Below are 57671 nucleotides of genomic sequence, written 5' to 3'. Positions count from 1 at the left end.
ACAATTCCGATAATAAATCCAAAAACAATGGAAATTATCGCCAATTCAATTGTTGTTATAACTCCTTGAACAAACATCATCCAATACTGAGACATAAATGAAAAGCTTGATATAAAAGACATATAATCACCTCAACTTTATTTTACATATTTCGCTTCATCAACAACCCACTTTTTGTAGTTGTCTTTATTTTCATGAATTACCTTGTTTACAACTTCTTTTAGATCTTTAGATGTGTTCTTAGGTAGGACAATTGCAGCACCTTTACTTGCATCGTTATGTTTAATGTTAGTTTCGCCAAGACCTTTATTTTGATTCAACAAGATTTTGGTTGTAGGAAGGTCAATACAGAAAGCATCTGCTTTATTATTCGCTACTGCCAAAGCAAGGTCAGGAACAGTAGTAAATGTTTTGATTGTAGCGTTTGGATACATTTTCTTTACCATTGGTTCTTGAGTAGAAGAATTAACTACAGCAATTGTTGCATGATCCAATAGCTTAGGGTTCTTATTGTATTTATTAACTTCTGACTTTTTAACTGAAAATACATTTTCACTCTTGTAATAAACATCTGAAAAATCAACAGCTTTTTCACGTTCTGGAGTAGGAGATAGACTTGTTACAAGCATATCAACTTTATGAGCTTGTACTGATGGCAATAGTCCGTTCATGTCCATACTTTGAATTGTATATTTCACGTGCAATGCTTTTGCTAATTTTTTAATTAGATGCAAGTCTGATCCTCTTAAAGTACTTTCACCATTAGAAGAACCCGTATGGAACTCATAAGGTGGGTTAGAACTAATCATTCCAACTCTCAATACACCACTTGATTTAATTTGATTTAAGCTAGACTTATTGGAACTTCCACAAGAAGAAAGAATTACAGTCAAACACGCAAGGATAAAAAATCCCCCAATGAATTTAAAACATTTTTTCATAAAATCACATCCTAAAAATTAAATACATTATATAACGTTATATCGTCGGCGATTAATAGAATAATATCACTAATAATTAGAAAGTCAACATACTTTTCTAATTATTTTCTAATTATTGGAGTTTATGTATAAAAAAGACCGACATATGTCGGTCTTTTATTTAGTCTTCAATTGTCTTTAGTTTGCCGCGGAAATCATCTAGTGATGTATATCCCTTGGCCTCCATAATGTCAGTTAGCTCTTTGGTTACTCTTTCAAAGGTAGTCAAACCTTCTTCGTATAGTTGTGTTCCAATTGAAACCATTTCAGCACCACATAGAATGTGGGCAAAAGCGTCTCGACCGTTGGTAACTCCACCGGTTCCGATGATCTTGATGTCATCGTTTAGACGTTGGCGCAAGCCGCGGACATTAGCTAAGGCGGTTGGTAGGACCATTGATCCACCGACGCCTCCAAAGCCGCCCTTTGGCTTTAATACAACCGTTTCAGAATTGGTATCAACCCACAGACCATTTCCGACAGAGTTGATCGTATTAACGTGACTTAGTGGATACTTGTTCAATACTTCAGAAATCATGTCAAAATGAACTAGGTCAAAGTATGGCGGTAACTTAATTCCTAATGGTTTCTTATAGAAACTAAATACCTCATGCAGTAAGTCATCAGCAGCTGCAAAATCATAGGCCATTTGTGGTTTGCCAATCACGTTTGGACAGGATAGGTTCAACTCGGTCAAACCTTGGTAGTCGTCGTTATCTTGAAGTTGGTGTAGCATCTCCAAATCTTCTTGCTTTGACATCCCCGCCACTGAAACTATGATTGGTTTTTTTTGTTCATGATTCTTCAAGTAATCAATGTAGTAATCGAACCCTTGGTTAGGTAGCCCCATTGAGTTAATAGAGCCATTTTCCATACGGTAGTAACGGGGAAGCGGATTTCCAAAACGACTCTTGGGAGTCATACTCTTGGTTACCATTGCTCCTGATACTGATTCGTTCATCAATTCATCTAGTTCCTGCTCTGTTTGACAATGAATTCCTGACGCGTTTAAAAATAGGTTCTTTACTGACATGTTGGCGATTTGTGCTGATAAGTCTACTGACATTTGAATTCCTCCTAAAGTGCGTTGACGGTTAGTGTTTGATCTTCTAGTACTGTTAACAATGATGCGACTGTGTCCAATGCGGTGAACAATGGCACTGCGTTTTCAATCGCTGCGGCTCTAATTTGTGCTTCATCGTCGAAAGTCGCTTCGGTTGAGTCGATGGTGTTAACGACTAGTTTTAAGTGTTGCTTGTTTAATTCGCTGACCGGGTTATTGTCATCGTCTTCTGAGAACTTGTGGATTAGTGTATTGTCTAGTCCGTTGTCTTGGAAGAAGCGGTGAGTGTTTGCAGTCGCTTTAATTTGGAACCCTAATTTTCTGAAACGTTTGGCTAGTTCTAATGCTTCTTGTTTGTCTTCATCACAAACTGTGAATAAGACGTTACCAGAAGTTGGAATTGTAATTCCGGATGCGATGAATGATTTGTATAGTGCCTTGGCGTAGCTGGTATCTGAACCCATCGCTTCACCGGTGGATTTCATTTCAGGTCCTAGTGTGTTATCGACTAGTGGTAGTTTGGAGAAACTAAACACCGGTGATTTCACACTAATGCGGTTGGCTGGTGTGACCACTCCTGACTTGTATCCTAGGTCGGCTAGTTTTTCACCGGCCATGATGCGAGTTGCTAGATCAGCCATTGGGACGTGGGCCACCTTGGACATGAATGGCACTGTTCGAGATGCTCTTGGGTTAACTTCGATGACGTATGCCACGTCGTCTTTAATGACGAATTGGACGTTCATCAATCCCTTGGTGTTTAGTGCCTTGGCTAGTTCAACCGCTGCGGTTTCGATTTGGTCTTGAACAGTTTGTGACATGATTTGTGGTGGGTATACTCCCATTGAGTCCCCTGAGTGAATTCCGGCTCTTTCGATGTGTTCTAGAATTCCCGGAATGACCACATTTTCTCCGTCTGAGACAACATCGACTTCTGCTTCTGAACCTAGTAGGTATTGGTCGATTAGGACTGGGTGGTCGTTGGATGCGTGGACCGCCTTAGTCATGTAGCGATGTAGTTCTTCGTCATCGTGGACAATTTCCATTGCCTTTCCACCTAATACGTATGAAGGTCTAATCATGACTGGGTAACCAATTTGGTTAGCAATCTTTAGGGCTTCATCGATATTGGTGGCGGTGTCACCTTGTGGTTGAGGTAGTTTTAATTGCTTGATAACTTGGTCGAAGTCGTGACGATCTTCGGCACGGTTGATGTCTTCGACGGTTGTTCCTAGAACCTTAACGCCTGCTTCGTGGAGTGGTTCTGCCAAGTTGATGGCGGTTTGACCACCGAATTGGACGATAACACCTTCTGGTTTTTCAATGTCAATCACGTTTAGTACGTCTTCGATGGTTAGTGGTTCGAAGTATAGTTTGTCTGACATTGAGAAGTCGGTTGAAACCGTTTCTGGGTTGGAGTTCATGATAATGGCTTCATAACCCAGTTGTTGTAAGGTTTGCACACCGTGAACTGTGGCGTAATCGAATTCGACTCCTTGACCGATTCTAATTGGACCAGAACCTAGTACTAGGACTGACTTCTTGTCTGATACTTCTGATTCACTATGTTGGCCCCATGTGCTGTAGAAGTATGGAGTCGCCGCCTTAATTTCACCAGCTGATGTATCAACCATCTTGTATACCGGGGCAATTTGGTTATCCTTACGCATTTGGCGCACTTTGCTTTCTTCTGTGTCCCAGATTTTAGCAATCCATTCATCCGAGAAACCGTAACGTTTGGCCATCTTCAACATTGGCAGTGATTGGTCGGTTGCTAACTCTGTTTCAATTTCGACGATGTGTTGGATTTTATCTAGGAAGAATAGGTTGATTTGAGTGCGGGCATTGATTTGTTCAATGGTTGCCCCTCTTCTAATCAATTCGGCAATCATGAATAGTCGATCGTCGGTTGGGTCTTCAATTGCTTGAAGCATGTCGGCAGTATCGACGTTTTCATATTCGGCGGGGTCAAAGTAACGTTGGTCAATTTCCAAAGAACGAACTGACTTTAATAAAGATTCTTCGAAATTTCGACCGATGGCCATGACTTCACCGGTGGCTTTCATTTGGGTTCCTAGATGGTTATCAGCTTGTGGAAACTTATCGAATGGCCAGCGTGGAATCTTGGTTACGACGTAATCTAAAGCTGGTTCGAACTGAGCAAGTGTGATTTGAGTTACCGGGTTCTTGATTTCGTTTAGATTAATTCCCACCGCAATCTTGGCGGCAATCTTGGCGATTGGGTATCCGGTTGCCTTTGATGCTAGCGCTGATGAACGTGAGACACGTGGGTTAACTTCGATAATGTAGTACTTCATTGAAGTTGGGCTTAGTGCCATTTGCACGTTACAGCCCCCTTCAATATGAAGAGCTCTGATAATCTTCAGTGCGGCGTCTCTTAACATTTCGTATTCGCGGTCAGATAAGGTTTGCACCGGTGCGGCAACGATTGAGTCTCCGGTGTGGACCCCGACTGGATCGACGTTTTCCATTGAGCAGACAATCATCGCGTTATCGATTTGGTCTCGCATTACTTCCATTTCGATTTCTTTGAAACCAGCGATTGAGCGTTCCACTAGGACTTGGCTGATTGGTGATAGGCGCAATCCGTTTTCCATGATTTCTTCGAATTCGGCCATGTTGTGCGCGAATCCACCACCGGTTCCACCTAGTGTGTAAGCTGGACGAATTGCTAGTGGAAAGCCGATTTCTTCGGCGAAAGCGATTGCGTCTGCCATGTTTTCGACCGTCTTTGATTCTGGAACTGGTTCACCGATTTCTTCCATTAGGTTTTTGAAACGAAGTCTGTCTTCGGCTTCTTCGATGGCGTCTAGCTTGGTCCCTAGTAGTTCGACGTTGTACTCATCTAGGATGTTACTGTCAGCTAGTTCTTTGGCCATATTCAAACCAGTTTGCCCACCTAGTGTTGGTAGGATGGCGTCCGGTAACTCTTGGCGGATGATTTTACTGATGAATTCCAATGTGATTGGTTCAACGAAAATCTTGTCGGCGATGGTTGTGTCGGTCATGATAGTCGCTGGATTGGAGTTGATTAGGATTACTTCGTATCCTTCTTCTTTCAATGCTAGACAAGCTTGTGAGCCTGAGTAGTCAAATTCAGCAGCTTGCCCGATGATGATTGGGCCGGATCCAATTACTAAAATCTTGTTAATGTCAGTTCGTTTTGCCATCTTAAATCCCCGCTTTCTGGTTATCTTGCATTGCTTTTACAAAGTCATCAAAGACGTATTCAGCATCGTGTGGTCCAGGTGATGCATCTGGGTGATATTGGACCGAGAATGCTGGTCTGTTCTTCAAACGCACTCCTTCGACAGTTCCGTCGTTGATTTCGGTTTGGGTAATTTCTAGTTCAGTTGATGGAATTGATTTAGCATCGACCGCGTATCCGTGGTTTTGTGAAGTGAAGTAAGTTTGTTTTTTACCGGCTTCTGCAATCGCGTGGTTAAACCCACGGTGGCCGAACTTCATCTTGTAGGTGTTAGCGCCGTTTGCTAGCGCGAATAGTTGGTGGCCGAGACAAATCCCTAGGATTGGTAGTTGTTCTTCTAGTTCGCGGATGACTGGTAGGACGTATTCTAGGTCCTTTGGATCGCCAGGTCCGTTAGATAATAGAATGCCATCTGGATGACTGGCTAGAATTTCTTCCGCTGTACTGGTTGATGGGAAGACGGTCACGTTTAGGTTTCGTTGCGCTAGTGAACGTAAGATGGAGTCCTTTAGTCCGAAGTCGATTAAAGCGACACGCAAACCAGTGTTAGGGGCTTGGTAGACGCTGCTAGTTGATGCACTTTGTGCGGAGGTGCTTTCTAGTGGTTGGTCAAAGGCTGCTTTAATTGTTTCTGGGTCTAAGTCGTCGACGATGACAGCTTCCATGGAACCTTCGTCACGTAGTTCTTGGGTTAGCGCTCTGGTATCGATTTGGGAAATTCCCGGTAGGTCCTCTAATTCAGCGTATTGAGTTAGTGTCATGTTGCTGCGCCAGTTTCCTACTAATCTAGCAATTTCGTTTACGACGATGGCTGCGACTGATGGGTGCAAACTTTCCATGTCGTCTCTGTTGACCCCATAGTTTCCAATTAGTGGGTAGGTAAACACTAGCATTTGACCGTCATAACTGGCGTCGGTCATGCTTTCTTGGTAACCGGTCATCCCTGTTGAGAAAACCAATTCACCGTGCACTACCTTCTTGGAACCAAATCCGATTCCTTCATATGTTGATCCATTCTTTAATACTAGGTATCGTTCTTGCATCTATTCCACGCTCCCATCTTGATATGCGACGTTGCCGTCTACTAATGTTAGTTTTGTCTTGCCATATACCTTTTGGCCGATGAATGGTGAGTTCTTACCCTTTGACAAGAAGTCGTTGGCATCGATTTCGTATTCATCGTCTAAATCCATCAAGGTTAAATCAGCTGGTTGGCCCTCTTCTAACCTACCCGCAGGTAAGTGGAAGATGTCAGCTGGATTTTTGCTCATCCATTTCACCAATGTCTTTAGGTCAACCAATCCTGATTTAACAAAGCTGGTGTACATTAGGCTGAATGCTGTTTCGATACCGACAATTCCGAATGCAGCATCCTTCATTGATCCTGATTTTTCCTTTTCACTATGTGGTGCATGGTCGGTCGCAACCATGTCGATTGTCCCATCCATTAGACCAGCGATTAGTGCGTGTCTGTCTTCTGGACTTCTTAGCGGTGGGTTCATCTTCATCATTGGGTTGTCTGATTCAATCATTGAGTCGTCTAGTAGTAGATGATGTGGTGAAACCTCGGCGGTAACGTTAACGCCTCGTTGTTTGGCCATTCTGACTAGTTCGACTGATTCCTTAGTTGAGATGTGAGCGACATGGTAGTGAACGCCGGTGTCTTTTGCTAGAACCAAATCTCTGGCTAGTTGTGATGATTCGGATAGTGGTGACATCCCTGGAAGGCCTAGTTCGTCGGCCTTAGCTCCCGCGTTCATCACCCCTCCGTTGATTAGTGAGTCGTCTTCGACGTGGGCTACTAGTGGTTTGTTTAGCTTTTGAGCTTCCTTCATGGCTAAGTACATTGTTTCGGCGTTTTGGACTCCGTGGCCGTCGTTGGTAAACGCGATGGCGCCCATCTCAGCCATTTGGGTGAAGTCGGTTGGCTTGTATGCGATTAGTTGCTTGGAGATTGCGGCGTATTGGTAGGCATGCACAACACTCTCACGTTGGTTTAGACTTAATTGTTCTTGTAACTCGTGTGGTGTGTCCACAACCGGTTTGACGTTTGGCATTACACAGACACTGGTGAAGCCACCGTGTGCTGAGGCCTTACTTCCGGTCTCTGTGGTTTCCTTATAAGTTAGTCCGGGATCTCTGAAGTGGACGTGGACGTCGACTAGTCCGGGTAGTGCAGTTGCCCCGTTTCCGTCGATCACGTGATTGAACTTGTCGCCTAGGTTAGTGCCGATGGCCTTGATTTTATTATCTTCGATTAGGATGGATGTTAATTGGTTATCTACATACACGTTTTTAATTAATGTCTTCATATTCGTCCTCCGCAATTAAGTCTTTACTCTTTAGGATTGATGTTAGGATGGCCATTCTGGCGAACACCCCGTTTTGCATTTGTCGAAAGATTCTCGATTGTGGTGCTTCGACAAGTGAATCGGCGATTTCGATGTTGCGATTGACCGGTGCCGGATGCATGATGATGGCTTTCTTCTTCATCTTGCTGCCACGTTCCTCGGTTAGTCCGAAGATGTTGGCGTATTCGACGGCGGTGAAACTTTCACGCGCATCCTCGTTTAGTCTTTCCAGTTGCACCCTTAGCATCATCATGACGTCGACTTTACCGACGATAGTGTCGATGTTGGTGAATTCCCCGAAGTTATCGAAATCACTTGGGTACCATTCGTCTGGTCCGGCGAAGTATAACTTGGCGCCTAGTCGTTTCAAAATTTCAGCGTTCGAGCGTGCCACTCTGGAATGAAGTAAGTCTCCGACAATGGCAATCTTTAAGCCTTTGAACTTTTTGAACTCGTCGTAGATGGTAAGCAAGTCTAGCAAACTTTGTGATGGATGTTGGCCGCTACCGTCTCCGGCATTTACCAACGCTGTGTGGATTCTTTTGTCGTCGACTAGTGGTTCATACCAACCGGTCGTCTTATGTCTGATGACCACCCCATCTGCTCCGATTGCTTGTAAGGTCTTAACTGTATCTGATAAGGTCTCACCCTTTTGCACCGAGCTATTCTTAGGGTCAATGTTAATCGGTGTGATGCCTAACTTGCGTTCAGCCATTTCAAATGATGTGTGTGTCCGCGTACTGTTTTCATAGAACATGTTAGCGAAGTAGACCGGACGTTTTAGCTTCACTAGTTTACCGTCTCGATACTCGATGGCTAATTTAATTAGTCCCATGATTTCGTCATCATTTAACTGATTAAGATCTAAAAAATGTGTTTGCATGTATCCATCCTCCTAAAAAAGCACCCAACTCGATGGAGTGGGTGCTTGGAATGGTCTGATTGCGTATATTCCAATGCACCCTCTCTGGAGTTGCTTAATTGAAACCAAGATAATAAAAAAGGACTTCCCTGACCGTGTCAGAAAAGTCCCTCAATGTCTGTTGTTTACACTGATGGCGTATAGTTTCTACGCATAGGCCTTGTCTGACTCTCTGGTCAATACTTAAAGGCGAATCTCTTTTTATGTTGTTTATAATATATCACACTTCAAAAATTTAACAAGTCATTATTTAATGTTTTTATGCAAACAAATTCAATAACCCTGTCATGATAGGATTATCAGGCAATAAAAAAAGACGCCAGTAAAGGCGCCTTTTTGTAGAAATAAATATCGATTGAATAAATCGGCTAAGATCTTAGTACCAACCGTGTTGTAACCAGAATGACTTAGCGTTATCCCATGAACCGTAACGGGCAGCAACATATTGGTCAGCAACTCTTTCTTGGTTAGCAGCTGAGTAGTCACCGTGTAGCATAGCAGCACCTAGTTGGTACTTACCATAGTATTGACCGTTTGAGGCAGTGTATGAACCACCAGATTCACGGTTAGCAATCCAAGCCTTAGCAGAACTGCTTGAGCCAGTGTAGCTTGTGCTTCTTGATTGGCTGTAGTTAGTTGTGCTTTGAGTTCTTTGTTGTACTCGAGGTTGAGCTTGTGATTGAACTTGAGTTTGTTGTTGTGGTTGTGCTTGTTGTTGAGTTTGTGCTACTGATTGTTGGTTTGTAGTACTTTGAGTAGTAGTTGTTGAAGCTACAGTCTTTTGATCAGTAGATACAGTTGCACTTGTAGGTAGAGTTAATTTTTCACCTACATAGATTAGATCTGTGTTAACACGGTTGTTAACTGCTCTAAGTGAACTTAATGAAACGTTGTATTTTTGTGATAATCCCCATAGAGTATCACCACTTTGAACAGTCACAGTCTTCTTAACTGTTGCCTTAGCTTGTTGTGGTTGTTGTGCAGTTGCACTAGCAGTTTGATCTGCGTGTGCGTTAGCACCACCAGCTACAAATAATCCAGCTACTGCGGCAGTAGCAAATAACATTGACTTCATACTATTTAATTTAACGATAATAATTCACTCCTATAAAAATCTATAATTCTGTATTTCTGTATCGTCGAAAGTGTTAATCGATTTGATTAACTGTGATATATACTACATCGTATCTGTTACATGCCTATATCACACAAGTTAAAAGATTTGGCCTTTTCGTAATATTGTCGTTACGCTGTAACAATATGACATCAAAATCACTGTATAGCCTGTGGTTGAGCGATTTAAAACGTTACACACAGCTTAAATTATTCTAAAAATGTTTCTAATCTGGCAAAAAATCCCCAAAAAAGTTTTTAAAAAAACCTTGCAAAACGTAAATTAGCATCAAAATGGGTAAAAAAAAGGCGTTGAAAGTAAAACTTTCAACGTCTCTTTTTAATACCAGTTATTGGCAACCCAATGTTGTTTGGCATTTACCCAAGAACCATATCGGTTCGCAACGTATTGTTCAGCGACACGTTCTTGATTAGCTGGTGAGTAATCACCGTTAAGGTAACTACTATCTAATTGATATCTACCATAGTAACGACCGTTTTGTGCGGTGTATGAATCGGTAGATTCATGGAAAGAAATCCATGCCTTTGCTTCGGCATTTGCTTTGTTCCATGCTGATTGAGCACTGTATTGTGATTGATTTTGTTTCTTAGAAGTAGAATGATGTTTATTTGACTTATTCGAGTGTTGCTTTGAAACCTTCTTATCGTCTTTTGCATCATTATTATTATCTGGAACAACGATTTGATCTCCAGCTAATAAATCATCACTATACTTGCCATTAGCATGCTCTAAAACAGACATGAAAACATTGTACTTATCTGACAAGTTTTCTAGTGTATCGCCAGACTTCACAGTCACTACTGTATTCGCATTAGTGTCTACAGTAGCATTTCGGTAAATAGAAAGTAATCCCGCGAACGAGATTGCGATTACAAGAAATAAAACATGAAATTTATATCTAATAACTGAAACACTCCTATATAAAATTAAAAAATGAAAAATTGCAATTGTTGTTCTTTAACAACGAATGCACATTCTATCTACTTAATGTTACATGAGTGTTACATACGAGTTACATTCATCATCTCGTTTGTAATATAGTAATATTCCTGTAATGTTTTGAAACACAAATGAACACAATGACGATTAACTCGGCTTTCCGGTTTTAATAATCGTGTACAATATATAGGCAATTTTTGCAAAAAAATTTTGAATTTTTTTCGATTTACCCCTTTTATGTTTCATTTGAAGTGATGTGCAACGCAAAAAAATGCAAACAAAAAGCCTATCACAAACCGCTTTATGATAGGTTTTTTAACTTTTTCTTAATAGCATTAAATTATTCTAAATATTAGTTAATCTTTATTGTGTTTAATCGCAATTCCTGTGACCGCACTCAAGATTGAGAATACTGGAGACAAAATACTTAGGAATAGGAATGGTGCAAAATGACTTGCTGGGACACCCAATGTTGCTGAAATAAATGCTCCAGCAACACCCCAAGGAATTAGGTAGTTAATAACGGTACCACCATCTTCAATCGCACGACTTAGTGCAACCGGTGCTAGTCCAGCTTGGTGGAAGACCTTCTTAAATGCGTTTGCAGGTAGAATTTCTGATAGGAATTGTTCACCAACGAAGACGTTCACACCAATGGCAGTGAAGATTACGGCGATGATTAGCTTAGCGTCACTGTTTAAATGCTTAGTAAGTGGTTGTACCACAGCGTCGATGATGCCTAGATGCATTAATAATCCACCAAATGCTAAAGCAATCATGATTAATGCTAGAGTGCCCATCATGGAACTAATGCCCCCTCTTGATAGAAGAAGGTCGACTGACTTGTTACCAGTCTTTGATACGAATCCATTGGTAATTAGGTCGTTAATCTTTAGTAGTGAAAGTTTGTGATCTTGAATTCCCATTAATCCGATTGAAACAATGATGTTAATAAATAATGTAGGAATTGTTGGAATATGACTCCATGCACAGATAAGTAGGAGTGCGATGGGAATAATTGCTAATAATGAAATGTGGAAGTTATTGTTCAATACGTTGACTGTCTTGTCGACATTTCCTAGGTTGGCCTTACCATCACTGTGGTTTAAGAACACGAAGATAATGAATGAACCAATCATTGCTGGAATAGTTGACCACATCAAGTTCTTGATGTGAGCAATTAGATCAGCACCTGATACGGCAGCTGCTAGGTTAACAGTTGCTGATAGTGGTGATGACTTATCACCGAATACAGCACCTGAGATAACGGCACCAGCAATCATCGCTGGGTTCATGCCCATTGTGATACCGATTCCCATAAACGCAATCCCCAAAGTAGAGATAACAGTGAATGCGCTACCAATGAAAGTACCAACTAAGGCACATACTAGAAAGATTGATGGTAAGAACCAGTTGATGTTGATCAAATGGAAACCAAATACCATTAATGAAGGAATTACCCCTGAGGCAATCCAAACACCAATCAATGAACCAATTAATAGGAAGATAAATAATGGAACAATTCCATTTTTAATTCCTTTAACGAATCCTTCATCTATGTCATCCCACTTGAAGCCTTTAAAACGACCCCAAAATACCAATAACATAATTCCAGCTAGAATTGGTACTTCGGGTGAAATCCCTAAACCAATCACACCAAATGACATAATCGCCATCATGACAACTAATACGATAATTCCCTCAGCCAAAGTGACTGTCGGTTTCTTTTCTTCTTGCATAATATCTCTCCTCTAAATAATGTAAACTTTAATATATGTAGTTTTTTATCTATCTTAATATCGGATTAATCCTCCGCAGTTTGCAATTCTCATATTATCTTCTTCTTTCCATAAAAAAAGTCCCTGTTGTCTAAAACAACAGGGACGACTTATTTGTATTTTTACCGTGGTACCACCCAAATTAGTAACCACACGTAGTGGTCACTCACTCTCTAGAAATAACGACTCTAGTTACCGTTCTTGGGTAGACACTATCCAATGTATTTCATCGTAATTAACCTGATCGGTTCGCAGCAACCACCGACTTCCTGACACCCAGCTAATTCGTTACTTAGTTTGGAATAATTGTTTTTACTTTATTTGATTAAATTAAGATTAGCACTCCGGATTTAATCCGTCAACTAAAATTTACATTTCTTCTAGCTTACGGTTTAGATAATGTGCCATCTTTTCCTTTGGATATACTCCGGTTACCTTTTCAACCGCCTTACCGTTTTTGAATAAAACGATGCTTGGTAGTCCCATCACCTTGTATTGTTTTGCAACGTCTTCATTATTGTCGACGTTCATCTTACCAAAGTGAATGCGGTCACCGAATTCTTCTTCCATTGCTTCAAGCACGGGATCCATAATCTTACAAGGACCACACCATGGTGCCCAAAAATCAATGACAGTGATTTTGTTATCAGTTTCTTGTGCAAGGTTTTCCCTTGTAATTGTTGTAGCCATGATATTACCTCTTTGCTTTGCGAATAAAATGAATGATGAAAGTTACAATGAATGTAACTAATACGATTAAACCAAAGTGAAGTGGTTCAATTTCGATATCAATCATTGGAATTGAAAGAATTAACTTCAAAGCGATCACTGCGATTAAGAAGTATGCCATTGTCTTTAGCTCTGGGACCTTCTTCATCACTAACATGATAACTTCAGCAATTCCTCTCATACATAGAATTCCGATTAATCCACCTAGCAATACAATCACTGGATTATCAGAGATTGCTAGAGCAGCTAACACGGAATCAACGGAGAAGACAATATCCATAAATTCAATTTGCAATACTGTCATCCAAAAGCGTTTACGATTGGATTCGTTGGCAGATTGTTTGAACATGGATTTTTTCTGTTTGTCGGAATGGGCAAAGTGCGCATAGACTAAGTAGAAAAGATATAATCCACCAACAACCTTTAATTCCCAAATGTGAATTAGGAAAACCCCTAATCCAATAATGATAAATCTAAAGATATAAGAACCCCAAAGACCATAGAATAATGATTCTTCTTGTTCCTTCTTAGTTGGTAAAACTTGAGCCTGCGTGGCTAACACCACCGCATTATCAACTGACAGTAAACATTCGATTAATACTAGGGATAAAATAACAACCCATGCATCCTCCGAAAAGATTACGTTGTGCCAGTTATTCAAATCAAAAAACGGACCATATAATTTACTTAATAATGGTATCACCTAAAGTCTCCTCTACTATTTTTGTACTATTATATAAGATAAATTTTTGAAAATATAGTTAAAACTATCAAATATTATTATTTACTAATTTCGTTGTCATACTTAGACAAATTGTATTGTTTGATTAATGCAATTAAGTTCTTTGCATAGTTAGGATCGGTTGCGTAACCGTTCTTTTGAAGCATGTTAGCTTGTTGTTCGTAACTCATAACATTCTTTTGTTTGATGAAGTTAAGTGCTGTAACAGTACTGTGGTTTTCCACTGCATCGTAGACACTTGGGTACTTTCTAAACGTTGCCGGAATGGAAATCTTTTTCTTGTCTCCTTCACGGACGACTTTGACACCCTTACCAACCTTAGTGTCGTTACTTACATATTCATCTGTGTAGTATTGAATTGATTGACCCTTGTATGTTCCCTTAACACCAAAGATGTTGTAGGCCTTCTTGTATAGTTCTGATTGACCCCAGTTAGATTCTTGGATAGCTTGGGCAATTACAACACTAGGTAACACAACGTGTTGTTTATTCCAAACTTGAACAGCTGGTTTGGCAATGGTTTCCGCAAATTCATGACGCTTCTTTGCAGCTTCTGCTTGTGCTTCTTCAATGCGTTGTTGATCAGATTTTTGAATTTGGTTTTCCCTGATTGTGCTATGAATTTGTTTGGCAGCCTTGTATCCACCAAATAGTACAACCAAAACAACAACTAGCCAGACAATCTTCTTAGTTAAACTCATTTTCTTTTTTCTCATCATTTATCCTTCTTCTTTATATCGACAACACGATATTTTATTTCGTCATTCTCATCAACTGAGGCATATAATATGGAAGTTTTTTCTTCATTAAAGTAACCCAAATTGACAACTGGTTGACCATCGATTGTCTCAACATCTTCAAAGGCATTCATCATAAATCTTCTTAGATAGCGCATTTTAGCGATGTTTTCAGAAGCTGTATCGTTTGCAGCTGTAAGGGTGAATCCCTTATCTAAATAATGTTTGATTAATGTTACTTTATTTAAGTTCTCCATATTAAAAACGCGAGAGCTACTCTTATCGTCTCTAATTGAGGTAATGTAACCTTTTTGTTCCCAGTAGCGAAGTTGACGTGTTGACACGTCCATCATCTTGCTAACTTCCCCAATCTTAAAAATTAGACGATTAAGGTCAATTTTTTGGGGAAATAATTTCTTTAAGCCCGACATTTCAACGGTTCCTTTCGTGTAATCTACATAATAAATTTACCACAAATCAGGAACCCTTTCATCACTTTAATTGGGTACAGTAAATATTAAACACTAAAATTATAAAGATTACATTAAAATTGCAAAGTTTTAATTAATTTGAAATTACTTTGTTACATTCTTGAAATATTAATCCCTTATCATATGAAATATATTGAGATAGAGAAAAAACGAGAGAGATTTTTATAAGAGAGAGGATTTTGAGAGATGAAAAAGATTATTACTAAATTTGCTATAACCGCTGCCGCATTTACTTCACTACTATTTGCAGGTGCCGCTGCAAGTAACAACAACACTGCCCATGCTGATACTAACAGTCAATTTACTTCAGTATACCGTGTTGCTAAGTCAAAACTAGGTGACCGTTACGTTTATGGTTCAGAAGGTTCACGTACTTTTGATTGTTCTGGTTTTACAAAATACATATACAGCCATGGTCTAGGTGTTAACTTACCTAGAACTGCTCAACAACAATACCACTTCTCAAAGAAAGTGGCTAAGAAACACCTTAAAAAAGGTGATCTAGTATTCATCGGTTCTTCAAAGAAGAAGATTTACCATGTTGGTATGTACATCGGTGGAGGCAAGATGATTGATGCTCAAAACCGTGGAGTTGTCCGTGAAAGAATTCACGCCCCATGGTGGCACGTTGTTGGTTACGGTCGAGTAGCTTAATCCTATCTCTTAAAATCCAAAAAAGACGATTACAAAATGTAATCGTCTTTTTTATTGTCTTTATTGAATGTTATAGTCGACAACCTTGACTTGGTCATTGCTTACCTCTAACTTAGTAAGACTTCCGTTAGCTGGGCGTTCAGTCACATCGTATTTACCTTCACCGAAACGTTCAACTAAACTCAACACGGCATTCCCGTGACTAATTAGTAAGACGTTGTCACCATCATGAATGTTTTCATCGCTTCTGATTAGGTCCAATCCCTTATCCCAACGCGTCCAGTATTCTTCATTACTTTCGGCTTGGTGGAAAGGATCTGCTTCCTTTAAGAAGTCCTTGGCCTTACCAATTGAATACTTGGTAACGATATCTTTGAATGTTGGTAGTCCATGTGGGGCTCCAGCAACGTACCAGGTCTGATCCATGTCGTTTCCTTCATAATAACCATAGAATTCTTCTCTTAGGTAATTTGAAATGGTTGGTTGCTTAACTGAATCAGCATTGTTACCGTCTAAAATAATCTTGGCGGTATGCATAGCTCTGGTAGTATCACTGCAATAAGCTGCTGCAAAGTGAGTATCAGCTAGCTTTTTAGCAGTCTTTTGCGCACCTTCAATTCCTTTATCGGTCAAAGGTGAATTACTCCATCCTTGCAAACGATTGTAAATATTGAAGTATGTTTGTCCGTGACGAACAACGTATAGATTAAATGTGATAACATTCATCCCCTTTTTAAACTGGTAATAATAGAATATCACTAATAAAAAAAGTTAGACAATATTCTGCCTAACTTAATTCAGTATTATAGTATTTAGACGCAATCTTATGGTAGCGTAATTTATCTAGCGTCTTATAAATTATCATTTGTAGTTCGTGTAGTTTAATGATAGTGTAGGAACTCAATTGGACTAAGATTAATCTTTCAGTACGATTGATAATCTCTTGGTTACTAGTCAAAGCTAGCAAGTCACTATGGACCATCTCTGGCATGAATTCAATTATTTGTCCATCACTTAACTGAACATTTAATTTTTTAGTATTACCTTTTAGCAATGCCGTCATCCTCCTACTGATTTAACTTTATTTTACAACATTTGTATAAATTTGCAACTATATATGGTGATGACTAATTTTAATTTCGCCACATATTGTGGTGATGTCTTTATAACACGAAAAAAACATGCCTTTTTTTGTCCGGTCTGTTAATATTAAGTATGAATTATATCAAAGGAGCTCTTCATTTTGAAAGCGATAAATTATCTGCGCTCTAAAATGTCCACTAGGTTTGGATTCTTCATCCTACTAGTTGCTTTATTTTGGGCTAAAACTATATACGCATATTTCACTGATTTCCAATTAGGACTTGCAAATCCGTTTGAATACTTCATAGCATTCATCAATCCAATCGCAACTACAATGCTTTTGTTCGGACTTGCAATGTACATTAAATCAAGTCGATTATTTTACCCTATCATTCTACTAATTGATGGGTTAAACACTTTACTATTATATTTAAACGTTATTTATTACCGTGAATTTACCGACTTCATGACTGTAAGTACAATGACCGGTTACTCCAAGGTTAACCAAGGTCTTAGCGGATCATCACTTGCACTTACCATGCCTCATGATGTCTTCTACTGGTTAGATATCGTTTTAGTATTACTTCTACTATTATTTAGAGTAATTCGTATCGATAACAAGAAGTTCGGTGGTAAAAGTGCATTCGCCATCACTTCGGCTGCCGTGTTAATCTTCACCGCCAACCTATCATTTGGTGAAATGGCCAGACCACAACTTCTTACTAGAACTTTTGACCGTACATACATCGTTAAATACCTTGGTGTAGACTCATTTACAGTCTACGACGCCATTTCTACTCAACACACAAAGGACTTGCGTGCAATGGCTACCAAGTCAGAAATGAATGACGTGAGAAAGTTCATCAACAAGCATTACGCTGCCCCTGAAAGATCCATGTTTGGACTAGCCAAGGGTAAAAACGTAATCATCATTCACTTGGAAAGTTTCCAACAATTCCTAATCGATAAGAAGGTAAACGGCCAGGAAGTAACACCATTCTTGAATAGTCTCTACCATAGCAAGTCAACGATTGCCTTTTCTAACTTCTTCCACCAAGTGGGGCAAGGAAAGACATCTGATGCTGAAAACATGCTAGAAACTAGTACCTATGGATTGCCTCAAGGTTCAATGTTTACCCAATTTGGAAGCGATAACGTCTTCCAAGCAGCTCCTGCAATCTTGAAACAAGATAAGGGATACACATCTGCAGTATTCCACGGAAATGTCGCTAGTTTCTGGAACCGAAACAACGTTTACAAGAACATGGGTTATCAATACTTCTTCGACGAAAGTTATTACGATACTTCCGGTGACAAGGCATTGGGATACGGTTTGAAGGATAAACTATTATTCAGAGATTCCGTTAAGTACCTTGAAAGATTACAACAACCTTTCTACGCTAAGTACATCACAGTTACTAACCACTTCCCTTACTCAATCGATAACGAAGATAGTAACTTTAAGACTACTAACACAGGTGATACCAAGGTTGATAACTACTTCAAGACTGCTCATTACCTAGATCAAGCCATCCAAGAATTCTACGCATACCTACAAAAGGCTGGCTTGTTGAACAAGTCAATCATCATGTTATATGGTGACCATTATGGTATTTCTAACTCCGAAAACCTAAGCCTTGCTAGAGCATTAGGCAAGAACCCTAATGACTGGACTGACTTTGATAACGCACAACTACAACGTGTTCCATTGATGTTTAACATCCCTGGCATGAAACAAGGTTACATCGACAAGACCTACGGTGGTGAAATCGATGTCTTACCAACTCTACTTCATCTACTAGGTGTTAACACTAAGAAATACATTCAATTTGGAACAGACTTATTCTCTAAACAACACGATACTGTAGTTGCATTTAGAAACCGTGATTGGGTAAGTACTAAGTACACTTCAATCAGTGGTACTATCTACAACAACAAGACTGGTAAGGTCATTCACCCTACCCCTCATCAAAGAAAGGTCTTCAACAAGATGCAAGCTCGCGTTAACACCGAGTTATCATTCTCTGATGAATTAAACGAACAAAACTTACTTCGTTTCTACACCCCTAGCGGATTCACACCGGTAAATCCTAAGGATTACAATTACCAAGACGGTTTCCAAAAGGAACTTGGAGCCGAAACAGAATTGGGTAAGAAATCTACTAGTTTGTATGACAAACTTAAGAAGAAATCAACTCAATCCCTATACAAGACTGATGCACCGGAATTAAACCATAAAGGTGGATCATCTCGAATCTCCAAGAACAGTAACGCAGATAACTAAATAAAAACGACCAATTGAAAGATTGGTCGTTTTTTATTTGCTTTAAACTAACTTAAAGGTAAAATGATTATAATTGGATTAAGAGATAGAAAAAAGTGAGTTGAAATAATGAAACAATTTAAAAACAAAACCGTCGAACTAATTTATAGTCTGTTTATTATTTTCATCGCCGTTGCTTCCGTTGTAATGGTCGGTCTAGACTACTTCGGTGTTATCAACATCTATCATGGTATATTAGGGAATATCTACTATGGTATCTGGATTTTTTACATTATTGATTACATATCCGGCTTTCTTTTGGCCAAGAACCACAAACAATTCTTATTAGAAACATCGTTGGATTTGATTTCATTAATCCCGGCCCATCCGATTTTCGTCGTATTTCGTTTATACCGTGTGATTAGAATTGTCCGTCACTACAACCTATTCTGGAAGTTTGGTTGGGACGGAAAAGTGACCGGTGGAATTCACCGTTTCATTTACGACACTGGTTTTATCTACCTATTCTCAATCAGTATCGTGATTCTAATCTTCAGTGCTTTGATTTACTCACACTTCGAACAACACGATTTATCCACCTCATTATGGTGGGCAATCACGACTGCCACTACCGTTGGTTACGGTGATATTTCACCGCAAACCGCAGGTGGTAAGCTAATCGCCGCCTTCCTAATGTTCGGTGGAATTGGTTTTATTGGTTTGTTGACCTCTACGATTACCGACTTCTTCACCCATGGTGATAAGGATGCGACAGACGATAAAATCGATAACTTAACGAAACAAATCGAAGTTTTGACTAGAGAGGTGCAAAGTTTACAAAAAACGATCAAAAAAAATAGCACCCCCTCAAAGGATGCTAAGAAAAAATAATTTTTTATGATAATTGAGTACTGTGAATAGGTGCGCGGTTGCCTGGGTATAGGTCGTTCATAATCGCATTGATTGTGATTGGAACTTCTCCAAATCCAGTAGCGATGATGGTTTGTTTACCATCGTATTTCGCTTGATCACCGACTGCATAAATGTTTTTGATATTAGTTTGAAGACTGCCGTCCACTTTTGTGGCATGGTGGTCTTCTTCTATATCAACATTCCAGCCTTGCATGTCCTTATTATTAGAAATGAAACCGTAATTTACCAGAATCTTATCAACGTCAATATCGATAAACTCATCATCAGTTTTCATCTTCTTAGCGTGAACTCTAACTTGGTTATTGTCCACGTTTTCTAATGACTTAATCAAGTATGGTGTGACTAGTTTAACGCTTGATTGCTTCAATAAGTTCACAGTGTGTTCTAGTCCTCTAAATTCGTTTCGACGGTGTAGCAAGTAGACTTCATCGGCAATATCTTCTAGCATTAGTGCTTGATCAATTGCTGAATCACCACCACCAGCAACTAAAACTTTTTTATTTTTAAAAGCATCCAAGTCTGAAGCGGTGTATACTAGTTGTTGGTCTGAGATTGTTTCGACGCCATCTGCGCTTAGTTTACGTGGATTAAATGCCCCGTTACCAACGGCAATAATGATGGCTTTAGTTTTGGTAATTCCCTTATTTGTGGTAACCTTGAAAACGTCGTCGACTTTCTCAACATTGACTACTGTTTGATTCAACTTAATGTCACCATCCATGGTGGCAAGTTGTTTCTTTAAGTTAGCCACTAAATCACGACCTGAAATCGCAGGATAGGCTGGGATATCTAGAATCGTTTTTTCTGGATATAATGCATTTACTTGTCCCCCTAGTTCTGAAAGACTTTCGATGATTTGGAATTTGGCGGTACGTAGTCCGGCATAAAAACCGGCAAACATTCCAACGGGGCCTCCTCCAATTATCGTAATATCATAGATTTCATCTGACATTTTATTTTAACTCCTTTTATTTTGGTGTTATTTAATATATTATGTATCTTATAATTATACTTTAGCAAAGGAAGAACAATTATGCACAGCAAACGCAGAAAAATTATCATTGGGATTGTTTTGATTATTGAAGCAATTGCCCTATTCATCACTACCTCATGGATTTTCAGAGGTCGTGTTCTAAATGATGTTAAGGTAGACAAGACTAGAACGGCTACTATCTTCATCCCTGGTTATGGTGGTAACGCCGTATCAACCGATGACTTCATTAATCAATTCAACGATCACGGCATTGCTAAGCGTGCTCTTCGTATTCATATTTCTAGCAAGGGTAAGGTTACTACCATGAAGAAATATGTCAAGAAGATTTCAGCTGACAACCCATTAGTTCAATTAATCTTTGAAGACAACACTCACCCAATCAAAGAAGCTAAACAAATGAAGAATGTGATGACTTACCTATACAAGACTTATCACATTAAATCAGTTAACTTCTTAGGTCACTCATCTGGTGGTCAAATCGCTTACGAATACATGGTTAGAAATCCTAAGCAAAAGGATGCTCCTAAGATTAACAAGTTCGTAAGTATCGCCAACGACTATCCTGCTGGTGATAAACGTGCTAAGAACTTACCACGTAACCTAAAGATTTTTAACATCGCAGGAGAAATTTACAACGTTGGTACCGATGGTGAAGAAGCCGTTGATATCGTTAAACCAATGGGTAAACTTGTTAAGCCTTACGTTAAGAGCTACACATTCTACCTATACCGTGGAGATCCAATTTCTGCTGAACATTCAATGTTACATGAAAACCCAACATTGGATAAGACAATTGCTGAATTCCTATTTAGAAACTAGCAAAAAAATCCCAACTTCGTTTAGAGGTTGGGATTTTTTATTAACAAATTTATCATTTTCGTTAAATTTGTTCGTATTTATATGTCATTTCCTTAAAAACTTCTTAGTATCCCCTTTTATTTTGGACGGAAAGCCCATATAATTAAAGTTAATGAAAAATGTTCATGGGCATAGATCCGTGAGGGGAATTAATATTGGGAGGGTTTTTCATTATGGCAAAGCAAAAAATTATCTTAGACGTTGATACAGGTGTCGATGACGCAATGGCTATCGCCTACGCTGTCGCTGCCCCTAACGCCGATTTAGTAGGTGTTGTGAACTCATACGGAAACGTATTGGTAGAACAAGCCGCTAAGAACTCACTAGAAATTCTAGACCTATTAGGTGCTACTGACGTACCAGTATTTGAAGGTGAACCACATTCACTAGAAACTGACAGTTTTGAAGTAATGGAAGTTTCAGCTCACATTCATGGTGTTAACGGTGTTGGTGAAGTTGAATTACCAGCAAGTAGCCGCCAAGTGGAAGAACAATCAGGTGTCGACTTCATCATTGAAGCTGCTCACAAATACGGTAAGGATTTAACAATCATCCCTACTGGTCCACTTACCAACCTAGCCTTAGCATTACGTAAGGACCCATCAATTGCCGATTTAATCGGTAACGTTACTCTAATGGGTGGTGCTTTGACTGTTCCTGGTAACGTTTCTGATGCTGCCGAAGCAAACATCAACCAAGATGCTACTGCTGCAAACGAAGTATTCAGAAGCCCACTACACGATACTATGGTTGGTCTAGACGTTACATTAAGAACTCTTCTAACTAAAAAAGAAACTCAACAATGGCGTGACTTAGGCACTGTTGCAGGTGAAAAGTTCGCTGATATCGTTGACTACTACATCGATATTTACGCTGAAATGTACCCACACCTAGGTGGTTGTTCACTACACGACCCATTAGCCGTTGGTGTTGCTTGTGACCCTAGCTTCGTTCAAACATTGGACTTAGACCTATTGGTTCACACAGGTGAATTAAACTACGGACGTACTACCGGTGATACTGCTCACCTAGACGATCCAAACCCTACTGCTAGTGTTGCAATTCAAGTAGATGAAAAGCGTTACCTAAAGACATTTATGGAATACTTAAACTACTTATTCGCAAACAACAAGTAAACAAAAAGGACTTAAACTTCTCGTTTAAGTCCTTTTTTATTTAGTCTTTAAAGTATTTGTGTAGAAATACTGCCACCCCATCGTCATCGTGGCCGACGGTCACGTCTGTGGCGATTGCCTTGATTTCATCAGAGGCATTGCCCATGGCAACACCGACTTTGGCTGCTTCAATCATTTCGTAATCATTTTCCGCATCACCAAACGTCATCAGATTGGAAAAATCCATTCCTAAGTGGTTTAACAAGATATTTAAACCGTAAGACTTGCTCATGTTTAATGGCAAAAATTCCATGATTTTTGGCTGAGAACGGACAATTTTATAATGGTCAGTAATTTCTGCTGGGAAATTAGCGCGAGCATTATCCAATGTATCAATTTGTTCTGACATGATGGCCTTGCTGTATGGTTTGTCTTCTAATTCATTGAAATCCTTTGGGACAAATTCAAGTGGTGAATTCAAGACTTCCTTATAGGTAGATTTGACCAAATCAGTTAATTCGTAGACCTTTTCAAAATCTAGAATATCCAATGGTAAATCATTATTTAATGCATATTGGTGAATCAAAGAGAAATCAGCTAGGGTTAGTCCCTTTTGGTTTAACACCTTTTGATCATGATTTCTGATGACCATCCCACCGTTGAATGTAATGGTGTAATCATTTTCATCTGTCAAACCGAGTTGTTTTACATATGGCCAAACCGCATTAATCGGACGACCGGTACAAAGCACAACGGCAATTCCTTTTTTATGTAATTTTTGTAGTGTTGAAACATTTTCAGCACTAATTTCTTTGGCTGAATTCAATAGTGTGTTGTCTAAATCCAACGCAATCATTTTTATCATAATGTGACTCCTTTTGAGTGAATAAAAAACGACATTACAAAGTAATGCCGTCACTCTAAAATATTAAGCTTCCAACTGTGATTCTAATTCTTTTAGTTCAGTTTCACGAATGGAACGGGGTAAGAAACGACGAATTTCTTCCTCATTGTACCCAACTTCCAAACGTTTGTCATCAAACACAATAGGACGTTTGATAAGGTCTGGATACTTCACAACTAAATCTACCAAGTCTGATAGTGACAAACTATCAAAATCGATGTTTAGCTTTTTGAAAATTTTGGATCTTGTTGAAATGATGTCTTCACTCCCATTTTCAGTAAGACGTAAGATTTGTTTTACCTCGTCGGCATTCAATGGGTTTGAATTGATATTTCTTTCGCGGAAAGCAATATCGTGGCCCTTTAACCAGGCTCTGGCTTTACGACTGGATGCACTACTTGGTGCTACGTAAAGATTCAACATTTATATCACCCCTTAATCGCTTAATTTTTATAAAAACAATTATGGTTAGGTTAGTAGTACTTACTAAATGTAAATACAATTAACTGTAATTATCTTAACATACCTATAAGATAAATCAATTTAAATTTTTATTAAGAAAAGGTAAATGTTAATCAAATCTTAATTTTTCATTTTAAAAAAAGTGATAAAATATACACAACAAAAGAAACGGAAGAATCATAACAATTTAAGATGGGGGTGGCTCGATGAAAATAAATCTTTTAGAGACAAGTGATACGCACGGCTTTTTGTTCCCCACTAACTATGTGAACTTAAAGGACGATAAACCCTTTGGGGTGCTTCGTTGCGCTACAGCAATCAAAGATCTTAGAACCAAGCTGGATAACGTCGTAGCCATCGATAATGGAGATTTTTTACAAGGTTCAGCATTGGCATATTACATTGCTGAAATCAAAAAACAATCTGCACCAAAACAAATTAACGATGTGTTTAATGCCGTTGATTACGATTTTGGAGTATTAGGAAATCATGAGTTTAATTACGGATTATCATACCTACACAACACCATAAATGAGTGTAATCGCCATTTTCTTTGTGCCAACATTATTGATCAAGATGGAAAGCACCCTTTTGGTAACCCATACGAAATTAAAGATATTAGTGGTGTGAAGGTCGGTTTCTTAGGCCTAACCACTCAAGGGACCACTAAGTGGGAAAAAAGCTCCCATTTAGCTGGTTTAACCTTCCTTTCTGCCAAAGACACCGCTGCTAAATACATCCCTGAAATGAGCGAAAAAAGCGATTTAAACGTCATTATTTATCACGGTGGAATCGAACGTGATGAAGAAGGTGTCCCAACCGAAGTCTTAAATGGTGAAAATGAAACATACGATATTCTAGCCCACGTTGAGGGTGTCGATGCAATCATCACCGGTCACCAACACAGAAAGATTGCCGGTCATCTATTGGGGGTTCCAATCATTCAACCAGGTCATCGTGGCCAATACATCGGACACATCGAATTAGACGTCCAACAAGATGACAACGGTAAGTACTTTGTGCAATCAAGTGAAACTGAACTTATTCCAACCAAGAAGTACCCTGTTGATCATGAAATCGCCGATAAATTGGACAACATTCAAGAACAAATCAACAAGTGGCTAGATGAACCAATGGCACACATCGATGGCTCTATGGACTTTGATAATGCCTTTGAAGCTCGACTCAACAAGACCAGTTTCATTCAATTCATTCAAAACATTCAAATGCAAACTATGGGCGTCGACATCTCGGCAACCGCCCTATTCAATGATGAAGCTCACGGTTTTGAAAATCCGATTACAATGAGAAATATCATCACTAACTATGTCTACCCTAACAGTCTATCCGTACTAAAGATTACCGGTGCCGAACTAAAGGCAGCCATGGAGACTAGCGCGAAATACTTTGACTATCAAAATGGCAAGATTGGTGTAAATCACGATTACATCTTCCCTAAGTTAAAGCACTATAACTACGATATGTATGAAGGTGTCGACTACGTGATTAACGTCGCCAAACCAGTTGGTCACCGCATTGAAGATTTAACCTATCACGGTAAACCAATTGATGACGACGCCGAATTAAAAATTGTGTTAAACATCTATCGTGCTGTCGGTGGTGGAAACTACCAAATGTTTTCTCAAGACAAGATTATCAAGTCTGATGATCGTATGATGAGCCAATTAATCGCTGATTACTTAAGAGAACACAAGACCATCAAGGCCGAAAACAATCATAACTTCAAGGTCATCTATAGACCATAAAAAAAGAGTTCCAAAACAATTGGTTTTGGAACTCTTTTTTGTTTAACAATAATAGCATTAAGCTTCTTTAACTGTATTATGATTGCGTTTCTTGTTCTTACCAACGTATTGAACGGCTTTAAGTTCACGAATGGTAGTAACCTTAATCTTACCTGGATAAGTCAATTCATCTTGAATTTGATCCTTAACGTGTTTAGTCAATAACTTACTGTTATCATCATTTAACATTTCAGGATTTACAATAATTCTGATTTCACGTCCAGCTTGGATTGCATAGCTATCACGAACACCCTTGTGTTGGTTAGCAATATTTTCTAGGTTACGTAGACGACTGACGTATTCTTCAATTGATTCACTTCTAGCTCCTGGACGAGCACCAGAAATAGCGTCGGCAGTAGCAACTAGAATTGCGATTGGATCAGTTGGTTCGACGTCACCGTGGTGAGAAGCAATTGAGTTAACAACGACTTCGTTTTCACCAAAGGCCTCGGTTAGTTTTACCCCTAGTTCAACGTGGGTTCCACCAACTTCGTGGTCAATGGCTTTACCAATATCGTGAAGTAGTCCAGCACGTTTAGCTAATTGGGTGTTCAAACCTAATTCGGCAGCTAAGGCACCGGTCAATTGAGCTGTTTCAATTGAGTGGTATAAAACGTTTTGACCATAACTAGTTCTAAACTTCAACTTACCAATAATCTTCATCAAGTCAGGATGAATACGACCAACGTGTAATGAATGAACGACTGTTTCACCAGTTTCACGTAATGAAGCATTCACCTTTTGCGTAGTGGTATTAACCAAATACTCGATGTTGCTGTTGGTAAAGTGACGAGAAATAATTAAGCTTTCAATTGTAGTACGAGCAATTTCTCTTCTAATTGGATCATGAGTAACAATGTGAAGTAGTAATGGGTAATCTTCATCAAAGATTAAATCAGTTCCAGTTAGTGTTTGTAGTAGACGAACGTGTTGTTCATCCTTACCAATTAACTTGGATTTGATGTCGCTACTTGGCAAGGCGATATTTCTTTCAATGTGACTTCTAGGTTCATCCCTAGGGCCTCTTTGAATGGCTTCGATTACTAAGTCGTTAGCAATCTTGTTAGCGGCAACCTTACTTTCAGACAAGTTGTACTTCACTTCGATGTCTTTTTCACGACGAAGAGCGTTTTCGGTATGATTTAACACAGCATGACGAGCGTAGTTCTTATCAATGTGACTGATTGATTGAAGCGTCAATTCACGTTGTTGCCAAATATCTTCGGCTTGGTGCATGACGTCGTCGATATCATCTTGGACCTTAGCTTGTTCATCGCTGCGTTCATTTAAATCATTAGTATATTTAGTCAAACGGTTCTTCATTTGTTCCAAGTACTTTTCGTGTTGGTTCAAACGGTTTTCACGAGTGACATTCTCTTCTTTTTGAGATTCGATTTCATCATCGGCAATCTTTTGGTATTGCATGATGTCTTCTTTATCATCAGCAATGATTTGCTTGGCCTTGATAGCAGTCTCATCTGCAGTCTTTTGCAAATATTGAGCTGCTTTGCTCTTGGCGGCATCGACTTGACCTTTGATGCGCATATCACTAACCCAAAAACCTAATAAAGCACCAGCGATTAAAAATACTAATGCGGCTAGTTCAATCAAAAAGCGTCCTCCTTTCTGATTATTTTATTTATTTTTTAAACGATTATTAAACGTATTGTTTGATGGTGTTATTACACACTATCTATAATAACATTTAACCCCCTGTTTGATACACTGAAAGTTTTTAAAATTATGAAAAAGGCGCTAGATTAAACATCTAACGCCTTAGAATTTATTTAAAATATTTGTTCAAAAATCCCTTAATTGTATCAACATATAATTTTGGATTAGTTTGATAAGAAGCTGCGTGGGCCGCATTTTTCACTACAAGTAGTTGTTTTGGTCCCTTGCTTGCCTTGTATAATGGATAAACCATTCTAGTTGGCACAAACTTATCGTTGGCACCGTGAATGAATAACATTGGACGGTGGTTTTTCTTTACTTGATTCAATGATGAGGCTTCATACATACTGTATCCTGCTCTAACATGGGTAATTCCACTTAGGATTGGTACCAATGGCCAACGTGGGAATGCTGGCATGTGGTAAAGTTGGCCAGCTTCGTAGTTGATTTCATCAGATACACTGGTGTATCCACAATCTTCGATGAACGCCTTAACTTGATGCGGAACATCCTTTTGACCTGATACCATCATGGTAGTTGCCCCACCCATGCTGACACCAAACATAACGATTTGTGTCTTTGGTCCTTGGTACTTAATGACCTTTTTCATCCATTTAATGTAATCGAGTCGATCTGGCCAACCATAACCAACGTAGTTACCTTGACTTTGGCCCTGACCCCTATCATCGGGAGTCAACACGTTATATCCCATTTGATGGAAGATATAGGCATAAGGTGCCATCTTTTCTTTACTTCCCATGTATCCGTGGGCAATCACAACGGTCTTATTCGTCTTTTTATCAGCTGGAATGTAGTTTGCCACCAGCTTTAAATTGCCAGTCGCAGATTTTTGGGTCCAGTGAATTTTTTTGACATCGTAATACCATTTGGTACCCGGATATAATGGTGAAGTTTTCTTAATTTTATCGTTGCTTAAGAAGGTCTTGTGAGAAGGAACCACGGCAACATTGTAGAAGTACATCCCCGCTCCAACAAAACCAACCACCGTAAGAACGATAAACGTAATCACGGTCGCTAATAAGATTTTGGTTTTCTTTTTCAAGATAGTGCTCTCCATTTCAGTATTTAATAATTCGAGTATAGAGTTTCAATAAATAAAAAGCAACTACCCGCCAATTTGACGCATTTTCGGTTATAATATGCGTAGAGGTGTTGTAAATGTTTCCGATTCGATTAAGAGCCCTTAGAAAAGGGCAACATATCAGTATGAACCAACTTGCAAACAATCTAAACGAAAGATTTCCAGAAGATGAACACAAAAATACCCCATCACAAATTGGTAATTGGGAACGTGGGATTCGTTCACCTTCGTATGTTGAAATCAAAAAACTGGCATTGTACTTCAACGTCAGCATGGATTATTTGACAGGAAGAACTTCTGTTGAACATTTCAATCTAGGTAGCGTCTTGATGGAAAAAAATGAGCTAACCTTTGGTAACCATACTTTGGATCAAGAAGACAGATACCAAGTATATCAACTTATCAATGGGTACCTTCATGGCAAGGACCGCCAATACCTAGAAGATGGTGAACAACCAGAAGCATACCAAGAAGAACTTAATTTAAATTTTGATGATTATAAAATGTAAAAAAACTCCAGAATATTTTCTGGAGTTTTTTTGTATTTAATATTTTTAATCTTTTGGTAGATTTGGATTGTCTAAGTGGTTAATTTGCCCCTTAAACTCGTCAGCGTTAACTTCGATATCCTTGCTGTGATCCTTACCAGTTTCACCGTATGAAACCATGTAATCGGCAGCTTCACCGTGTTCTACGATATCTAGTCCGGCTCTTTCTTCTTCTTCAGTTACACGCATTGGCATTACTAGTTTTAGTAGTGAAATAATAATTGCACAAGCCACTGCAACGAAGATGATTGTTACTAAAGTAGCGATGATTTGAGTTAGGAATAACTTGAAACCACCACCGTAGAATAGACCGTTGTCTACAACTGAGCTGTTTACCGCCTTAGTGGCAAATAGACCAGTCATGATACTTCCGACCATTCCTGAAACACCGTGACAACCGAATGCATCAAGTGTGTCATCGGCACCTACTTTAGCCTTTAGCACGTTTACGTAGAAGTAACTTACTAGAGTAGCAACGATACCGATTGCAAATGCACCGGCGATAGTTACGAAACCAGCCGCTGGAGTGATACCGACAAGTCCACAAAGTGTACCAGTACAGATACCACCCAATTGTGGCTTACCTACAAAGTGCATGTCTAATAGCATCCATACCATCATTGAAGTTGCCGCAGCAACAGTTGATGTCATGGTAGCTTGCATTGCGACATTGTTGACACCTAGAGCTGATCCGGCGTTGAAACCATACCAACCAATCCAAAGAATGGTAGTACCTAGCAATACCCATGAAAGGTTGTAGTGCTTAGTTTCTTTACCGAAGTTTAGACGCTTACCTAGGTAAATTGATAATACCAACGCAGTAACCCCTGCATTAATATGTACGACAGTTCCACCAGCAAAGTCTAAAGTACCTAGCTTTGCTAAGAATCCAGTTGGTGACCATACCATGTGTACCATTGGGTAGTAAATGATAATTGACCATAGGATTACAAACCATAATAAGAATTTGAAACGAATACGACCAACAATCGCACCAACGAATAGCGCTGGAGTGATAACCGCAAACATCATTTCAAAGATTGAGTAAATGCTTACTGGAATCTTAGTTGGTGTTAGTGATGTAAGATCAATTCCATTCATAAATGGATGGGCTAGGTTTCCAATAAATCCACCTATATCACCTGAGAATGAAAGGCTGTAACCAAATACAACCCAAAGAATAACCGCTAAACCAGTCATAATGAATACTGACATGGTAGTGTTAACAACGTTTTTCTTTGAAACTAGGCCCCCATAGAAGAATGCTAGACCCGGTGTCATAAACAGAACTAAAATACTTGAAATAAAAACAAATCCAGTACTTGCTAAATCCATCAATATCTACCTTCATTTCCTTATAATGTTATATCATGTAACATATTATATCATTAAAATTAAATAAGTACAGGGCTAATTCCCTTTAATTTGAATTTAAATCCAAAATAATGGCATATTATGTTATATGATGTGACATAATACCCGCTTTTTTGCATTCATATCGGTTTTCCCATAAAATAATAATTAACCAACTCAAGGGAGTTAGACAATGGATAAAAAGAAACTACTCAAGAAAATGAAGAAAAATAAAAAAATCACCCATAAGCCTTCATACATTGAAAGAATGAAGAAGTACTATGACCTATTCAGTGATTTTTCTGACATTAAATATTTAATCAATAACGTTTTAGAAGCGGACCGCTTGTTGCAACAAAGCCAATTACCACAGGATTTGCCGGTGTTGTTATTGCCAGACGATATTCAAGATACCATTTTCGCCTACGTGAACGAAAAATACCCAATGGGTGATCCTAAGGGCGACGCCGTCTGGAATCAATTCGTCGACCAATTACCAAAACTAGATCAAGACCTACGTGAATTTCGTGACTATCTAGAAGGCCAATACGGTATGTGGGCATACATCTCCGCCCCATTTACCAATGACATTGCCAATTTCATAAATGGTAAAAAAACTTTGGAAGTAATGGCCGGAAATGGATACATCTCAAAGGGATTACGCGAGAATGGCGCCGATGTCATTTGTACCGACAACCTAGCATGGAAGAAGGAAAACGAAACCGGTAAACATCTGGTTACCGACGTCGAATCATTGGATGCAATCGATGCCTTCAATAAGTACAAAGACGACATTGACTACATCATCATGTGCTGGTCTCCCGATGGTGTCGATATCGACTGGAAGTTATTATCAACCATCCGTGAATCCGGTAAGAACATTCCACTAATCACCATTGGTGAAAAATACGGTGCCACCAATTCTAAACAATTCTGGGATAATGCTGAATTTATCGAAAACGATGACGTTAAGAACTTAAACCGTCACCACAAACCATTTGATTTAATCGAAGATCAACTATACTTGGTTAAATAAAAAAGAGCGTAACTTCAAATGAAGTTACGCTCTTTTTGGCATCTACTAAGTAGACGGATAAGTGGTGTTCACATCACCAACATATCAGACACGCGAATTACGTCCGCATAATGTGTCCCCTTCGAAAATATCGCTTAATCACATCTTGTGAATACAACCGTAGTTGCGCGATCTCCTCGACTCATCGCAACAAGTAGTATAACACATAAGAGTAATTTAGACTATTTTTTCTTGGTAGTCTTTTTAGTAGTTTTCTTCTTAGCAGCTGGCTTTTTCTTGTCTGTCTGTTCAGCAGCTTCTTGTTCAATCTTTTGGTTTTCTTCGATTGCAGCAAGTTGGTCATTTGCCCACGCACCTAATTTAGCGCTTAAATCAGCGTTGACCGCAAAGTCGTCTTGTGATGATAATTCATCAATACGCATCTTTGAACGGTTCACATCAGGTGACTCTACGAACATGTAGACGTTTAGCGGACAGTTAGTTTCGTCACTCATCATCTTTGAGATATTCTTGATGTATCTGTATGGTAAGTTCACGATGTTATTTTGTAGGTAAAAACTAATTTCTTCACCCTTTACTTGTAATAAAGCAGAGGCCAAACGACCACTGTTCACTTGTTCTTCCATGAATTCCATCAATGGTTGAAACGCCTTGGCAGTGTCCTTCTTCAAATCTGCTAAAGATACTTCAGCCGAGTAAGTTTCAAAACTTTCAGCAGTTACATCATCGATAAATTTTTGTGCATCCATTTCCATATTATTAAAACACCTATCTTATTTTTTTACGTTCTTTTTAACGATTCTTACGTAGTCGCTTTTAATTTGTTTTGCGGCGATTCGATACCACAATAAGTTCACAATAATTCCTAGCACCGCAAACACGACTGCTAGTACTGAAACGCCACTATGGCTTTGGGTCGCAAAGATGAATACGATTCTAATCATTGCTAAAGTATAGATACCCACGACGAATAATAGGAAGTGGTAAGCTAGACGCCACTTAAGTAAACCACCTATAATTAGAAGTAGATATAATACTGCAGCGACAATAATTGTCTTGATTAGATCTTGGGCATTTTCACCCATTAAAAAATCACATATAATAAACATTACTAGTGATAAGAGACTCCAAAGGCAGATAATCTTTTTATCCATAATGCCCTCCGGTTTAAAATTACTATTTACACCTTATCACAACTCGACTAAATATAGTAACACATTGGACTAAAAGAGGTGAAAAAATGCAAAAATGGGAATATAAACTAACCGTTTCTGAAATCGATGAAGAAACCTCGCTACGAGAATACCTACAAAAGCAATTATTAATCCCTAAGCACCTCATCTTCTCTTTGAGGACCAATGAACGCGTCTTGGTCAATAACAAGTATTTACCCATGAATTTCGCGATTAAAAATGGCGATGAAATCCACCTCACATTTGTTGAGGATGATTTTTCGCTACCAGTACAAAACCTGATTCCTGACGATTCTATCAAACCGGAAATCTTATACGAAGATGCAGATTTATTGGTGGTCAATAAACCACGTGGGTTCAAGACCCACCCTAATCAACCTGGTGAAACCAACACACTATTAAACTTCTGTGAGGCCTACCTAAATCAAAATAATCAGCACGCCTTTATGATTCATCGCTTAGATCAATTCACGTCAGGCGCAATTATCGTGGGTAAGAATCCCGCTGTCGTCCCTATCTTAGTGCGTCTAATCAAGGACAAAATCATCCATCGAAACTATCTGGCTTGGACCGATGGCATCATCAATCCACCAACCGGAACCATCGATAAACCGATTGGTTTTGACCCGAATGATAAACGCAAACGAAAAATTGATGGTATCAAACCGTTTCAGGCTAAAACCGACTATATGGTGCAATCTACCACCGACGAGCATTCTTTAGTCGAATTATCACTGCATACTGGGCGCACCCATCAACTTAGGGTCCATTTAGTATCCATTGGCCACCCAATTGTGGGTGACCCTTTGTATAACCCTAATTCAGATAATGATGATATGTTACTTCATTCCTGGAAGTTAACACTGATCCGGCCTTATTATATGGATCAAATCGAGATTAAGTCGCCACTTCCCGATTCGTTTAAAAAATTTATGTAAACAAAAAGAACCGTATCGAAAGATACGGTTCTTTTCTTTATGGTTTGACCATAAGTAAATCAGATAAATTATCTAATTACTTTAATGGTTTCCATTGCCATTCGTTAACTTCTGGTAAGTCAGTACCAACTTCACGGATGTAAGCGTTGTGCTTGTCAACCATGTCGTTCATACGTTGTACGAATGATGCACCCTTAACAGAGTATTCTGGAATGTCGTTTACAACTTCCTTAGCTAGGTCGTAACGATCTAGTTGGTTCAATACACGCATGTCGAATGGTGTAGTGATATCACCGTTTTCACGGTAACCGTGAACGTGAACGTTGTGGTTGTGACGATCGAAGAATACATCCTTAACAAGACCTTCGAATCCGTGGAATGCGAATACAACTGGCTTGTCAGTAGTGAATAGACGGTCAAATTCTTCATCAGTTAAACCACGAGGGTCAACCTTAGGTGAACGTAGTTTCAAGAAGTCAACAACGTTGATGAATCTGATCTTCATTTCTGGGAATTCGTCGTGTAGTAATGAGATAGCAGCTAGTGATTCCCAAGTTGGTTCAGTACCAGCAGCAGCAATAACTACGTCAGGTTCTTGACCTTGGTCAGTTGAAGCCCAGTCGATGTAACCTAAACCATTGTTTACAAGGTTAGTAGCTTCTTCAATTGAGAACCATTGTGGACGTGGGTGTTTTGAAGTAATGATTAAGTTAATCTTTTCTTGGCTGGCGAAAGCAACGTTACCAACAGCTAATAATGTGTTAGCATCAGCTGGTAAGTATTCACGAATGAATTCTGGTTTCTTTTCAGCTAAGTGAGTTAACATACCTGGATCTTGGTGAGTGTAACCATTGTGATCTTGTTGGAATACAGTTGAAGTATCAACAAAGTTCAATGATGGGTACTTCTTTCTCCATGGTTGGTCAGCAGCTTTACGTAACCACTTGAAGTGTTGAGTTAACATTGAGTCAACAACACGACCAAATGATTCGTAAGTTGCGAAGAAACCATGACGACCAGTTAATACGTAACCTTCTAACCAACCTTCAGCTTGGTGTTCTGAAAGTTGTGAATCGATTAAACGACCTTCTGGTGCTACGTATTGGTCATTTGGTTCCATAACTTCTTCCATCCATTGACGGTTAGTTTCAGCAAACACACCGAATAGACGGTTTGACATTGATTCATCAGGACCAAATGCACGGAAGTTATCTGGGTTAGCCTTCATAACGGCACCTAACCAGTTACTCCATACAGCCATATCTTGGGCTACAGTTTCACCTGGAGTCTTAACGTCAACAGCAAATTCTTTAACGTCTGGTAAGATAAGTGGCTTAGGATCGATACCACCGTTAGTAATAGGGTTAACTGACATTCTTCTGTCACCCTTAGGTGCTAGAGCCTTAATGTCATCCTTGATAGTACCGTCATCGTTAAATAGTTCTTCTGGTTTGTATGACTTCAACCAGTTAACGATTAAGTCAGCGTGTTCCATCTTGTCTGATGAAACATCAACTGGGATTTGGTGAGCACGGAATGAGTTTTCAATTGGGTTACCGTCTAAGTCAAACTTAGGACCAGTCCAACCCTTTGGAGTTCTAACAACGATTACTGGCCATACTGGTTCAGTAGCAGTGTCAGCAGTTTGGTTTTCACGTGCATTCTTTTGTACGTCTTTAATTTCTTGAACAGCTTCGTCCATAACCTTAGCCATCTTTTCGTGGTAAGCCATGTGATCATCGAAGTCTTGTTCGTTTTCAACGAAGTAAGCTTTCCAGCCCATACCCTTGAAGTAGTCAGTAATTTCTTGGTCTGACATACGTGACATGATAGTTGGGTTAGAAATCTTGAAACCGTTTAAGTTAATGATTGGTAGAACGGCACCATCTTTAACTGGGTTGATAAACTTGTCTGAGAACCAACTTGCAGCTAGAGGACCAGTTTCTAATTCACCATCACCAATTTCAACAGCGGCAATTACATCAGGGTTATCAAAGATAGCACCAACACCGTGGGCTAGTGAGTAACCTAATTCTCCACCTTCATGAATTGAACCTGGAGTTTCAGGGGCAGCATGTGATGCAACTCCACCAGGGAATGAGAATTGTTTGAATAATTTAGCCATACCCTTTTCATCTTGTGAGATGTTTGGGTAAATGTCTGAGTAACTACCATCAATGTATGAGTTAGATACCATAACTTGGCCACCGTGACCTGAACCTTCAATGTAGAACATGTTTAGGTCATACTTATTAATAACACGGTTTAAATGTGCGTAAATAAAGTTTTGAGATACGATAGTACCCCAGTGACCGATAGGCTTAACTTTAACATCACTTGATGTTAATTCTCTCTTTAATAATGGGTTATCTTTTAGATATAGTTGACCTACTGATAAGTAGTTAGCAGTACGCCAGTATTTATCTAATTCTTCCAAGTATTGCTTGGAATCGAAATCTTGAGCCATTAATTAACACTCCTTTTAAAATAAAAACTATTGAAATTAATAATGGAAAAATCATCAGACTACGTCCGATAATTTTAATTACAATGAATATAATAAAGACTTTTCAAAAAAAGTCAACCTTTTTGCAAATTGATACGGTCCAATTTCTTCATTGCAATTAAACCATTATTACATCGTCATTATTATGAACGATTTTGGGATAATAGTCCAATGATTTTCATAACTTTTTTGTATTAAATTTCTACACCATAACGAAAGTATTGTAGCGCAAATATTGATAGTGCAGACGCATGTTTGAGACCTCAAATGGAGTCCCGTCATCTAGAAAGAAAATCCCTTCCATGACACCAACTGGTTCGGTTGGTTTTAGATTAAGTAGTTCTTGATCTTGTTCATTCGATGGACTCGCCAATATAGATAGGAATGAACGTGTGACACTCTTGTTGATTGCGTCTTCAACATAATTAAAGATCGACTTTTCAACAATCTCTTGTGTTAGTTCAGGAGCAATCTTAATTGGAATGTATCCTGTTTCTATCATGAACGGTTTGTCATCAAACAAACGAAGTCGTTGAATTTCGTACACGAAATCTCCGTCGGCTAAGAATAAGTCTTGTTGAATTTCCTTGCTGGCAGGTACAACCTTGAAACTCAATAGCTTAATCTTTGGAACTTTCCCCTGACTCTTCATACTGTCAGTAATCCCCAGGTTAGAACCTTCGTAATGAAAAATTGTCTTATTCTTCATAAATAGTGGATTAATAAAAGTTCCTGAACCACGTTTTTTGAAAATAATGCCGTCATCAGCTAACACTTTCAACGCCCGTTTCACTGAACTGCGGCTTACGTGGTATGTCTCACTTAATGTTCGCTCGTCGGGCAAGCGCTTGTTAGAAAATTGGTTATCGACTATCTTTTGCTTTAAGTCGGATGACACTCTCCTGTAAACTAAATCAGCCATTTTCTACTCCTTGCGATTAATTTTCTAAAAATCAGTATAACAGATTTATCACATTAACTTTGCAAAATTAAAATAAATTCTTTGGATGGGGTTTTCCCACCATCTCATGTTTAACGTGTTGAATCATGTCTGAAATCATCTCTACGACGTGCGGATCGTCGACACCGTATAACACGCTGGTACCGACTTTTTCCTTACAAACAATTTGATACTTATATAGGATACCTAGTTGTTTTGAAACCACGGGTTGATCGAGCTTAGTCTCTTCGCAAATCTGATTAACACTTAATGATTTGTCCGCATCCATCAAGGAAGTAATGATTAAAATTCTGCGCTCATTACTCAATACCTTGTAGATAGCTGCGACTTCCTCAATGATTTTCATTTTATCCTGCATTTAAACATCCCCTAGAACCAAGAAATTACGTGGGCGATTAAACCACTATCAAACAATACATAGATTCCGACACCGATGTAGACAACCTTTGTCAAAATCTCGCCGTATTTTTCCATCAAATCATTGATTGGTTTAATATTGCCAATCCACTTGATAATCAAAATCACTAGAATTGATAAAACAGTTAGGACTGCAATCACTTCCATAATTTGAATCGCACTAATAGTGGATAATACTGGTAAGAATAATGCCAGGTTGCATCCAGCACATACTGATAGGTAAGTAATAAGTGTAATCACAACCGATGACTTGTGGTTCACCTCTTTGGCATCTTCGTCTTCATCTTTCAATGCCATGTAGATAGGGAGAATTCCTAGCAAACCTAATACCCATTCTGGTAGAAAACGGTCTAGGATTTGACCAACACTGAAACTTAGGATTAGTAGTACCCATAGTCCAATTAAATACCCCATCATAACTGAACCTAGTTTATGCTTTTTCAACAATAGAAGGAGGATGAAAAAGAAGTCTAGATTCACCCCTAAAAACGTAATTAAAATTAATAACCAATTCATATCATATTCCCCATTTCATAATATACCTTTTTAGATATATATCATTTTCGGTATATAATACATTAACGTTAATCGGTTGTCAATTCTATGCTAAAATGATTACCGAGGTGATTTTGAAATGGGAAAAAAGAAGAAAAATAAAGTTCATAAGACATTAGTCGAACAAATTCTTGATAAAAATAACATTTCTTATATCCAACACCAATTCGCAACACACGACGAAAATAACGTCGCTCAACTAGAAGTCGAAGAAGACATGGATCAACATCGTATCTACAAGACATTAGTGCTTGAAGGTAAGGAAACTGGTCCAGTTGTTGGCGTGGTGCCCTTGGATCAACATTTAGACGAAAAGAGACTTGCCAAAGAATCTGGCAATAAGAAGGTCAACATGGTTCCACTAAAGGACCTATTGAAGACCACTGGGTATGTCCATGGTGCAAACACACCCGTTGGAATCTATGAAAAGTTCCACTACCCTATCTACATTGATAACGAAGCTAAGCGCCAAGGCCAAATTCTGGTATCATCCGGACAAGTTGGTCGCTCCGTTGAACTAGACGCAACTGATTTAGTTAACTTAGTTCACGGTCACTTCGTTGATATCGTAAAGTAATTACGTATCTAATTAGTGAATGCCTTGCCATTCATTCTTAAATTCCCTCACAAAATCGTGCATATATTGATTACGTCTGTCCGCCATTTCTTTGGCAGCCGGCGTATTCATTAAATCAGGTAATTTGAATAACTTTTCATAAAAATGATTAATGACCGTTGTATGCTCACGATATTGACTTTTGTCCATATCATTGCGAGGCATTTGTTCGGGGTCATAGATGGTATCGCCAAAATGACCTCCGAAGTACATAGCTCTGGCAACGCCAATTGCGCCAATCGCATCTAGTCGATCAGCGTCTTGGACGATTTGCCCATTAATCGATAATTCGTAGTGATGTTTTAGATTCGCACTGTAAGACATGTGCGTGATAATATCCATCACTTCATCAATTTGTGCTGAGGTGTAATCCAGTTGTACTAACTTGGATCGCACCTCTTTTTGTTTGTCATATGTATCGTCGACTAACTTGTCGTCAATCACGTCGTGTAAGTATGCTGCAGTTAAGACAATTAATAAATCAGCGTTTTCTGTTTTTTCACAAATTGTCTTGGCCAATGCAACCACTCGTTGAATGTGGGTATAGTCGTGTCCGGTAGTGTCATCACCCAATTGTTGTTCGACGTATTGTTTTAACTTATCGATAGTTTCCATGCCAATTCCCCCCATTTTTCTTATTATTATAATCTAAACAAAAAACATCCTACAAACGTAGGATGCTTTTTATTATTCATAAATCATATCTTCAAAGATTTCGTTGGCAATCAAACGGTTAACAATTGTATCCGCAATTGAACTTAATAGTTGTTCAATTTCTGAATCATTGTTAGCAACTGACTTGCCGTCTGCGATATGGTGTAACTTTTGAACCAACATTTCAATGAATTCATCATAGGCTTGTTTAGGAAATTGTTGTTTAGTAATTTCGTCAATTCCACGTCTGATGTCCTTAATTGAAAAGACTGGTTTCAATAAACTGATAATTATAATGTCTGCCACGTGGACAGTTTGATATTTCTTTTTAACCGGCGCAAATGTCGCCTTGTTTTTTACGTAATTATTAACCATGGACTTAGTTACAGTATCCATCCCTAGTGGTCCAATCGCCTCGTTGACAACGGCCACCAGCTGATCCATGTATAAATCAAACTTGGGAAGTTCTTCCCATTTTGGCAAAGTAACTTCTTTCATTTGGTCCTGCCACTTGGTATATTTGCTGTTCATTAGATCACCTCAATGTCATTATTATACCACATTAAGTAGTTTTATATACTAGCTTAAATGGAGTCGTCAAATTTTTCTGGATTAATCTTAATCAAGATGCGACGAACAACTGATGACATCACGATAAATACCGGGACAGCAGTCACAACGACTAGAGCTGCTGGAATGAAGATTGGCATCGCAAATACATCCACCAGTGAGAATACCGATGGGAAGAATAAGAAGATGGCCGCAAATATTACGATTGATGGCACAATGATGGATAACTTCACCTTGTTGAGTGGACGTGATGCCTTAAACAAGGCAATCCAGTAGATGAATCCGGTAACCAAGACACTGATTGTCGCTCTTTGAACGAAACCAAAGTGGAATGCTTTTCCAATGTAAATAATTAACACGACGTAACCCACAATCGTCATCGCTGCGGGCAACGAAATGTTGTATATTTTGGTACTAAACTGGTTGGTAACCCTTTGATAGTTAGGTGCCAATGCCAATAGGAATGATGGTAGTCCAACCATAAAGGTGTTGATTGGTGTCAATTGGATTGGTTGGAATGGATAGCTATGAATGCTAAACATAAACAAGATGGTTAATGACAATGAGAACATCGTTTTAATCAAGTAAAGCGAAGCCACACTTCCGATGTTATTGATAACACGGCGTCCTTCGGCTAGGACATCGATCATTGCTGAGAAGTTTGAGTTAATCAAAACGAAGTCGGCAATTCCCTTGGTGCTTTCACTACCGGAAGCCATCGCAATTCCACAGTTAGCTTGTTTCATCGCCAACATATCGTTAACCCCGTCACCGGTCATCGCAACGGTATTGCCGTTTAATTGATATGAACGGATTAGGTGTTTCTTTTGTTGTGGGGTCACACGACCAAAGACCGCATTGTCCTTTACCAATTCTTGGTAATCGGCATCAAAAGGAACTTCAGTCATATCGACAATCTTGTCACTATCCTTTAGCCCGACACGTTTGGCGATTGCACTAACAGTCTTTGGATCATCACCTGAAATCACCTTCAAACTAACTCCCTGTTCAACAAAGTATTGAAGGGTACTCTTAGCATCCGGTCTGATTTCATCACTGATTAAAATTAAACCTAGTAGTTCCGCATCGTCTAGGTCTTCAGTTAATTCCTTGTGACTTTGTAGCAATGCCAAGACACGGTATCCTTGGTTAGCATAGTCGCTAATGGTATCTGAAACTTCTTTATCCATGTTTTCGATAATAAACTGAGGTGCACCCATGATGAAGTTACCTTCATCGGTGTCGACCCCACTCCACTTCTTGTCGGAAGAAAATGGAAAACTCTTTACGACATGCACGTTAGGATTTTCGATTGCTTGCTTGATAGCTGAAGATGTTTCGTTATCGTCTTCAAACGCATATACCAAACTACCTAAGACGTGTTTTAATTCATCCTTGGAATGATTGTTAAAAGGTAGTACGTCTTCAAACTTGAGTTTGCCAGATGTAATCGTCCCGGTCTTATCCAAACAGATGGTATCAACACGCGCCAACGTTTCAATCGCTGGTAGTTCACGCACTAAGACCTTGTGGCGCGCCAACTTAGCAGCTGAAACCGCCAGGGTAACTGATGACAATAGAACAAGCCCTTCCGGAATCATTCCAATCATTGCAGCAACAGTTCCCAACATCGCTTGGTCGATGTCATCCCCGCGCATAATCTTGGTGTACAACAGTAATGCACCTAATGGCACAATCACAAAGGTTAACCACTTAATGATTTTGTTGATGGTCTTTAACATCTTGCTGTCGGAATCCTTCTTGGTACGACTAACTTCGAATTCCATTCTATTAACGAATGTATCCTCACCGACTTCGGTCGCCACAATTCTGGCACTCCCGCTTAAAACGACACTACCAGAAGTAACGGCGTCACCATGATTCTTTTCAATCGAATTGGTTTCACCGGTGATTTGTGATTCGTCAACTTGAAGGGAGTCTGAGGTTAAGACCTTTCCATCGATTGGAATTTGGTCCCCATGTCCGATTAACAAGACGTCCCCTAAGACGATGTGGTCATCTTCGACTTCTTTGATTTGGCCGTCGCGCACGACTCTAATCAAACCTTGAGACAAGATGGCCATCTTATCTAATTGGCGTTTGGATCTGATTTCTTGGATGCTTCCGATAATGGTGTTAGAAACCGCAATCACTAAGAACAATAGGTTTTTGTAGTCGCCAGTGTAAAAAACCATTGCTGCCAAAACGATATTGATAAAGTTAAATAATGTGAATGCATTTCCCTGTAAAATTTGTGGAATGGTCTTTGTAAAACCCTTCCTTTTGGTGTTATGCAAGCCTTGATCATATAGACGTTTGGCTTGTTTGGTAGTCAGTCCCTTTTGACTGTCAATTCGTGATTGCAAAAAGACACCCCTAACATGAAAAAAATTTGATTTATCTGGTTTTTATGGACTATCATTAATCGTGATACTTAAATAATCAAAGGAGGCCGTTATTATGCCTAACTCAATTAAAGATACCGTCAAGCTAAGAGATGGAAACCAAATGCCTGTAGAAGGTTTCGGAACCTACAAATTAGCTGATCAAGATAGCATGGATGCAGCAATTAAGTCCGCATATGAAGCTGGATATCGATTATTCGATACTGCACAATTCTATAATAATGAAGAACTACTAGGTAATTCAATTAAAAAGCTACAAATTAACAGAAATGAAATATTTATCACCACTAAAATTCCAGAACCAAAGCAAGGTTACCAACCCACTTTAGACGCGATTGATGAATCACTTGCCAAACTACAAACTGACTACATCGACTTATTACTAGTTCACTGGCCAGTTCGTTCACACTTCTTTGAAACTTGGCGAGCTTTTGAAGACGCAAAGAAAGCCGGGAAGGTAAAGTCAATTGGGGTAAGTAACTACCACCAAACTCATTTGGATTTACTAAAGACTAAGGCTAACGAAATGCCAGTCGTAAACCAAATCGAAGTGCACCCTTACCTAAGTCAAAAATCAATGCTAAAGGCCAATGAAGACGAAGGAATCGTAACTCAAGCATGGAGTCCAATGGGTCGTGGTGCTACTCTAAACGATGACACCATCCAAGAAATTGCTAAGGCTCATGGTAAGTCCAGTGCTCAAATCATTTTAAGATGGCACTTACAAAACGGTGTCACAATCATTCCTAAGTCCAGCACTCCACAAAGAGTTGCTGAAAATGCTGATTTGTATGATTTTGAATTATCAGACCACGAAATGAAGCTAATTGACGACTTAAATCAAGACTTCCGTACTGGTGACGATCCAGAAGTTGTTTACGAAATTGAACACCAATACCCTCGTCACAAGTAAAAAAATTAGTAAGTAATTGTACTAAGTGTATAATTACTTACTAACAATACATATTAAGGAGTTTTGGTTATGGGTTATATAATTGTCGCTTTGCTAGCAATGGGGATTTTCCTCGGATTTGGTTACGTGATTGTCTACGGTTGTCTATTCATCGTTTGGTTAATCAGTTTGTTCTTCGATCGTGATGAACGAAGAAGAGCAAATGAAGAAACAGAAAGAAGTACTGAAAGATTTCGTCAAATGACTGAACAACTTAAAGCTGAAAATGAAGAAATGCGTCAAAGAACAGAACAACTAAAGGCAGAAAACCAACGCAAGCGAGAAGAAATCGCCCGCAGTCAAAATAAAAATTAATAACCAAAATATACACAAAAAAGACGCCCAAATGGCGCCTTTTTTATTTGCATTCAACTCCCCTTGATACGAACTTTTTTGATACTTCTTGAAAAAATGTTCAAATTTTATTGTTGACAGTCAAATTTTTTTGGTCTATTCTTAAAAGCAACTTGAAAGTAGTAATTCAAATCGACATGTTAAGCGAGTATCTGATTTAGTGAAACGAGATACCTTGTCCTTGAACGAAGGCAGTCAAGATTTATCAATTGAATCGAAATCTTAATGCGCATTAAGAACCAGAGGTATCAAGTGTGAGCTTGATATAAAACTAAGGTGGAACAGTGTTACGACGCCCTTGTACGAAAGTACAAGGGCGTTTTTTATTTACCAAAAAGGAGAATAAATTATGTACGATTTTTCAAAAGAAGATCCAGAAATTTTCAAAGCGATTGAACACGAAAATGATCGCCAAGATAACGTAATTGAATTAATTGCATCAGAAAACATTGCATCCAAGGCTGTTTGCGCGGCTCAAGGTTCTGTATTAACTAATAAATACGCAGTAGGATATCCCGGCAAACGTGTCTACACTGGGAACGAAGCAATCGATGAAATCGACAAGATTGCCAAGAAGCGTGCGGAAGAATTATTCCATGCAGAATATGCAAATGTTCACCCTCACTCAGGAAGCCAAGCTAACCAAGCCGTCTATGCAGCCTTCTTACAACCCGGCGATAGAATTCTTGCAATGAGCGAACATGCTGGTGGTCACTTCACTCACGGTCAAAAACATAACTTCTCCGGTCAACTTTATGAATCACATTTCTACGTCGTCGACCCTAAAACAGAACTACTAGATTTTGAAAACATTCGCCAAATTGCTTTAGAAGTAAAACCAAAACTAATCATTGCTGGTGCATCAGCATACAGTCACATCATCTACTGGGACGAATTTAGAAAGATTGCTGACGAAGTCGGTGCCATCCTAATGGTCGACATGGCTCACATTGCCGGACTAGTCGCTGCCGGTGTTCACCCTAACCCAGTCGAAGTTGCAGATGTTGTTACTACCACTACCCACAAGACTTTACGTGGACCACGTGGTGGTATGATCTTAGCCAAAGCCAAGTACGCAGATAAGTTAGACTATGCAGTCTTTCCTATCTCACAAAGTGGTGCTTTGGAACACGTTATCGCTGCCAAGGCGGTTGCTTTAGGTGAAGCATTAAAACCAGAATTCCACTACTACGCCAAAAACGTAATCAAAAACGCTAAGGCCATGGCCAAGGTATTCAATCAAGACGAAAAGATTCGTGTCGTATCAGGTGATACTGAAAACCACGAAATGACATTGGATTTAAATGCCATCGGTTTAACCGGTGATCAAGCAGCTGAACTACTTTACTCAGTTGGTATTGCCACTAACAAGGAACTACTACCTCTAGAAGACGGTGATACTATGGAAGGAATCCGAATTGGTACTCCTACTATCACTAGTCGTAACTTCAGCGAAGATGATGCTATTAAAGTAGCCACTATCATTGTTGATGTATTAAATCATCCTGGACATCAAAACATCTTAGATGATGCCAAGCAAAAAGTACATGACCTAGTCATTAAACATCCCATTAACAGATAAATATGTAAAATAAAAAAGACCTTCTTGAGAGAGAGTGGTCTTTTTTGAGAGAGATAAGAAAATATAAATGTATTAATGAGATGAGAGGTCTCATTAATATAATAAATATGAGTTAACTGATCGCCTTTATGCGAACAACTGTTCTTATTATATACGACGATCTAAAAAAACACAAGAATTAATATAAAATAAAAATGAATCATTAGCAAGGGCATATAATATTTTTATACACATTTTAATTAGATATTAATTATTTACAAATATATCTCTCTTGTAAATCCAATTTAATATAAAATCAAAATAACGGTAAATCATTGATATCATCAATGATTTGATTAGTATATTCTTCAATTTCACCGTTCTCTAATTTTATATCTTCAACGGATAGTATATCTGAATCAGTCCACCACGATTTTAGTTTATCGATATCGTGTGGCTGATTTTTTTGTTCGTTATGCTTCAATGTTTGTTCGAACGAATCATTAAAGTAATACACTAATTGTTGGCTACCAAAATCTTCAATGAAACTATGTAACATTTCTCCATATACTTCCTTAGGCAAAATACCATCCAAAATAACATAATGGAAGTGTTTTTTCCCATAGTTAACCAGCTTTTGAATCATTGGAATTTGTGTATCTGTATGTTTTTCAGTTATATCTTGTTGAACCAACATTACCTTAGTTGTTCCTAGTCTTTCTTGTAGAGCTGATGCAACACTGGTCTTCCCAGTCACTGCATTTCCCCTAAGCACAATTAATACAGGATCCATATTTTCCTCCGTTTTGAATAATAAATGTATTTATTATAGACCTTTTTATACTATTATTTCATAAACAAAAGCAGCAGGATTTTACCTACTGCTTTTATTTTCATATTCAGATAAAACTTTCTTCCATTCTGCAACATGTTCTGGCGTATCTGGCTTAGGCATTAACATGTAGTTAAATTTGATATCTTCAATATCATCAGTTGAAGTCACTTGTTCAACAAGTGGACGTAACTTCCAACCTAACATAGGATTAATCATTTTTGATGTATCCATGAAAACATCCCCTTTTTGCTTTTGTCACCATTATATACGTCAATACGAGAAAGGAAAAATATTAAGAATTTTTATTAATGATTGGTAATAATCGTTTGGCAACAAAGGCAGCAATAACAGCCTTAATAATGTCTCCTGGAATAAATACCATGTTAGCAAGTAATGATTGACTCAATGTGATATGCATCTGCACACTGATCCACACAATCGCAATTGAGTAAGATATTACGATACTTACTATAATGGTAGAAATTAATACATTCCAAAAACTATTTTTATCAACAAATGTACTACATAATCGATTAAAAAGCGCCATTAGTGAAGGCATTAATAGCCACGACAATAGGTATCCTCCAGAGGGGCCAATGAAACTAATTACTCCACCATGTCCTCCAGTAAGAACCGGTAGGCCAACAGCTACCATTGCCATTAAAATTGCTACTGAAATAGTTCCCTTCTTACTTCCCAATAATAAACCAGCTAACATAATTCCAAAATTCTGTAGAACGATTGGTACCGGAATAATTGCGACTGGAATCGCTGGTACGAATGCCAATGCAATAATCAACGACGTCATCAGCGAGATTTGTGTCACTTCTCTCGTTTTCATATCTCTCTCCTTATTGTCAACCGTATTTTTGTATAAAGTTAACAATTCCATATGTTACCAATTATTATCCGACATGTCAAAAGTAAGTTGTCACTTAAAGATGTACAAAAGCCCCTCCAATCGATGCCCTTCATCATAGTATCGACGATCTTCTTCGTCACGATCAGAGGTAATTAACTTTTTTCTCGTAATATCTAATGTGTATTTTATTATCCCGAATTTGGTGGCAAAGTGGCTAATGTTGTATTTTTCATAAAATGAAGTTTCTTCTAACTTCAATAATAAAATATACTAGTTTGTGTTAACTATAAATCAAGCATAAAAAAAGAACCATCTTTCGATGATCCTTTTTTGACTATTCCTTGTGAGCAGCCTTCTTGTGTGAAACCTTCTTATGCGCAGCCTTCTTTGAGTGTTTTTTAGTTACTTTCTTTGCATGTTTCTTAGTTGCTTTCTTTGAGTGTTTCTTTGAATGCTTCTTTGCGTGCTTTTTTGAAGCTGACTTCTTATGTGAAGTCTTCTTTACATGCTTCTTAGTAGCTTTCTTTGCATGTTTCTTAGCAGCCTTCTTTTCTGCAGCCTTCTTAGCGGCCTTCTTAGCTTCTTTCTTAGTTGTCTTCTTTGCAACTGTCTTCTTAGCAGCTTTCTTTGATGATTTCTTAGCTACATGTTTTTTAACAGTCTTAGTTTCAGCAGACTTAGTTGCTTCTGGTTTTGCTTCTGATTTATTAGTTTCAGTGGCTGTATTAGTCTTGGTTGTTTCTGGTTTAGTTTCTGACTTATTAGTTTCAGTAGCTGTATCAGTCTTGGTTGTTTCTGGTTTAGTTTCTGACTTATTAGTTTCAGTAGCTGTATCAGTCTTGGTTGCTTCTGGTTTAGTTTCTGACTTAGTTGTTTCAGGTGCTACATCTTTGTTTGCTTCTGACTTGTCATCTGACTTTTTAGCATCAGGTGCTACATCTTTGTTTGCTTCTGCTTTGTCATCTGATTTATTAGAATCAGATGAATTATTTTTATTTGTGTCTGAACCTTTTGATGCAGCTGGTGCTGAAGTTGGTGTTACAGAATGTGTTGAAGTTTCAGCAAATGCACTTACACCAGTTGAGAAAAATAGAGTTGCGGCAGGTACTAGAGCTAGCACGGCCTTTTTAAAGTTCTTTTTCATAATAAAATCCCCCTCAAAATCCTTCCTCAGGATTCGTTTTTAATTTAAAAATTTCGGTAATGACGTTGTCATCATCGTGAAACAGTAAATCTAAAAAAACTGTATAGATGCATCATATATGTACTATACAATCAGGTGATCTTTTCGGTTAAAATGAAAAATATAATCAAAAAAATCATCTTTATTGATACAAAAAAATTAAGAATACGATTAAGACGTATTTAAGCAAAAAACAACAGACAAGATACATTGCAAACCAGACTAGATTATATTGTTATAATCTATATTTAATATATCACTAATCTTCAAAAATAAATGAATAAAATAGCAATAAATAGCGAACACCTTGTACATATATATTTAAGAAAAGCTGATAATATAACGTTTAAAAGCATTAACTTTTTTTAAAGATAATTATATATATTTCAACAATTTGTTTAATTGATGAAAAAAAGACACCTTATTCAAGGTGTCTTTTAAAAATTATCTGAAGCGCTTTACTTTATTTTCAAATTTTTTTACATATTTATCCTCTTTATTGATCTTCTTCATAATTTGTTTCTTAGCTTTTTGTGAAAGTTTGCTTGAATGCAATTTTTCTTTCAATGACTTTAAAATGCCCCTGTTCTTACTTAAATTTTCTTTGTTTAAAGTTAAATTCAAATTATGTTCTTTCATAATCAAAGCTTCTCTTTGTTTACTTGAGATATTTCCCGCCTTAAGTTCTTTTCTAATATCGCGTAAAGCAGACGTGTTTTTATTGATATTTTCCTTTTGAATTGTCTTCTTAATTGATTGTTCTTTAATAAGAAGTCTTTCTCTAGCTTTTTTACTTAGCTTACGTGAAGATAGTTCGGTTTGTACATTTGATAGTGCAACCTTTTTCTTGCCAATTTCAATCCCTCGTAAGGCAATTATTCCATCATTTTTCTTAATTTCTAAGACAGCTCTTTCACTATTAGTAAGATTTTTTGAACGAAGTAATTTGGAGATTGAAGATAATTCTGATTTATTTTCTTTAGCTTTTTCATTTTGCATAGCAAGTTTAATTCTGTTTTGTTTCTTTTCTAAAGCTATTTTCTTCTTATCTGAAAGGTGACCAGATGCCAAGTCTTGTTCAATTTTATCAATCTTATTTTTGCTCTTGGTAATTGCCTTTATCATCGATTGTACCTTTTTATCAGTCTTAATAGAAGATACAATGCTTCCACTGGATGTCTTATGTTCTTCATGACTTTCTGCTGAAATTACATTTTGACTAGTTAATGACTTGGCAACTGATGATTGAGCAGCTGAGCTAGAAACGAAACGACTGGATGATGACTTAACATCACTAGTTTTTGATTGTTTTACCTTTTCTGATGACTTAACTTCTGCACTCTTTGCTGGATCTGCAGCGTGTGATGATGCCTTGTTTTCATCAGAAGCACTTGTTGCTGGTTTGTCTGCATCTACTGCTTTGTTACTTGCTTGTGATGGCTTTGCTGCATCTGATGATTTAACTTCTGCACTCTTTGCTGGATCTGCAGCGTGTGATGATGCTTTATTTTCATCAGAACTACTTGTTGCTGGTTTGTCTGCATCTACTGCTTTGTTACTTGCTTGTGATGGCTTTGTAGCATCTGATGACTTAACAGAATTTTGAATAGGAACAACATATTGAACAGTTTTAGCAGCTTGTGAAAATAATCCTTGCAAACTATCAGCTGAAGTAACCAAATCAGAACCATCTAAATTAGCTAAAACCATTGAATTATCAGCATCATCTTTGGCTGAATTGACATCTCCAATAACTGTATCGATGCTTGATTTAATTTCTGATGTATTAGTGTAATCACCATTAGTATCATTAAGTTCTTTATTAATTTGTGCTTGAGTAGCTTTGATCCTGTTCAATTTATCAGATAATGAACTTTCAAGTGCAGAAGCTGATGGTGCATCGTTTAAGTCTAGTACTCCATTGTTCAAATCACTTTCAATCTGATCATTTCCTGCTGCGTTGCTTGTAACAATCGGATTATTAGCGTCTGCATCGCTATCAATTTTGTTTATAACTTTATCCTTGGCTGCTCTGTCAGAATTTACATCACTTTGAATTGATGAAGTGTTGACATCATCCGAATTTTGTTGAGTGTAATATGTTGAAACTTTGTCACGTATAGACTCAACGTCTGAATTGAACTGTTCCATTTCAGCTTGGTTTTCTAATTGCTTGTTCTTTTTGTTATTTTCATTAGTTTGTTGTTGGACTTTATCTATTCCTTTTTGTAATTGATCTAACTTATCATCAATTGAATCAGCTAACTCTGAAGCTTCAATCTCCTTAGTACTTGCTGCTTGTAACTTTTCAGCCTTAGTCATTCCGTTATCCAATTGATTTAATTTGTCATCAATTGAATCCATTAATTCTGATTCCTTAAATTGTTCAGTGACCTTATCTTCTTTCTTTGCGGCCTGATCAAATGCGTTATCTAGCTTATTTAACTTACCATCGATTTCGTCTTCCTCTGCTTGGAGTTCCAAATCATCATTCTTAGCATCGGTTGCCTTTTGTTGATTAGAAGCTTGGTCCAATGCCTTGTCCAATTTATCTAGATTACCATTGATTTCATCTTCATCTGCTTGCATTTCAAGATTTTCATTCTTAGCATCGGTTGCTTTTTGTTGTTTAGATACTTGATCTAATGCCTTATCTAGTTTGTCCAAATTACCATCAATTGATGACTCTAGTTTTTTTATTTTTTTAGAATTGTCTTGATTGGTTTTCTTTGTTTGATTATTATTTATGTATTTCTCTGCTTCATCTAATGCTTTGCTCAAGTAATCAACCTTGCTATCAATTTTATCTTGATAATTATTGAACTTAGAATTGAAAGCATCTTGTGAGTCTTCATCAGCTAGCGCTTTTCTTAAATCTTTATCATTATTGATTGCATGGTTTAAATCACTAGCATATTGTGTCTTCACATATGTAAGCGCACCTTGATAGTAGTTATATAATTCACTTTCAATCTTACTGGCGATTTTTAGCAATTCTTTATTTGATAAATCTTTGTTGCTTTCTTTCTTAGAATCTCCATTAGATGTTTTAACTTGATCCGCCTTTGCTAAATCTCCTGAAACATATGACATTAAAAGCATGGATAAAGGAATAACCGTCATTGCCATCTTTTTAAAACCATTATTCATCATTAATCCCCCTGTATGTTAATTAATTTTAATTTTTATATTACGTTCAAAAAAATCATGTAATCATGAATTCCCCCGAAAATAAAATTACATGTGTTTTAGATTAATTATTAAAACATAATACTTATTTTTATAATGCATTTATAATATAGCATTAATTAAAATCTATTTGAATATATTGATAGTCAAAAGAATATACTTCCATAGGCAATTAATTTCACTAAATCTTAGATTCACAAGGATCTGCGAAACTTAAAAAAATATTAAATTTTTTTAAGTTTTTTTTTATTTTTTTATACTTTTTCGACTGTTTTGTTCATTTTTTTGAAGAAAATAAAAAAGACACCTTATTCAAGGTGTCTTTTAAAAATTCACTTTTACGACTTCACCATTATTAATTGTTGTTGATCTTCCCTCAACATCTAATAACAAATGCCCCTCTTTATCGATTCCAGTAACTGTCCCATCAATTGTTTCTTTGGTAGTATCAACACTGACGTTTTTACCGTTTAGAAATGACATCTTTTGGTAGTCTTCAATGAAGTTAGCTTCCAAGTAATGTGGGAACTCTGCATCGAAACCATTAACGATATCGGCGACTAATTTATTTTTATCGATTTGTTTATCACTAATCCAGCCAACCTTATCCTTCATTTCTTCAGGAATTTCTTTGGATGACAAACTAATTCCGACACCAACAACGATTGCGGAAGGTTGCATCAATTCAGCATCCATTACTAATTCGGTTAAGATACCGACAACCTTCTTGTTGTTTACATAGATATCATTAATCCATTTAACCAAGAAGGCTTCTTCTGGATAACTCTTCTTTAATGCCTTAGCAACCACCACTGCAGTCATGGTAGTTAGCAGACCTGGGTTTAAATTCTTAGCATCGTGGAATGGCACGACCATACTCATGTAGATTCCACTCTTAGCAGGAGAATAAAAACTTCTCCCCCTTCTACCATGTCCTTGCGTTTGCTTTTCAGCAATTACTAAACGATGTTTGCCATCTGGATTTTGATCATTGATTTGTTTGGCATATGAATTAGTAGAAGTAATTTCCTTCTTAAAGATAATTTCATAATCATTATTCAAATCAGATTCGATTAATTGTGGATTTAGTTCGTCGTTTCCTATGTACTTATATCCTTGATTAGTCTTGCTGTCGATTTGGTGGCCTTGTTCTTTAAGTTGATTGATTAGCTTCCAAATCATGGTACGACTAATGTTCATTTCACTTGCTAATTGGTTACCGGAAACCCATTCATCCTTGTGTGCGATAAACAATTGCAATAATTGATCTTTTTTCATCGTGAACTTCCTTTCATTACTAAGTAAATCATATCATAATAAAAATTTTTTCAAAAAAGTATTTGCTTTTTTAATTCACCTGCTATAAAATAATTTCCGTTAAGTAAGTTAGTACTCACTCACCTAATTAATAGGAGGTATTATCATGACAGAAAAAATCATCTCAATTAATAATTTAAAGAAAAAATACGGACAACAAGTCGTTCTAAACGACGTATCTTTTGAAGTTGATTACGGACAAATTGTTGGACTAATCGGACCTTCCGGAGCCGGTAAATCTACCATTATCAAGTTAACTTTAGGAATGGAAAAAGCTGACAGTGGTAACTCTGAAGTCTTTGGCATCCACATGCCTAACCGTAAAATCCTAAACAAGATGGGTTACATGGCTCAATCGGATTCACTATACAGTTCCCTATCAGCAAGAGAAAACCTAATCTTCTTCGCTAAGATGCGTGAAGTTAAGAAGGAAGATTTGACAAGTGAAATTGACCGCGTATCTCAAGTTGTTGACTTGAAGAATCAATTGGACAAGAAGGTCGATAACTTCTCAGGCGGTATGAAACGTAGACTATCACTAGCTATTGCTTTACTAGGCAATCCCCAACTATTGATTTTAGATGAACCAACCGTAGGAATTGACCCCGCCCTTAGAAAAAACATCTGGGCTGAACTGGGTAAGCTAAGGGATAAAGGTTGCTCCATTCTAGTAACTACTCACGTTATGGACGAAGCTGAACTAACTGATCGTGTTGCTCTTCTAATTGATGGAAACATCATTGCAGACGACACTCCAAGTATCCTAAAACAACAATATGATGTAGATAGCATTGAAAATGTATTTATGAAAGCCGAAGGTGATATGTAATGAAGACACTATCAATCTCAAGTCGTATATTAAAAGAAATTTTCCGTGACAAGAAAACATTAGCAATGATTTTTATCGTACCTATTATCGTAATGGCATTAATGTCATACGTTTTTAAGTCATACAACAATACAGACATCAACATCGGTACTGTGAATGTCTCCCAACAAGTTGAAACTAACCTTACTAAGGTTAAGAACGTCAATATTAAAGAATACAAGTCAGAAAAAGATGCCGAGAACGCATTGTACGATGACCACATCGATTCCTTTATCGTATACAAAAATAATGACTACAAGATGGTTCATGCCAACATTGATGCTTCAAAGACCAGCATGACCAAAGCTGCACTATCATCAGCATTGACACAATCAAGCATCAAGAACATGTCTTCTGCACTAGCAAAGGTTTCACCAGTAAAACAATCTCAACCTAAGATTCATCTATCAAATGAATACAAATACGGCAACAGTAAGACTAACTTCTTTGATAAGATGATGCCTACTTTGATGGCATTCTTCGTCTTCTTCTTCGTGTTCCTTACTTCAGGAATGGCACTTCTAAAAGAAAGAACTTCTGGTACATTAGACCGTCTACTAGCTACTCCCGTTAAGAGATCCGAAATCATCTTCGGTTACTCACTAAGCTATGGTTTAATGGCCGTATTCCAAACTGTTCTAATCGTTTTATTTACAATCAAGGTATTAAACATCGAAGTCGTTGGATCAATCTGGCTAATCCTATTAACCACATTCCTACTATCACTGGTCGCAATTGCTGCTGGTTTACTTCTATCAACTTTTGTAAAATCAGAATTCCAACTAATGCAATTCATCCCACTAGTGGTAATTCCTCAAATTTTCTTCTCAGGTCTAATTCCGCTAGATTCTCTTGATACTTGGGCAAAGGTATTATCATTTATCTTCCCTATCAAGTACGCAGCTGAAGCAATTAGCAACGTGATGATGAGAGGCTTTACATTCACCGGGATTGGTATAGACTTGGTAGTAATAATATTATTCATTGTCGTTTTAACTTCCGTAAATATCGTCGGATTGAAACGTTACAGAAAGGTATAATCAATGGAACAATCTAATTACACCAGTTTTAATGATTGGCTTGAAAATAGTAAGATGCCAAACGGTAAACGTAAGGTATTAAAGTCTGCTATCAAGCTATTCTCACAGAATGGATACCAGTCGACTTCAACTTCATCCATCGCCAAGGATTGCGACCTAAGTGAAGCCACTGTATTTAAACACTTTAAAAATAAAAAAGAATTACTAGATACAATTATCACCCCCATTGTTAACACTTTGGCACCTAGTTTCAGTCAACAATTTGTTGAATCAGTGAGTCACCACACCTTCAAAATTGACGAAATGATTGAATACATTATTACTGATCGTTTCCACTTCATTGAAGAAAACCATCAAATGATTAGTATCATGATTAGTCAATTATTGATTGATGATGAGTTAAAGAATCAACTTGAAGAAATCATGTTACCAAAACTATCCTTCATCATCGACAAGGCTAACGAGTTAATGAAACAAGATGACAGTGTTGCCGACGATGTTTCTGCTGAAGAATTATTCAGAACAATCAGTGGACAATTGTTAGTATCGACTGTAATTGAATTCAAATTCCCATCAGATAGTTGGGATACTGAAAAACAAATTCAATCGATGATTAAAGTCTGCAAGAAAGTAATTCATAAATAAAAAAAGCATCCTGAATGGATGCTTTTTTTGTTGATATATCAACTTTGCAAAGAATCTTAGCTAACCATTTTGAGCAAACTTTTATATAATATTGGTAATGAATCAAACGAAAGGAAACGATAAAAATGCAATTTGGTGATCGTTTAAAACAACAACGCAAAAATAAAAACTTAACTCAAGACGATGTAGCAGCAAAGCTCAATGTTTCTCGTCAAACCATCTCAAGCTGGGAAAATGAAAAGAGCTACCCTGACATTAAGAGCCTAACCGCCCTAAGTGATATGTATGACATTTCATTAGACACGATGCTAAAGGAAGACATCGGGATGAAGGAATTCATCGAGAAAAGTGATTTACGCAAAAATTTAGTTGGCCTACGCTGTGCCACTTATTCTTTCGATATTATTATAGTTTTGTTGAATCTTATTAGCTTTCACCACCATGTTTTTACAGACAACTATCAGATTATTTTATCGATATTGACCTTATCATTCGTTTTGATTATGAATTCATTTAGTAAGTTCACTGAAAAGATGGGATTTAAAAAATTCAATATCTTCCAAGAAGTCTTTCATGTAAATAAAACTGGTGAAATAATTTTTGATATTATCTTGATTGCGATGTATACCTTATCCTTCGTTATCAATAATTTAATTCCAGGAATTTTAATTTCTGTTTTCTTTGAAATTGTTATCATTATCTACTATTTCCGTAACAAATAAAAAGTTATCACAAAAATGTGGTAACTTTTTTGTTTTTCTCTTGCATTGGAGTTAACTCCAAGGTTTATACTTTTCAATAATCAAGTCTGGAGGTAATCAAATGAACATTAATGAAGTCAGCAAGAAACTAGATATATCAAAGGATACCCTTCGCTACTGGGAGAAAATTGGCCTACTTCCTCCCGTGAAAAGAAACGCGAGTGGCTATCGTGATTACTCAGATCGAGACGCCAATTGGGTATATTACATCAAGGCATTGCGCAATGCTGGTATGTCGATTGAAAGATTGCTGAAATTCGTTCATCTCTATCTAAAAGACATTGATGATTTAGATCGTCGTAAGGAGCTATTAATCGAACAACGCAAGGAATTATTAGCTGAGATTGCCAAACGACAAGAGACTGTCGATTATCTAACCTTTAAAATCGACCACTTCGAAGAACACGTAATGAATCAAAAAGACGAAAACAAAGGAGAATAATTATGAACACAAGAACTTTAGCAAACAACGTTACCATCCCTACCCTAGGTTTTGGTGTCTTCCAAGTTCCTAACGAAGGTGCTGCCAAACAAGCAGTCATTGACGCCATCAAAACCGGCTACCGTCTAATCGACACCGCCGCTAGCTATGGTAATGAACGCGAGGTCGGTGAAGGCATCAAAGCTGTGATTGAAGAAGGCATCGTGAAACGTGAAGACCTATTCATCACCTCAAAGCTTTGGGTACATGATGTGACTGCCGAAAAGGCACCAAAGGCAATTCAAGATTCACTTGACCGCCTTCAATTAGACTACCTAGACTTATTGTTAATCCACCAACCTTACAATGATGTGTTTGGTGCATGGAAAGCAATGGAAGAAGCCTATAAAAAAGGCCTTGTTAAATCAATTGGTGTTTCTAACTTCGACAACGCTCAAATCACTAACCTGGCTGAATTTAACGACATCAAACCAATGGTCGCCCAAATCGAAGTAAATCCATTCTTCCAAAACATTGAAAAGGTTCAATACATGCAAGACTACGGTGTTCAAATTGAAGCTTGGGCACCTTTCGCCGAAGGTCAACACGACCTATTCAAGAATGAACTGCTTCAATCAATCGGTGACAAGTACAACAAGTCAGTCGCTCAAGTAGTACTTAGATGGTTATCCCAAAGAGATATCATCCCTTTGTCCAAGTCTGTTAAACCAGAAAGAATGCAACAAAATATCGATGTCTTAGACTTCGAACTATCAGACGAAGATATGGAACAAATCAAGACACTAGATAACAACCAAAGCCAATTCTTTGATCACCATGATCCAAAGATGATTAAGTGGATGGCTGGTCGTACAATCGAATACTAAAAATAAAAAGGCCTGACATTCGTCAGGTGAACTGAACCCCTTGAGTTGGAGAAATCTAACCTAAGGGGTTCTTTTATGTTTTCTAAAGAATTAAAATTAGC

Annotated in this window: 56 protein-coding genes (1 of these 56 running past the window's edge); 19 read left to right on the top strand and 37 right to left on the bottom strand. The window is 38.0% G+C overall.

Features of this window, described 5'->3' with window-relative positions; translation table 11 throughout:
* The 14 genes from JUD45_RS05295 to JUD45_RS05230 form a co-directional block, all read right to left on the bottom strand.
* A protein-coding gene (locus JUD45_RS05295; RefSeq protein WP_187155663.1) for an amino acid ABC transporter permease crosses the window boundary here: on the bottom strand, positions 1-122 show its beginning. It extends 550 nt beyond the left edge of the window; only the first 122 of its 672 coding nucleotides appear in the window; its start codon is at positions 120-122; the stop codon falls past the left edge of the window.
* Positions 123-137: 15 nt separating this feature from the next.
* Positions 138-941: a transporter substrate-binding domain-containing protein gene (locus tag JUD45_RS05290; protein ID WP_187155662.1), complete on the bottom strand. Its 804-nt coding sequence runs from the start codon at positions 939-941 to the stop codon at positions 138-140.
* A 160-nt stretch (positions 942-1101) separates the two neighbouring features.
* On the bottom strand, positions 1102-2046 hold the full coding sequence (locus JUD45_RS05285) for a dihydroorotate oxidase (RefSeq protein ID WP_203619812.1): 945 nt from the start codon (positions 2044-2046) through the stop codon (positions 1102-1104).
* A gap of 11 nt (positions 2047-2057) precedes the next feature.
* A complete protein-coding gene (carB, locus tag JUD45_RS05280) occupies positions 2058-5234 on the bottom strand; it encodes a carbamoyl-phosphate synthase large subunit (protein WP_203619811.1) in 3177 nt (1058 codons plus the stop codon).
* Between the two features lies 1 nt (position 5235).
* Positions 5236-6315: a carbamoyl phosphate synthase small subunit gene (locus JUD45_RS05275; RefSeq protein ID WP_203619810.1), complete on the bottom strand. Its 1080-nt coding sequence runs from the start codon at positions 6313-6315 to the stop codon at positions 5236-5238.
* On the bottom strand, positions 6316-7584 hold the full coding sequence (gene pyrC / locus JUD45_RS05270; RefSeq protein ID WP_203619809.1) for a dihydroorotase: 1269 nt from the start codon (positions 7582-7584) through the stop codon (positions 6316-6318).
* The gene (locus JUD45_RS05265) at positions 7568-8506 is read right to left on the bottom strand and encodes an aspartate carbamoyltransferase catalytic subunit (RefSeq protein WP_203619808.1); all 939 of its coding nucleotides are present in this window, start codon (positions 8504-8506) and stop codon (positions 7568-7570) included. The genes pyrC and JUD45_RS05265 overlap by 17 nt, the downstream gene beginning before the upstream one ends.
* Before the next feature lie 415 nt (positions 8507-8921).
* A complete protein-coding gene (gene apf, locus JUD45_RS05260; RefSeq protein ID WP_187155687.1) occupies positions 8922-9611 on the bottom strand; it encodes an aggregation-promoting factor in 690 nt (229 codons plus the stop codon).
* Between the two features lie 387 nt (positions 9612-9998).
* Positions 9999-10544, bottom strand: a complete 546-nt coding sequence (gene apf / locus JUD45_RS05255; RefSeq protein WP_498034157.1) for an aggregation-promoting factor — start codon at positions 10542-10544, stop codon at positions 9999-10001.
* 431 nt (positions 10545-10975) lie between these two features.
* The gene (gene nhaC / locus JUD45_RS05250; RefSeq protein ID WP_138766070.1) at positions 10976-12358 is read right to left on the bottom strand and encodes a Na+/H+ antiporter NhaC; all 1383 of its coding nucleotides are present in this window, start codon (positions 12356-12358) and stop codon (positions 10976-10978) included.
* A gap of 408 nt (positions 12359-12766) precedes the next feature.
* Positions 12767-13087, bottom strand: coding sequence for a thioredoxin (trxA, locus tag JUD45_RS05245; protein WP_054607852.1), 321 nt, complete (start codon positions 13085-13087; stop codon positions 12767-12769).
* A gap of 4 nt (positions 13088-13091) precedes the next feature.
* Positions 13092-13826, bottom strand: a complete 735-nt coding sequence (locus tag JUD45_RS05240) for a TerC family protein (protein ID WP_034534155.1) — start codon at positions 13824-13826, stop codon at positions 13092-13094.
* Positions 13827-13906: 80 nt separating this feature from the next.
* Complete coding sequence (locus JUD45_RS05235) at positions 13907-14584, bottom strand: glycoside hydrolase family 73 protein (protein ID WP_203619806.1); 678 nt, start codon at positions 14582-14584, stop codon at positions 13907-13909.
* Positions 14584-15036 (bottom strand): MerR family transcriptional regulator, encoded by a 453-nt coding sequence (locus JUD45_RS05230; protein ID WP_225879382.1) that lies wholly within the window; start codon positions 15034-15036, stop codon positions 14584-14586. Before JUD45_RS05230 ends, JUD45_RS05235 begins: the two co-directional genes overlap by 1 nt.
* Before the next feature lie 246 nt (positions 15037-15282).
* Between JUD45_RS05230 and JUD45_RS05225 the strand changes: the two genes are divergently transcribed.
* A complete protein-coding gene (locus JUD45_RS05225) occupies positions 15283-15750 on the top strand; it encodes a C40 family peptidase (RefSeq protein ID WP_138726775.1) in 468 nt (155 codons plus the stop codon).
* Positions 15751-15810: 60 nt separating this feature from the next.
* On the opposite strand, the gene JUD45_RS05220 is transcribed toward JUD45_RS05225, so the two are convergent.
* Both JUD45_RS05220 and JUD45_RS05215 read right to left on the bottom strand, forming a co-directional pair.
* Positions 15811-16476: a histidine phosphatase family protein gene (locus JUD45_RS05220; RefSeq protein ID WP_203619804.1), complete on the bottom strand. Its 666-nt coding sequence runs from the start codon at positions 16474-16476 to the stop codon at positions 15811-15813.
* Between the two features lie 61 nt (positions 16477-16537).
* Positions 16538-16804, bottom strand: coding sequence for a hypothetical protein (locus tag JUD45_RS05215; protein WP_034530962.1), 267 nt, complete (start codon positions 16802-16804; stop codon positions 16538-16540).
* A gap of 198 nt (positions 16805-17002) precedes the next feature.
* Here JUD45_RS05215 and JUD45_RS05210 point away from each other — a divergent pair, with 198 nt between their 5' ends.
* Together JUD45_RS05210 and JUD45_RS05205 are read left to right on the top strand one after the other, a co-directional pair.
* On the top strand, positions 17003-19117 hold the full coding sequence (locus tag JUD45_RS05210; protein WP_373301467.1) for an LTA synthase family protein: 2115 nt from the start codon (positions 17003-17005) through the stop codon (positions 19115-19117).
* Positions 19118-19225: 108 nt separating this feature from the next.
* On the top strand, positions 19226-19987 hold the full coding sequence (locus JUD45_RS05205; protein WP_138726772.1) for a potassium channel family protein: 762 nt from the start codon (positions 19226-19228) through the stop codon (positions 19985-19987).
* A 4-nt stretch (positions 19988-19991) separates the two neighbouring features.
* On the opposite strand, the gene JUD45_RS05200 is transcribed toward JUD45_RS05205, so the two are convergent.
* Positions 19992-20981, bottom strand: coding sequence for an NAD(P)/FAD-dependent oxidoreductase (locus tag JUD45_RS05200; RefSeq protein WP_187155649.1), 990 nt, complete (start codon positions 20979-20981; stop codon positions 19992-19994).
* A gap of 81 nt (positions 20982-21062) precedes the next feature.
* On the opposite strand from JUD45_RS05200, the gene JUD45_RS05195 reads away from it, so the two are divergent.
* Positions 21063-21842, top strand: coding sequence for an alpha/beta hydrolase (locus JUD45_RS05195; protein WP_138726770.1), 780 nt, complete (start codon positions 21063-21065; stop codon positions 21840-21842).
* Between the two features lie 212 nt (positions 21843-22054).
* The gene (locus JUD45_RS05190) at positions 22055-23017 is read left to right on the top strand and encodes a nucleoside hydrolase (RefSeq protein ID WP_041152831.1); all 963 of its coding nucleotides are present in this window, start codon (positions 22055-22057) and stop codon (positions 23015-23017) included.
* Positions 23018-23057: 40 nt separating this feature from the next.
* Here JUD45_RS05190 and JUD45_RS05185 read toward each other — a convergent pair whose 3' ends face one another.
* Together JUD45_RS05185 and spx are read right to left on the bottom strand one after the other, a co-directional pair.
* Positions 23058-23861, bottom strand: coding sequence for a Cof-type HAD-IIB family hydrolase (locus JUD45_RS05185; protein WP_138726769.1), 804 nt, complete (start codon positions 23859-23861; stop codon positions 23058-23060).
* Between the two features lie 63 nt (positions 23862-23924).
* On the bottom strand, positions 23925-24323 hold the full coding sequence (gene spx / locus JUD45_RS05180) for a transcriptional regulator Spx (RefSeq protein WP_034534086.1): 399 nt from the start codon (positions 24321-24323) through the stop codon (positions 23925-23927).
* Between the two features lie 245 nt (positions 24324-24568).
* Between spx and JUD45_RS05175 the strand changes: the two genes are divergently transcribed.
* Positions 24569-26128 carry a bifunctional metallophosphatase/5'-nucleotidase gene (locus JUD45_RS05175; protein ID WP_203619803.1) on the top strand — a complete coding sequence of 520 codons (1560 nt, stop codon included), beginning with the start codon at positions 24569-24571 and terminating at the stop codon, positions 26126-26128.
* A 57-nt stretch (positions 26129-26185) separates the two neighbouring features.
* On the opposite strand, the gene rny is transcribed toward JUD45_RS05175, so the two are convergent.
* On the bottom strand, positions 26186-27778 hold the full coding sequence (rny, locus tag JUD45_RS05170) for a ribonuclease Y (RefSeq protein ID WP_203619802.1): 1593 nt from the start codon (positions 27776-27778) through the stop codon (positions 26186-26188).
* 172 nt (positions 27779-27950) lie between these two features.
* Positions 27951-28904 (bottom strand): alpha/beta hydrolase, encoded by a 954-nt coding sequence (locus JUD45_RS05165; protein ID WP_138726766.1) that lies wholly within the window; start codon positions 28902-28904, stop codon positions 27951-27953.
* A 116-nt stretch (positions 28905-29020) separates the two neighbouring features.
* Here JUD45_RS05165 and JUD45_RS05160 point away from each other — a divergent pair, with 116 nt between their 5' ends.
* On the top strand, positions 29021-29452 hold the full coding sequence (locus JUD45_RS05160) for a helix-turn-helix domain-containing protein (RefSeq protein WP_138726765.1): 432 nt from the start codon (positions 29021-29023) through the stop codon (positions 29450-29452).
* Between the two features lie 45 nt (positions 29453-29497).
* Here the strand turns inward: JUD45_RS05160 and JUD45_RS05155 are convergent, their stop codons facing one another.
* Positions 29498-30826: an ammonium transporter gene (locus JUD45_RS05155; protein ID WP_034530975.1), complete on the bottom strand. Its 1329-nt coding sequence runs from the start codon at positions 30824-30826 to the stop codon at positions 29498-29500.
* 211 nt (positions 30827-31037) lie between these two features.
* Here JUD45_RS05155 and JUD45_RS05150 point away from each other — a divergent pair, with 211 nt between their 5' ends.
* Positions 31038-31880, top strand: coding sequence for an SAM-dependent methyltransferase (locus JUD45_RS05150; RefSeq protein ID WP_138726764.1), 843 nt, complete (start codon positions 31038-31040; stop codon positions 31878-31880).
* 221 nt (positions 31881-32101) lie between these two features.
* Here the strand turns inward: JUD45_RS05150 and JUD45_RS05145 are convergent, their stop codons facing one another.
* Positions 32102-32635, bottom strand: coding sequence for a hypothetical protein (locus JUD45_RS05145; RefSeq protein WP_034534105.1), 534 nt, complete (start codon positions 32633-32635; stop codon positions 32102-32104).
* Positions 32636-32653: 18 nt separating this feature from the next.
* Positions 32654-33034, bottom strand: coding sequence for a hypothetical protein (locus JUD45_RS05140; protein WP_138726763.1), 381 nt, complete (start codon positions 33032-33034; stop codon positions 32654-32656).
* Positions 33035-33120: 86 nt separating this feature from the next.
* Here JUD45_RS05140 and JUD45_RS05135 point away from each other — a divergent pair, with 86 nt between their 5' ends.
* Positions 33121-34011, top strand: coding sequence for an RluA family pseudouridine synthase (locus JUD45_RS05135; protein WP_138726762.1), 891 nt, complete (start codon positions 33121-33123; stop codon positions 34009-34011).
* 76 nt (positions 34012-34087) lie between these two features.
* On the opposite strand, the gene JUD45_RS05130 is transcribed toward JUD45_RS05135, so the two are convergent.
* The 4 genes from JUD45_RS05130 to JUD45_RS05115 form a co-directional block, all read right to left on the bottom strand.
* Entirely contained in the window at positions 34088-36478 is a 2391-nt protein-coding gene (locus JUD45_RS05130; protein WP_203619801.1) for a phosphoketolase family protein, read from the bottom strand.
* Positions 36479-36719: 241 nt separating this feature from the next.
* Entirely contained in the window at positions 36720-37439 is a 720-nt protein-coding gene (locus JUD45_RS05125) for a GntR family transcriptional regulator (RefSeq protein ID WP_138726760.1), read from the bottom strand.
* 67 nt (positions 37440-37506) lie between these two features.
* Positions 37507-37836, bottom strand: a complete 330-nt coding sequence (locus JUD45_RS05120; RefSeq protein WP_034534118.1) for an ArsR/SmtB family transcription factor — start codon at positions 37834-37836, stop codon at positions 37507-37509.
* Positions 37837-37847: 11 nt separating this feature from the next.
* Entirely contained in the window at positions 37848-38411 is a 564-nt protein-coding gene (locus tag JUD45_RS05115; RefSeq protein ID WP_138726759.1) for a cadmium resistance transporter, read from the bottom strand.
* A 118-nt stretch (positions 38412-38529) separates the two neighbouring features.
* Between JUD45_RS05115 and JUD45_RS05110 the strand changes: the two genes are divergently transcribed.
* Complete coding sequence (locus JUD45_RS05110) at positions 38530-39027, top strand: aminoacyl-tRNA deacylase (RefSeq protein WP_034530987.1); 498 nt, start codon at positions 38530-38532, stop codon at positions 39025-39027.
* 12 nt (positions 39028-39039) lie between these two features.
* On the opposite strand, the gene JUD45_RS05105 is transcribed toward JUD45_RS05110, so the two are convergent.
* From JUD45_RS05105 to JUD45_RS05095, 3 genes are all read right to left on the bottom strand, one after another.
* Positions 39040-39681: an HD domain-containing protein gene (locus tag JUD45_RS05105; protein WP_138726758.1), complete on the bottom strand. Its 642-nt coding sequence runs from the start codon at positions 39679-39681 to the stop codon at positions 39040-39042.
* Positions 39682-39753: 72 nt separating this feature from the next.
* Positions 39754-40251 (bottom strand): DUF1836 domain-containing protein, encoded by a 498-nt coding sequence (locus JUD45_RS05100; RefSeq protein WP_034530989.1) that lies wholly within the window; start codon positions 40249-40251, stop codon positions 39754-39756.
* A 53-nt stretch (positions 40252-40304) separates the two neighbouring features.
* Positions 40305-42656, bottom strand: coding sequence for an HAD-IC family P-type ATPase (locus JUD45_RS05095; protein ID WP_138726757.1), 2352 nt, complete (start codon positions 42654-42656; stop codon positions 40305-40307).
* A gap of 94 nt (positions 42657-42750) precedes the next feature.
* On the opposite strand from JUD45_RS05095, the gene JUD45_RS05090 reads away from it, so the two are divergent.
* From JUD45_RS05090 to glyA, 3 genes are all read left to right on the top strand, one after another.
* Complete coding sequence (locus JUD45_RS05090) at positions 42751-43608, top strand: aldo/keto reductase (protein WP_138726756.1); 858 nt, start codon at positions 42751-42753, stop codon at positions 43606-43608.
* A gap of 69 nt (positions 43609-43677) precedes the next feature.
* Positions 43678-43962 carry a hypothetical protein gene (locus JUD45_RS05085; protein WP_034530993.1) on the top strand — a complete coding sequence of 95 codons (285 nt, stop codon included), beginning with the start codon at positions 43678-43680 and terminating at the stop codon, positions 43960-43962.
* Positions 43963-44350: 388 nt separating this feature from the next.
* Positions 44351-45583, top strand: coding sequence for a serine hydroxymethyltransferase (gene glyA / locus JUD45_RS05080; RefSeq protein WP_138726755.1), 1233 nt, complete (start codon positions 44351-44353; stop codon positions 45581-45583).
* Between the two features lie 295 nt (positions 45584-45878).
* On the opposite strand, the gene JUD45_RS05075 is transcribed toward glyA, so the two are convergent.
* From JUD45_RS05075 to JUD45_RS05050, 6 genes are all read right to left on the bottom strand, one after another.
* On the bottom strand, positions 45879-46355 hold the full coding sequence (locus JUD45_RS05075; RefSeq protein ID WP_203619800.1) for a P-loop NTPase family protein: 477 nt from the start codon (positions 46353-46355) through the stop codon (positions 45879-45881).
* A gap of 81 nt (positions 46356-46436) precedes the next feature.
* On the bottom strand, positions 46437-46613 hold the full coding sequence (locus JUD45_RS05070) for a hypothetical protein (RefSeq protein ID WP_203619799.1): 177 nt from the start codon (positions 46611-46613) through the stop codon (positions 46437-46439).
* Between the two features lie 76 nt (positions 46614-46689).
* The gene (locus tag JUD45_RS05065; protein WP_203619798.1) at positions 46690-47238 is read right to left on the bottom strand and encodes a biotin transporter BioY; all 549 of its coding nucleotides are present in this window, start codon (positions 47236-47238) and stop codon (positions 46690-46692) included.
* 355 nt (positions 47239-47593) lie between these two features.
* The gene (locus JUD45_RS05060) at positions 47594-48403 is read right to left on the bottom strand and encodes a prolipoprotein diacylglyceryl transferase (RefSeq protein WP_138726751.1); all 810 of its coding nucleotides are present in this window, start codon (positions 48401-48403) and stop codon (positions 47594-47596) included.
* A gap of 483 nt (positions 48404-48886) precedes the next feature.
* A complete protein-coding gene (locus JUD45_RS05055) occupies positions 48887-51592 on the bottom strand; it encodes a hypothetical protein (RefSeq protein ID WP_138726750.1) in 2706 nt (901 codons plus the stop codon).
* Positions 51593-51955: 363 nt separating this feature from the next.
* Positions 51956-52909, bottom strand: a complete 954-nt coding sequence (locus JUD45_RS05050) for a biotin--[acetyl-CoA-carboxylase] ligase (protein WP_138726749.1) — start codon at positions 52907-52909, stop codon at positions 51956-51958.
* 145 nt (positions 52910-53054) lie between these two features.
* Here JUD45_RS05050 and JUD45_RS05045 point away from each other — a divergent pair, with 145 nt between their 5' ends.
* The 6 genes from JUD45_RS05045 to JUD45_RS05020 all read left to right on the top strand — a co-directional run bounded on the left by JUD45_RS05045 (position 53055) and on the right by JUD45_RS05020 (position 57570).
* Entirely contained in the window at positions 53055-53777 is a 723-nt protein-coding gene (locus tag JUD45_RS05045) for an ABC transporter ATP-binding protein (RefSeq protein ID WP_138726748.1), read from the top strand.
* Complete coding sequence (locus JUD45_RS05040; protein ID WP_203619797.1) at positions 53777-54856, top strand: ABC transporter permease; 1080 nt, start codon at positions 53777-53779, stop codon at positions 54854-54856. Before JUD45_RS05045 ends, JUD45_RS05040 begins: the two co-directional genes overlap by 1 nt.
* Before the next feature lie 3 nt (positions 54857-54859).
* Complete coding sequence (locus tag JUD45_RS05035) at positions 54860-55501, top strand: TetR/AcrR family transcriptional regulator (protein WP_138726746.1); 642 nt, start codon at positions 54860-54862, stop codon at positions 55499-55501.
* 125 nt (positions 55502-55626) lie between these two features.
* Positions 55627-56223 carry a helix-turn-helix domain-containing protein gene (locus tag JUD45_RS05030; protein ID WP_138726745.1) on the top strand — a complete coding sequence of 199 codons (597 nt, stop codon included), beginning with the start codon at positions 55627-55629 and terminating at the stop codon, positions 56221-56223.
* Positions 56224-56323: 100 nt separating this feature from the next.
* Entirely contained in the window at positions 56324-56704 is a 381-nt protein-coding gene (locus JUD45_RS05025) for a MerR family transcriptional regulator (RefSeq protein ID WP_138726744.1), read from the top strand.
* 2 nt (positions 56705-56706) lie between these two features.
* Positions 56707-57570: an aldo/keto reductase gene (locus JUD45_RS05020; protein ID WP_138726743.1), complete on the top strand. Its 864-nt coding sequence runs from the start codon at positions 56707-56709 to the stop codon at positions 57568-57570.
* Positions 57571-57671: the final 101 nt, after the last annotated feature.

The sequence above is a fragment of the Apilactobacillus nanyangensis genome (assembly GCF_016861915.1).
Lineage (GTDB): Bacteria > Bacillota > Bacilli > Lactobacillales > Lactobacillaceae > Apilactobacillus > Apilactobacillus nanyangensis.
Note: the sequence above shows the minus strand (reverse complement) of the source record. Positions and strands in the feature narration are given on the sequence as shown.

Coding starts and splice junctions, on each gene's coding strand:
- JUD45_RS05145 (WP_034534105.1), bottom strand. CDS start 32,635: ATGGAAATGGATGCACAAAAATTTATCGATGATGTAACTGCTGAAAGT.
- JUD45_RS05055 (WP_138726750.1), bottom strand. CDS start 51,592: ATGAATAATGGTTTTAAAAAGATGGCAATGACGGTTATTCCTTTATCC.
- JUD45_RS05050 (WP_138726749.1), bottom strand. CDS start 52,909: ATGAAAAAAGATCAATTATTGCAATTGTTTATCGCACACAAGGATGAA.
- JUD45_RS05060 (WP_138726751.1), bottom strand. CDS start 48,403: ATGAAAAAGAACTTTAAAAAGGCCGTGCTAGCTCTAGTACCTGCCGCA.
- JUD45_RS05100 (WP_034530989.1), bottom strand. CDS start 40,251: ATGAACAGCAAATATACCAAGTGGCAGGACCAAATGAAAGAAGTTACT.
- JUD45_RS05070 (WP_203619799.1), bottom strand. CDS start 46,613: ATGATTAATCCTATGTTAGGTTGGAAGTTACGTCCACTTGTTGAACAA.
- JUD45_RS05190 (WP_041152831.1), top strand. CDS start 22,055: ATGGCAAAGCAAAAAATTATCTTAGACGTTGATACAGGTGTCGATGAC.
- JUD45_RS05155 (WP_034530975.1), bottom strand. CDS start 30,826: ATGGATTTAGCAAGTACTGGATTTGTTTTTATTTCAAGTATTTTAGTT.
- JUD45_RS05020 (WP_138726743.1), top strand. CDS start 56,707: ATGAACACAAGAACTTTAGCAAACAACGTTACCATCCCTACCCTAGGT.
- JUD45_RS05185 (WP_138726769.1), bottom strand. CDS start 23,861: ATGATAAAAATGATTGCGTTGGATTTAGACAACACACTATTGAATTCA.
- JUD45_RS05230 (WP_225879382.1), bottom strand. CDS start 15,036: ATGTCGGGCTTAAAGAAATTATTTCCCCAAAAAATTGACCTTAATCGT.
- JUD45_RS05085 (WP_034530993.1), top strand. CDS start 43,678: ATGGGTTATATAATTGTCGCTTTGCTAGCAATGGGGATTTTCCTCGGA.
- JUD45_RS05275 (WP_203619810.1), bottom strand. CDS start 6,315: ATGCAAGAACGATACCTAGTATTAAAGAATGGATCAACATATGAAGGA.
- JUD45_RS05175 (WP_203619803.1), top strand. CDS start 24,569: ATGAAAATAAATCTTTTAGAGACAAGTGATACGCACGGCTTTTTGTTC.
- JUD45_RS05285 (WP_203619812.1), bottom strand. CDS start 2,046: ATGTCAGTAGACTTATCAGCACAAATCGCCAACATGTCAGTAAAGAAC.
- JUD45_RS05140 (WP_138726763.1), bottom strand. CDS start 33,034: ATGGATAAAAAGATTATCTGCCTTTGGAGTCTCTTATCACTAGTAATG.
- JUD45_RS05225 (WP_138726775.1), top strand. CDS start 15,283: ATGAAAAAGATTATTACTAAATTTGCTATAACCGCTGCCGCATTTACT.
- pyrC (WP_203619809.1), bottom strand. CDS start 7,584: ATGAAGACATTAATTAAAAACGTGTATGTAGATAACCAATTAACATCC.
- JUD45_RS05160 (WP_138726765.1), top strand. CDS start 29,021: ATGTTTCCGATTCGATTAAGAGCCCTTAGAAAAGGGCAACATATCAGT.
- JUD45_RS05115 (WP_138726759.1), bottom strand. CDS start 38,411: ATGAATTGGTTATTAATTTTAATTACGTTTTTAGGGGTGAATCTAGAC.
- JUD45_RS05045 (WP_138726748.1), top strand. CDS start 53,055: ATGACAGAAAAAATCATCTCAATTAATAATTTAAAGAAAAAATACGGA.
- JUD45_RS05130 (WP_203619801.1), bottom strand. CDS start 36,478: ATGGCTCAAGATTTCGATTCCAAGCAATACTTGGAAGAATTAGATAAA.
- trxA (WP_054607852.1), bottom strand. CDS start 13,087: ATGGCTACAACAATTACAAGGGAAAACCTTGCACAAGAAACTGATAAC.
- JUD45_RS05040 (WP_203619797.1), top strand. CDS start 53,777: ATGAAGACACTATCAATCTCAAGTCGTATATTAAAAGAAATTTTCCGT.
- JUD45_RS05090 (WP_138726756.1), top strand. CDS start 42,751: ATGCCTAACTCAATTAAAGATACCGTCAAGCTAAGAGATGGAAACCAA.
- JUD45_RS05125 (WP_138726760.1), bottom strand. CDS start 37,439: ATGGCTGATTTAGTTTACAGGAGAGTGTCATCCGACTTAAAGCAAAAG.
- JUD45_RS05030 (WP_138726745.1), top strand. CDS start 55,627: ATGCAATTTGGTGATCGTTTAAAACAACAACGCAAAAATAAAAACTTA.
- JUD45_RS05075 (WP_203619800.1), bottom strand. CDS start 46,355: ATGGATCCTGTATTAATTGTGCTTAGGGGAAATGCAGTGACTGGGAAG.
- JUD45_RS05110 (WP_034530987.1), top strand. CDS start 38,530: ATGGGAAAAAAGAAGAAAAATAAAGTTCATAAGACATTAGTCGAACAA.
- JUD45_RS05105 (WP_138726758.1), bottom strand. CDS start 39,681: ATGGAAACTATCGATAAGTTAAAACAATACGTCGAACAACAATTGGGT.
- JUD45_RS05065 (WP_203619798.1), bottom strand. CDS start 47,238: ATGAAAACGAGAGAAGTGACACAAATCTCGCTGATGACGTCGTTGATT.
- JUD45_RS05235 (WP_203619806.1), bottom strand. CDS start 14,584: ATGAGAAAAAAGAAAATGAGTTTAACTAAGAAGATTGTCTGGCTAGTT.
- JUD45_RS05265 (WP_203619808.1), bottom strand. CDS start 8,506: ATGCAAACACATTTTTTAGATCTTAATCAGTTAAATGATGACGAAATC.
- JUD45_RS05220 (WP_203619804.1), bottom strand. CDS start 16,476: ATGAATGTTATCACATTTAATCTATACGTTGTTCGTCACGGACAAACA.
- JUD45_RS05150 (WP_138726764.1), top strand. CDS start 31,038: ATGGATAAAAAGAAACTACTCAAGAAAATGAAGAAAAATAAAAAAATC.
- JUD45_RS05195 (WP_138726770.1), top strand. CDS start 21,063: ATGCACAGCAAACGCAGAAAAATTATCATTGGGATTGTTTTGATTATT.
- JUD45_RS05135 (WP_138726762.1), top strand. CDS start 33,121: ATGCAAAAATGGGAATATAAACTAACCGTTTCTGAAATCGATGAAGAA.
- JUD45_RS05205 (WP_138726772.1), top strand. CDS start 19,226: ATGAAACAATTTAAAAACAAAACCGTCGAACTAATTTATAGTCTGTTT.
- JUD45_RS05035 (WP_138726746.1), top strand. CDS start 54,860: ATGGAACAATCTAATTACACCAGTTTTAATGATTGGCTTGAAAATAGT.
- spx (WP_034534086.1), bottom strand. CDS start 24,323: ATGTTGAATCTTTACGTAGCACCAAGTAGTGCATCCAGTCGTAAAGCC.
- carB (WP_203619811.1), bottom strand. CDS start 5,234: ATGGCAAAACGAACTGACATTAACAAGATTTTAGTAATTGGATCCGGC.
- JUD45_RS05200 (WP_187155649.1), bottom strand. CDS start 20,981: ATGTCAGATGAAATCTATGATATTACGATAATTGGAGGAGGCCCCGTT.
- nhaC (WP_138766070.1), bottom strand. CDS start 12,358: ATGCAAGAAGAAAAGAAACCGACAGTCACTTTGGCTGAGGGAATTATC.
- JUD45_RS05290 (WP_187155662.1), bottom strand. CDS start 941: ATGAAAAAATGTTTTAAATTCATTGGGGGATTTTTTATCCTTGCGTGT.
- JUD45_RS05120 (WP_034534118.1), bottom strand. CDS start 37,836: ATGCAGGATAAAATGAAAATCATTGAGGAAGTCGCAGCTATCTACAAG.
- glyA (WP_138726755.1), top strand. CDS start 44,351: ATGTACGATTTTTCAAAAGAAGATCCAGAAATTTTCAAAGCGATTGAA.
- JUD45_RS05025 (WP_138726744.1), top strand. CDS start 56,324: ATGAACATTAATGAAGTCAGCAAGAAACTAGATATATCAAAGGATACC.
- apf (WP_187155687.1), bottom strand. CDS start 9,611: ATGTTATTTGCTACTGCCGCAGTAGCTGGATTATTTGTAGCTGGTGGT.